Raw genomic sequence first — 51,811 nt, forward strand, 5'->3', positions numbered from 1 at the left:
AACAACAGACTTTTGATTTACAATTGCAACAGGGTCATCAATGGTAAGAAATAGATGTGCGCCTTCTTTTTTTGCCTCAACACTATGGCTATCAGAATGCCAAATTATGGTATATCCCAAAGATTCCATAACACTACGCATTGGAACCAAAACCCGATCGTTTTGAACCACTGCAGGTGCCGCAAGAGGGAGAGGATAGCCATCAAGGCTTACTACAATATTTTTTGCCGAAGCCGGTACCACTGTGCATAAACAAATTACAAAAAAGAGGAAAAATCCTCTAAATTTTCGAATCATTCTTTCACTTCCTTTTCAGACTGAGTATAGCATAGTTTTCCATAAATAGCTACCTAAAATATATGGTACTCTTTGGAAATATTAAGGGTTTTTGCATTATTTGGGAATCATTTGCATAGGTATGAAAGGGAGAATAAATGCAGACAAGTTTGAATTATCTGGAAAAAGGCGAGTGGGGTAGAGTAATTGCTTTAACCTGTCAAAAGGCAACAGCCCGAAGGCTTTTGGAATTGGGAGTAACGCCAAATACCCGTTTATATTGTATCCGATGGGCGCCGATGCGCGGAGCAATAGAAGTAAAAATTCGGGGATATTTACTGGCTGTAGGATACAACGACGCCGCATCTATTTTAATAGAGAAAGAAGGGGGATAACGTGAAAAAGCTGGGTCTGGTTGGAAATCCAAATTGCGGGAAAAGTGCATTGTTTAATACTTTAACAGGAAGTGATGCCCGAGTGGGGAATTGGCCCGGCGTAACGGTGGAGCGCAAAGAGGGGATATGGAAAAAAGAGGATTTTCTATGCATTGATTTACCTGGAGTTTATGCGCTTTCGCCCTACACTCCCGAAGAGCGGGTTGCCGTTGCGTTTATTCTGGAAGAAAAACCTGATATTCTTTTGCAAGTGATTGACAGCACGGTGTTGGAGAGAAGCTTATTTTTAACCACTCAACTTATGGAATTAGATATTCCACTGGTACTGGCATTTAATATGATGGATATGTCCAAGGAACAGGGGCTGGATATAGATATTTCAAGGCTTTCTAAACTGTTGGGAATACCTGTTGTTGAAATTTCTGCAATTACCGGAGCAGGACAGGACGATATGGCAAGAAGCATAAATATAGCGATCGAAAAGGGACGCAAGGGAGAAACTGTGCTTCAAAGGGACAACAAGACTTGGCAAAAGATTGAGCCATTGGTTAAACCTTTTTTGAAACGAAAACAAGGCCTTTTTCTGGGGATGCGTTGGTTGGAGCGGCAAGAGGAGACTGATTGGGAAGGTCAAATCGCTGCTAATCGCTATGCATTTTCTGTTTTTTGCTGCCAAGAAGTGATATCACAGAGTCATCAAAAGAAGGATTTTACCGAAAAACTGGACAAGATATTTTTGCATCCCTTCTTTGGGATTCCAATTTTTTTGCTATGTATGGCTTTTATTTTCCATGCCACCTTTTCTCCTTCTTTTTTCGGGACAGGCCTTCCATCCCTTGGTGTTTTTTTAAAGGATGGAGCAACTTATGGCATCGATGTTTTGAAAGATATGGTATCCAATTTTTTTCCGCAAATCCCCTATTGGGGGAGGGCATTTCTTTTGGAAGGGATATTTGGCGGAGTGGGCAAGGCGGTATCGTTTTTGCCTCAAATTTTATGTTTGTTTTTTTGGCTTACTTTTTTAGAAGATAGTGGCTATATGGCTAGAGTGGCTTTTTTATTGGACAAGCCCATGGGTGGTTTCGGGGTATCAGGTAGAGCGTTTTTACCCCTTCTTACAGGTTTTGGATGTTCCGTACCTGCTATGCTCAGTGTGAGAACTTTAGAGCGCCAGGAGAGCAGACGCATAACGAGGTTGATTCTCCCCTTTTTTTCATGTGGTGCAAAGCTTCCCCTTTACGTTCTCCTGGTTGGATTTTTGTTTCCCAAAAACGGAGGATTGGTGATTTTTTCTTTGTATGTAGGTGGAATTCTCATTGCTTTTCTTTGGGCAAACTTTTTGAATAAAAAGCTTTTTAGCGGAGAAGGGGCTCCGTTTATAATGGAAATGCCATCTTACCATTTGCCTAGATGGAACAATTTATCAAGAACACTATACAGAAGAGGTAAAGAATATCTGACAAAGGCGGCAACAGTAATTCTTGGAGCGAGCATCATTATTTGGTTGTCAGCCCACGTTACACCGGATTTACATATGACGATGGACTCATCTACCAGTATTCTGGCCTTTCTTGGAAGGGGACTGAATCCCTTTTTTATACCCCTTGGATTTGGGGGAGGGGAAGATGGATGGAAAGCTTCGGCAGCGATATTATCCGGTGTGGCGGCAAAGGAGGCAGTTGTATCATCATTAGGTGTGTTAGGTGGAGTAGAAGGGTTATTTACCCCGTTGTCGGCAATATCTTTTATGGTGTTTCATCTTTTAAGCATACCCTGTGTGGCGGCGGTTTCTGCTTATTTTTATGAAGAAAAAAGTTGGAAAAATTTATTCTTTGCACTTTTACTTTGGCTATCTACTGCATGGATTTCCTCATTTTTTGTATATCATATTGGAAGTTTGGGATTTGCTTTTTTTAGTCGATTATAGTATCCTTTGGAGCAGGGAGATGAAAAGGATGCTAGAAAGAATTACGAAGGAAACATTTGACGATATATACCCCATTTTTGAGGAGGCTTTTCCTGTAGAGGAATTGCGAGAAAAGGAAAGACAAAAGTCTCTTTTGGATAAAACTCAGTACCGTTTATATGGAATAAAAAATGAATCTGAATATGGAGTCCTGCAAGGAGCAGTAGCAATGTGGGATTTTAATGATTTTATTTATATAGAGCATTTTGCAATCAAACCTATTCATCGCAATGGAGGTTTTGGCGGAAAAAAGCTAAAGGAAATGATAGCGTGGGTAGGCAGACCTGTTGTTTTGGAGGTGGAGGTTCCCACCGATGAAATGACAAAAAGGCGGGTAGGTTTTTACGAAAGACATGGGTTTTTCTTCAACGACTATCCCTATTTACAGCCGCCTATGAGAGTTGGCCAAAAAATGTTACCATTACGATTGATGACTATACCTGAAAAAATATCAAAGGAAGTGTATGAAAGATACAAAAGAACGATCCACAAAATTGTTTATAACTTCGAGGAGGAATAAAATGGAGTACTGCTTTGGTGTGGATATTGGTGGAACTACGGTTAAATTCGGTTTGTTTTCACAAAAGGAAGGGTTATTGGAGAAGTGGGAAATCCCTACAAAAAAAGGTTCTGAGCCAACACCATTATTAAAAGATATAAAAGTATCAATAGAAGAATGCTTGAGCAAAAATGGATTAAAGAAAGAAGACCTTGCTGGAATAGGTATGGCTGCTCCTGGTCCTGTGACAGAGGATGGATGTTTGCGAGGAACGGTGAATATTGGTTGGGGAGATGTTTTTCTCGGGAAAAAGGCGGAGAAGTTGATTGGTGTTTCTCCTGTTTATATTGGAAATGATGCAAGGGTCGCTGCTTTGGGGGAGTACACCTTTGGTGCCGGCAAAGAGGTAAGCAGCCTGCTTATGGTGACATTAGGAACCGGGGTTGGTGGTGGAGTCATTCTGAATGGAAAAATTTTGTCAGGTGCTTCGGGAACGGCTGGAGAAATTGGCCACATAACCATGAATCTTGATGAATTGGAGCAATGCAACTGTGGAAAAAAAGGGTGTTTAGAGCAATATGCCTCTGCCCCAGGTATGGTTCGAGTTGCACAGAAAGCTCTAATGAATACGGACAAACCATCTGTTCTCAGAAATATCGAGGTTCTAACGGCTAAGAAGTTGTGGGATGCTGCAAAAAAAGGAGACGCGTTAGCACGGGAATTGACGGAATATATAAGCAAAATATTAGGGGTGGCCATTGCCAATGCTTGTTATATTGTTGACCCTGAAATGATTGTTCTTGGCGGTGGTGTATCACAAGCAGGAGTGTTTTTGTTGGATATGGTTCAAAGGGCCTACGTAGAAAATGTGTTTCCTCATTGCAGAGATAAAAAGTTTGCCTTGGCAAAACTCCTTAATGATGCAGGTATTTACGGAGCGGCAGCAATGGTTTTCAAGCAATGAATTGGTCAATAGCTACAAAATGTTTATCAAATATATGTTAAATTGATGAGATATTTGTGAAAATAGCTGATTATATTGATTGTTATGAAAATAATTTAAAATTAAGAGGATTTCTTAGGAATTTGGAGAATACTAATAGCAAACAAATAGATTTTTCTATTTGGAATTAAAACTTAATAATTTACAAATCCAGAGGTATTTCACCAGTATAAAGGGGGAGATTGCAATGGTTCAGATTCTTGCAGGCGAAAAAGGTGTAGGTAAAACGAAACGACTCATCGCAATGGCTAATGAGGCAAGCAAGGAAGCAAACGGTTGCGTTGTGTTTGTAGATGATGACAACAGCCGCATGTATGATCTTCATTATAGTGTACGGTTTGTAGATACGCCAAAATTCATCTTGGAGAATACTCAGGTTTTCCGGGGATTTGTGTGCGGTATCCTCTCTCAGAACAGTGATATAGAAAAAATTTATATTGACGGATTGAACCATATTATGGATAAAGTGGACGATAAGGATTTTATTACATTCATTAATCATTTAGAAGCCATTTCAAAGGAATCTGAAACGGATTTTACAATGATTATCAGCCGAAAAGAGGAGGAGCTTCCAAAGGAAGTTCAGCCGTATCTGGTAAAATAAACTAAGAATATTGAGCGGTCAGCCATTTCCAAAAGAAATGTGTTGGCCGTTTTTTGATTGTGTAATATTTTGGTTTATTCCTTTATAATTCACTGTTGTATGACAAGGAGTTAGTTACCATAATATTTTTGTATATACTAATTATACTGAATTAATTGGGGTTTTTGGAAGTAAAGTTAACAAAAAAATAAAATTATATGCCTGGGATTTAAAGAGGAAAACCGAATAATTGCAAAAATATTAGTGCATATCACTTTATTTTTTGTACAATTTAAAGAACATTATCTGTTTTGCCTTTACGAGGGCCATGGCATATGCTAAAATACAGGGGAAGAAAAGTATTTTGTATTCAAATGTGGGAATTTTACCTTTAAAATTGTGCAGATTGCTTAGCAAAACAGAGAGAGTTAAGGGGAAAGGTGAGATAGTATGAATAAATTTCGTGAAATGTATCTGGCGAAGAAAATGACTCCAGAAGGAGTGGCTAAATTTGTAAAATCAGGAGATGTTTGTGCCGCACCAACAGGGTTAGAGGCGCCCACAGCAATTTGTGAGGCTATAGGACAAAGAGCGGTAAATGGTGAATTGACAGGTGTAACCCATCATCAAACTTTATGCGCAGAATCTGGTGCTTATTTAAACTATGATTTAAAGGGAAAATATGATTATGTTTCTTGGTTTACCGGTGCTGCAGGCAGAAAAGGCATTCAGGATGGACACTATACTTATATTCCCAACAACTACAGCACCATTCCCGGTTATTGGAGAAATGTTCAACCTAGACTGGATGTTTTATATGCAGAGGTTTCACCAATGGATGAACATGGCTATTTTAGCTGTGGTATGGCCGGCGCAGAGGTTGTAGCAATGCGCGACAAAGCTAAAATCATTCTTCTGGATGTTAATGACAAAATGCCTCGTGTTTTGGGAAATAACCAGATTCATATTTCACAGGTTACAGCTCTTTGTGAATCCTCCAGACCTCTTTCTATCTTGCCTAATGCACCTTTAACAGATGTTGATAGAAAAATTGGTCAGATGATTGCTGATGAAGTAATCAATGGATCCACTTTACAGCTTGGTATTGGCGGCATTCCCAATGCTGTTGGTGTTCTTTTGAAGGACAAAACTGACTTGGGTATTCATACAGAAATGTTTACTGACAGCATGGTGGACTTAATTGAATGTGGCGCAGTAACCAATATGAATAAGCCCATTAATGTGGGTAAAACAGTTGCCACATTAGCATGGGGTTCCCAGAAAATGTATGATTTTATGGATAACAACCCTGCTTTTGAAATGCACCCAGTAGACTATACAAATAACCCTTATATCATTGGTCAGCATGACAATTTTGTTTCGGTAAATGCTTGCGTTGAAATTGACTTATTTGGACAGGTTTGTGCTGAGAGCCTTGGAACAAAGCATTATAGCGGTTCCGGCGGTCAGGTGGATTTTGTTCGTGGTGCAAATTTATCTAAGGGAGGGAAAGGTTTTATCGCTATGACCTCTACCACTAAGGGTGGAACGATTTCTAAAATCAAACCAACGTTGACACCCGGCTCTATTGTTACTACCTCCAAAAATGAAGTAGACTTCTTGGTAACAGAAAATAACATAGTGCGTCTGAAAGGTCAGACAGCAAGCGACAGAGCCAAAATGATTATTTCCCTTGCGGCTCCTCAGTTCCAAGAAGAATTGGAATTTGAAGCAAAAAAGATGAATCTGATTGTTTAAGAATCTGTAAAAGTTTTACTCTAGATGATGGGTAGAAATTTTGAGAACGATATAACCTTTTCCTAAAATGAAAATCATTTCAGGAGAAGGTTTTTTTTAGGGAATTCAAATTTTGACAAATATTAAAAGTTATGCTATTTTTGAAAAAAACAAGTTTGGGGGATGGTTGCTTTGAGAGCTAGTTGGGATGAGTACTTTATGCAGATTGCAGAAATCGTAAAAACAAGATCAACCTGTTTACGTAGACAAGTTGGAGCTGTGATTGTAAAAGATAACAGAATCATTACCACGGGGTATAATGGTGCGCCTTCGGGTTTGATGCACTGCACGGAACTGGGAGGCTGCGAAAGAGAAAGGCTAGGTATTCCATCTGGTCAGCGGCATGAGCTGTGTCGTGCATTACATGCTGAGCAAAATGCTATTATTCAGGCCGCTAATCTGGGGATTTCTACAGATGGTGGAACCATTTATATTACCCTGCAACCTTGCGTTATTTGCGCTAAGATGCTGATCAATGCCGGGATTAAACGTATTGTTCATAAGGGAGAGTATCCCGACGAGCTTTCCAGAAAGATTTTGGAAGAGGCGAAGATAGAGATTACCATTCTGGAAGAATAGATGTTTACCTCGAGATTATAAAGTTTCTGCTAAATACTCGAATTTAATTTATGAGGGTAGAAACAGATGAATGGAATAAAAAAAGTATTGTCTTCATTGATATGATGAAGACAATGCTTTTTTACTTCGGCGGTTATGTTGGTTAAGGCAAGTCGGGCATAATTCTAGAATATGTACATGGTAAAGAAACTTACTTCTGTTGTAATGTGTTCTCAAGATAAAGGTAAGACTTATTATTTTTATTTTTGATTTAAGAATTTTGGGTTGTTTCTTTCCAGAAGAAGGACTGTTCATCAATGCTGCGCATGACGGCTAAAATACCATCCAAATGGTCATATTCGTGCTGTAATAACTCAGCTAAGTCGCCACTTAGCTCCATTTTGCATTGATGATGTTCCATATCAGTATAGTGGATGATGCAGTGTCGATAGCGCATTACTTTCACCAAGAGATTTGGGAAAGACATACAATCATCTAACACTTCCATTTGTTCCTCATCGGGAAATTCTAAGTAGGGATTGAGAAATACCACAGGTTGATCAATATACATATATAATATTCTTTTTGGTACTCCAATTTGAGGTGCGGCGATGGCTCGTCCTGCACCATATTTTTTACGAAACGCTACGAGTGTATCATGCAAGTCTTCTACAATTTTGGGAAGATTGGCATAATCTTCTTCCGTCACGGGAGTAGAAACCTGATACAGTGCGGGATTGCCTAAGAGTAAAATTTTTTGCTCCATTTACGTCACTCCTTTTTATTATTTAGTATACACCCCTTTTTTAGTAGGAACAATGGCGAACATAGTTTCTTTTTTTTGTGCGGTTTGGGTTGCTCTTTCGATGTTTGTCCAGTATAATAATTCCATGGAGAAAGAGAGGGGAAGGGTATGATCTCTTATATTAAGGGGACCTTGGCGCATCGAGGTGAAAGCTATATCATTTTGGAAAACGGGGGAATTGGGTATCAGATTTTTGTTTCAGCCGGATTCCTTTCCAGAATGCCTGAAGCGGGCAAGGAGATAAAGATTTTCACATATATGAGTGTGAAAGAGGACGGAATCTCTCTCTTTGGTTTTACATCAAAAGAAGAGCAGGAAATGTTTTTAAAACTATTAACTGTGGGTGGCGTTGGACCGAAGGGCGCTTTGGGATTTTTATCACAGTTGACGCCTCAGGAAATTGTAATGGCAATTTTATCGGCCGACGCAAAAACCCTTTCAAAAGCCCCTGGAGTTGGTAAAAAGACAGCCCAACGGGTTATTTTGGAGTTGAAAGATAAATGTACAACAGAGGATGCCATTGCAGTCCCCATGGAAATGGTGGATGGAGACGCAGTGGGTGGTGCTAAATTTGAAGCAATTGAGGCTCTGACTGCGTTAGGATACAGCCGTAGTGAGGCTGCTAAGGCGGTGGGAATGGTTGCTGCTGAAGGCATGACCACGGAAGATATTTTAAAAGCGGCATTGAAAAAGATGATCACATTTTGATAAAAGCAGGTGTTACTATTGGAAAATCGGCGAATACTAACAGCGGCGTTTGGTGAGGAAGATAAAGAGTTTGAACCTAAGCTCAGACCCCAGCAGTTAGACAGCTATATTGGGCAGGAAAGCGTAAAAGAAAATTTAAAGGTGTTTATTCAAGCGGCACAGCAAAGGGGAGAGGCTTTGGATCATGTTTTGCTATATGGCCCTCCCGGATTAGGAAAGACCACATTATCCAATATTATTGCCAATGAGATGGGGGTTCATATCAAAACCACATCGGGCCCTGCCATTGAACGGGCGGGGGATATGGCGGCTGTTTTAAACAGCTTAAGCGAAGGAGATATTCTATTTATAGATGAAATCCATCGCTTAAATCGTATGATTGAGGAAATACTGTATCCTGCTATGGAGGATTATGTTATTGATATCATGATTGGCAAGGGGCCAGGGGCAAGGTCTGTTAGATTGGATTTGCCCAAGTTTACGCTGATTGGTGCTACCACCAGAATCGGCCTTCTAACGGCGCCTTTGAGAGATCGATTTGGTGTGGTACAGCGGTTAGAACCTTATGATATCCATAGTTTAAAAACCATAATCTGCCGTTCAGCAGATGTTTTACAGGTTGAAATAGATGAAGATGGCGCAGAGGAGATTGCCCGGCGCTCAAGGGGAACGCCCCGTATTGCCAATCGTCTTTTAAAAAGGGTGAGAGATTTTGCTCAGGTTCGTTATGAAGGCGCAATTAATGGGGAGGTTGCCCGTTTTGCTTTGGACTTATTAGAGGTTGACAAAATGGGGCTGGACTTAATTGACCGTAAAATGCTATTGATGATGATAGAGAAGTTTGATGGTAAGCCTGTCGGGCTAGACACCCTAGCGGCTTCCATAGGAGAGGAATCCGAGACCATTGAGGATGTTTATGAGCCTTATCTGCTACAATTGGGATACATTCAGCGAACCCCAAGAGGAAGAATTGTGACGGGAGCTGGATATGCTCATTTTGGGTTGAAGATGAAAGAAGTTTAAGAATAGGCGCTGAAAGCATTTTTAATTATGGGAATCTAAGAGACATATAGAGAAGGAGATATCTATGAAATTAGGGATTGAGGAATTGATTGAAAATGTAAAAGATGAACTGCTTTGCTATGAGGATATGGAGCAAGCTACCCAACGATGGGAAAAGGAGTTTCGTCTTTGGATTGATAAAAACAAAGGGAATAATAAAGATATTTTGGTAGAACAAAACCAAGTTTTCTTTAAAATAAAGGATGAAGAAGAAGTTTTTGAAATTGCAAACGCCTATATGGATGCCATTGATGAGGGAAATATAAAGGAATATTGGGAAAAATTTTAATCCTTTAAAGTAATTTAGAAATGAAAACAGTTGCTTTTAGAGAATTGTAGCTGGAAATTTGTCACTGATTTTTTTCTGCATCATTGACCATATCGGAATTGGGAATAATTTTTGGCAGGATTCTAGTTCGATTAAAGGCAAAAAAGGAGCTGGGGAGTTGATACGTATGAACGTTGTAATGCTATTGGGCATTTTTATGCTATTTTTTTTATTTGGCGGTACGATTTTGGCGGGATTTGCTATTTGGGCTTTGGCAACCAAAAAAGAGACCTTACCTCAATGGGCAAAAGTTGTGCTTTGGCTGATTGTTGCTTTAGCGGCAATTCTACTGATCGCAGTAATTTTTGGGGTTATAGCATTCTTTGGAAATGTTATGCATTAAAGATTTCGCTAGCTGTGCATAGATTTAGTGGAATAACAGGATTGTTAGTATTATTGGTTGAAAAGGCCTATTCTAAGGTATTTTTTTCTTCGGTTGGGGAAACCTGAGAATGAAAAATATATCTTAGGAGGGATTTTACATGGAATTAAAGGGCAGCAAGACTGAAAAGAACCTTCTTTCTGCGTTTATGGGAGAGGCAATGGCGGCGGTTCGCTATAAGCTGTATGCGGAAAAGGCCCATGAAGAAGGCTACGAGCAGATAAAGGGTATTTTTGATGAAACCTCGGATAATGAAATTCAGCATGCTAAGCGAATTCTGGATTTTTCCAAGGGAATCGGCACTACGGAAGCGAATCTGAAGGCAGGTGCCTATGGTGAGCATGAGGAATGGACAGATATTTATAAGGAAATGGAAGCAATTGCTAGAGAAGAAAACTTTGTGGAAATTGCAAATTTCTTCAAAAATGTGGCTTCTGTGGAAAAGGAGCACGAAGAACGTTACCAAGCTTTGCTGAAATTATTAGAAGAGCAAAAGGTTTTTCAGGGCGATGAAAGCACAGTTTGGGTGTGCAAAAACTGCGGTTATGTTCATGTAGGAAAACAGCCTCCTCAGAAATGCCCTGTTTGTCAGTATCCACAAGCATATTATGAGAGAAAGGCAAACAATTATTAAATAAAATAGGGAGATTTTTTTTCGTCCCAGAGGTATATGAAGGTTTGTTGACATAGCATGGTTCAATAAATAAAGCTGATAAGAGAAACATGTAAAAATAGGTGTATCCGATTAATCGACTCAATGAATAAACTTATTGGGTGAAGCTTTGACTTAGTATCTGGGATTAAAGGAGGTCTCCCTCCTGATACATAAAAGTGATGTTTTAAAAACGTATTTTGTAGCAGATGAGGTTAATAAAATGATTTATAAGAACATGAAGGAAGCTGTTTTTTTAAAGCGAACCAATCGTTTTTTTGCTTTTGTCAGCATAGATGGCGTGGAGACGCCGGTTCATGTTAAAAATACAGGCCGATGCAAAGAACTGCTGCAAGAGGGGGCAAGAGTATTTTTAGAGCCCGCAGAGAATCCAATGAGAAAAACAAAATACTCTTTGATTTCCGTCTATAAAGGGGAAACTTTAGTAAATATGGATTCTCAAGCACCAAATCAGGTTGTGGCAGAGGCGATATTGGAAGGAAGGATTCCCGAAATTGGTGAGGTCTCTGTTTTGCGCAGAGAAGTTGTTTTCGGAAATTCCCGTTTTGATTTATATTTTGAAGCAGGAGAACGCCTTGGCTTCATTGAGGTTAAGGGAGCTACCTTGGAAGAAGATGGGATTTGCAAATTTCCTGATGCACCCACTAGTCGGGGAAGAAAACATATTTTAGAATTAATTCAGGCGGTTCAGCATGGATTTGAAGCGTACATTTTGTTTGTAATCCAAATGGAAGGTACGAAAATCTTTTTTCCCCATTGGGAGAGAGATCCTGCTTTTTCCCAAGCTTTGGTTGAGGCTGAGCAGGCAGGTGTAAAGGTTTTGGCATACGATTGTAAAGTGAGCGTTGACACCTTAGTGCTCTCTCAAAAAGTTTTCTCTTCTTTAGAACAGCGTAGATAGGGTATATCTATTCTCTTTAGGACATAGACTGATAAAGAATATAGTCTTTGGGGAGGAACGTGCATGAAAAAAAAGATACTGGCGGCAGTGACAGCATTTTTCTGTTTTCTGGCGCCCTTTTCTGTTTGTGCGGAAGAAGGCGACAACAGCAGTTTGCAACTGCAGTCAAAAAGCGCTGTTTTGATGGATCAGGCGACGGGTACGGTGGTATATGAAAAAAATAGCCACGAGGCAATGCCCCTTGCTAGTGTTACAAAAGTTATGACATTACTGCTGATTTATGAGGCCCAGGCGGACGGAAAGTTCGCGTGGACAGATACGGTACAAGTAAGTGATCATGCAGCAGCAATGGGGGGGTCTCAGGTGTTTTTGGAACCAGGAGAAACCCAGACGGCGGCTGATATGACAAAATGCATTGCCATTGCATCTGCAAATGATGCGGCTGTGGCAATGGCCGAATTTGTAGCAGGGAGCGAGGAAGCATTTGTTGAAAAAATGAATCAAAGGGCGAAAGAGTTGGGGATGAAGGATACCGTTTTTGTAAACGCCTGTGGGCTTGATGCAGACGGTCACGTATCCAGTGCGTATGATATTGCTTTAATGAGTCGGGAATTGATGAGAAAATTCCCTGAAATTAAGGAATATACAACCACATGGATGGACTCAATCACCCACAAAACCAGAAAAGGTGAAACTGAGTTTGGACTAACCAATACCAACAAGCTGATTAAATGGTACGAAGGCGCAACAGGTTTGAAAACAGGTTCAACAGGGAAAGCACTTTACTGTTTATCGGGTACAGCTGAAAAAAATGGGTTTGCGTTAGTTGGTGTTGTTATGGCGGCTCCAGATTTTAAGATTCGTTTTCAAGAGGTAATGAAGCTTCTAGATTATGGTTTTGCAAATTATACCATTGAAAAGGGATATCCCGTTGGTCAGGATATGGGAATGATTCCGGTAGAAAAGGGAATGAAGGAAGGAATAAATGCAGTAGTAAAAGATGAAATTTCTGTGCTGATGAGTAAAGGTAACAAAGGGGAATGGGAAACAAAAACGGAACTTATGCCTAATGTAAAGGCACCCATAGCCCAAGGCTCCAAGGTTGGAGAAATGGTTTATACCTTAGATGGCAAGGAAGTAGGCAAAACAGATTTAATTGCTGCTGAGGCAGTGGAGAAGGCCAGCATACATATGATGCTACAACGGATGATGAAACAGTGGTGCTAGGGAAAAATCTTTATTTTTCTTGGTATCGACAAAATTTAAAGTTACAAACAAAGGGCACCCTTTTTGATAAGCGATCAATGGGTGCCTTTTTATTTGGGAGGGGAGGAAAAGAGAACACTTATCATAGGAATGAATGAAAGTTTTCCATGGTCTCACCTTCATAAATATTTTTTTTATTCTCCTCTTTATTCCAATACATTTTCTTATCTGCAGATTGTATCAAGCGTTCAATGGTGTTTGCGTTCTCTTCCCCATAGACAGAATAGCCCACACTTAGGGAAATATTGTATGGCAGAGAAGCGGAAAGGGTGGCTAAAGAGACATCCACTTTTTTTAGATAAGATAGAATTTCAGTTTCATTTTTTTGGAGAATAACTGCGAATTCATCGCCTCCATACCTAGCGATGAAAGCTTTTGTATTTGAAAATGCGGCATTTAGCATCTCGGCAATCATAATTAAAGCCCGATCTCCCTCTACATGCCCAAAGGTATCATTAATGCTTTTAAAATCATTTATATCAAAGAATATTAGAAATACATCTTCTTTTCTTGTGGTTTTTGTCATCTTAACTAAATGGCGTTGAAATTCTCTGCGATTATTTAGCTTTGTTAAGGGATCCTGAAAAATCTCTTTTTTCATAAGGTTAAGATATTGCATTATAAGAGAAATCACCAGGAAAGGAAGTATTGAATTGGCTTTTGGAAAAATGACATCAATTCCCATTCCTAACAGGGGCAGCAAAGAAAACAAACACAGATAAAAGCAATTTTTTTGCTGTGCATATTTATTTTCTTTTATATATTTTATGAAGGAGATAGATGCTCCTGCAAAAAGGTATCCGGTCATCAGAATAAACTGTAAAATGCTCCCTGGTAGGTACTGATTTTTTTCATTAAAATAAAATATCCAATGAGTAGTGGGAGAACCAATAAGCAAAATACATTGAAAAAGCAAAGGAAGCATATATAAATTTTTTAGAGAAGGACTGCAGGGTGAATTTTCATGAGTCTCATGAAATTGGGTCTCGTGAAGAACAAAAATAAACCATGAATAAGCACTAATTGCTCCAAAAAGCTGGTACATTATCATCATAAAATGGCTGACTAGAGCAGCTCCTTTTAGCGTTGTACCTTCCGTTAAATAATATAAACTGCTTGCGGTCAAGGTTAAAATAAAAAAAACTATGACTCGATAAAAGAGCTTAAAATTTTTTTGTCCTTGTACCGCGGTTTTTCCAATGAGAATAATTAACGCAAGCAGAATAATTATGAATATATTAATATCTGCACCGATTTTCATGGTTCTCCCCCTCAATACGTGCATTTGAAGTTTTCGAATAATATGTAATGGAAATTGGACAGGAAGGGATATGAGTTTTAAATCTAATTCAATATAAATTCAATTAAAACAGCGGATTGTATCTGCTTCAGAGGAATTTTTAATTTAGTTTGCATTATCTTTAGATTTTAACAATACTTAAATGATTTTTTACAGAGGAAAAACGATTGACTTTATGTATTGAAACAAGTACAATAAATTAAATTTGAATGCAATTGATGAAAAGTATAAATCACTTTTCAAATAAGTAGATTCTAGTAAGTACAGAAGATAACATTATAGGGAGGTCAAAATGTTTCATTGGTTAAATTTTTTAACGTATGCGGTAATAACAACAGCAACACCAGGTCCCAATAACATCATGTCGATGTCTAATGCAGGACGGGTGGGATTGAAAAAGTCATATCCCTTTAATTTAGGAATATGGGTGGGATTTATGGCAGTTATGATTATATGTACCGTATTAAGCAGTGTTTTAAACGCGGTGATGCCCATAATAAAAACACCAATGCTTATTGTGGGAGCCACCTATATGCTGTATTTGGCGTATAAAACAATAAAAAGAACGGGTGAAATTTCAGAGAAGCAGGTGAAAAATGGATTTCTTTCCGGTCTGTTTCTGCAATTTATCAATCCTAAAATCTATATTTATGGTATGGTTTCCATGGAATCTTACATATTACCTTATTTTCATAACAGCCCTATGAAGCTTTTGGGTTTTGCAATTTTATTGGCCGCAATCGGATGCTTTTTCAATCTATGCTGGGCAGCATTTGGCTCTGTATTCCGAATTTTATTTTCTCATCATGCAAGGGTGACAAATACGGTAATGGCATTGCTTTTGGTTTACTGTGCGATTGCTTTATTTTTATAGAGAATTTTGTTTTGTAAAGTCTATTTTATAATGAGGCAGTTATATTCCTTGTTTTCAAAAATAAGGTTCTTTTTTTAAATATCATGCTTATTTTTGATTAGAGAATGTTAAACAAAGGAGTATGCTTTGCCAAGTAAATGTACTTTATTATATGCAAAGGTTACGGAACTGTTAAGAATGGTTTTAACGAAAGGCTAGTGAGATTTATTAAATGGCATCAGTTTTATGTTAAGTTGGATTGGAAGTTGAATGAAATTTGAAAAAGAGTCTGAAGTAAAGATACTTCAGACTCTTTTTGTGCCTCAGACGAAGTCTATAGAGGCGATATCAAAGCTGTTATTCGCTAATTAGTTATAATCAGCGACATGTTCATCAGAGATTAGCCCTGAGTTTTGCCGGACATTGCTCTTTCCTGTGCTTCGATCATTTTCTTTACCATATAGCCGCCAACATAACCGTTCTGTGCGGATGTTAAGTCGCCGTTGTAGCCCTTTTTCAAAGGTACGCCAATTTCATTTGCTACTTCGTATTTGAACTGTTCCATAGCTGCTCTAGCCTCGGGTACGTTCATTTTATTGCTTGTGCTGTTAGTTGTTCCACTCATTTTGATTACCTCCTTAAAAAGTAACTGTGTTTTTGTGTTACACTGATAGTATTACACAGTCATTTATTATTATGTAGGAACATTTTGGAACGAATTTGGAACTAGACAGCTAGTGGTTTATTTTAATTATGTAAATTCATTTGTAAGGTTATCTTTTAAATGAAATGAATTTTTATGGTATGTCAGATAATCCTCTTGCTGTAGTTTAGAAAGCTCTAGCGACATAGCACTGCGGTCTACGGCTAAATATTCAGCCAGCTGCTGTCGGTTAAATGGAATTTGAAATACAGGTGAACCTGCCTTGATTGATTCCGCAGAAAGATAAGACAAAAGTTTTTCTCTAGTTGTTCTTTTCGTAATATGCTCAATTTTGCCTGTAAGCATGATATTTTTATCTGCCAAAACGGAAAGCAAATTTCGAATCATACGGGTATGATATACGCAAGCAGAAGAACAGGTATTTAGTATTTGTTTTATATCCAAAAATAAAACCATGGTCGGTTCTACAGCAAGGGCACTGACAGTGATGTTTTGGATGTGGGCACAAGCAAATGACTCACCAAACATCTGGGAAGGTGAGATATCACTTAGTATGGTGCGATTGCCCCAAAAATCTTCTTTTAAAATATGAATGCGCCCTGATAAAACAAGACCCATAGCACTTACTGTTTCTCCTTGCCGAAAAACCAACTCATTTTTATTATATTTTTTTTCTTTAGCGGTTAAACAGCTAAGCATAGCTTGTATTTCCTCTGTTTTTATTCCAAAGAATAGTGGTGAATTTTTTAAAACCGAAATATATTTCATTTAAGCCACCTTTTGTTGTAATTACAACGGAATTTATAAGTTTATTATAGTATACTCTACACATAAAGAAAAGAAAAACAAAATTTTTGATTATATATTGGAGGGAAAACGATGATTAGAAGAATTATTGAAATAGATGAACAAAAATGTAATGGCTGTGGATTATGTGCATCTGCTTGCCATGAGGGCGCAATTGCCATGGTAGATGGAAAGGCAAAGCTCATTCGTGATGATTATTGTGACGGGCTTGGAGATTGTTTGCCAACCTGTCCAACGGGAGCCATTCAGTTTGTAGAAAGGGAAGCGTTGGCATATGATGAAGCGGCAGTTAAGAAAAATATGGCAGATAAAGCTCATGCATTTAGCTGCCCGGGAAGCCGACCACAAATGTTCCAGCCAAGCACTCAAAATATTGAAAATAAGACAGCACAAGCTGAAACAGGAATGGTAAAATCTCAGCTTCGTCAGTGGCCTGTTCAAATTCAGCTGGCACCCATTCAGGCACCTTATTTTGACGGTGCAAACCTATTGATTGCTGCCGATTGTTCAGCATATGCATTTGGAGATTTTCATAATAAATTTATGAAAAACAAGGTAACTTTAATCGGCTGTCCAAAGCTGGATGCCGTGGAGTATTCCCAAAAATTACAGCAGATTATCATGCATAACGATATTAAAAGTGTGACTGTTGTTAGAATGCAGGTTCCTTGTTGCGGCGGAATTGAAATGGCAGTAAAGACTGCATTGCAAAATAGCGAGAAGTTTCTTCCTTGGCAGGTAGTTACCATTTCCACTCAGGGGGAAATCGTAGAGTGATTTTGAAAAAGTTATCAACTTATCTTTTGTAATTTATCTTTCAAAAATTATACATTATTTATAAGGCTCTATTGCGATTGCAAGATATTATTTTTGTAATCTACGCAATAGAGCTTTTTATTTGAAGCAGAATATGATTTTTTTAAGAGACATACCTTTCTTTGTCTTTGGATATGTTAAGATTTATCTTAACAACATAGTTTGGTGAAATTGCGTATTGACAAGTCTTTTCGAATTTATGACATTCAGAAAAAGGCGTAAATATCAAGATAAATAACAAAGGATTTTCGACTTGAACAAGAAACGTAAATAATTCATGTTCTTGAATTAAAATGTGATTAGAACTACAAAAAAAGCGACAAAATTTTTTTGTTAATTCGCTATTTTTTCTAAATTCATTGAAGAATCCTTAACTTGAAACATAAATATTTGAAGCATATAATTTGCCATAATTGGGAGAAATAGAATATGTGATCCTAATATGCAAAAGAATATAGAAGGGAGATGAGATGATATGGAGTCCTATGAGTTTTTATTAGTGCTTTCATTAATACTATTTTTTACAAAAATATGTGGATTGATGACGGAAAAGCTAAACCTGCCACAGGTTCTGGGGGCTTTGGTTGCGGGCGTTGTCTTAGGCCCAAGTGCTCTTGGTATCATAGATGAGACAGATTTTTTAATGACAGCATCCGAGATAGGTGTAATCATGTTGATGTTTAGCGCAGGGTTGGAGACGGATATTAAAGAGTTAAGAAAAGCTGGAGGGCCGGCATGTTTGGTGGCGGCACTTGGCGTCATATTACCTATCCTTTTCTGCGGTGGATTGTACTATTTCTTTTTTTCAGAAAGTTTTACCTATATGAACTTTTTAAAATCAGTTTTCATAGGGGTGGTTTTTTCGGCGACCTCTGTTAGCATTACCGTGGAAACCTTAAGTGAAATGGGAAAAATTAAAACGAAAGTGGGCACAATTATTATTGGGGCTGCAATTATTGATGATATTATTGGCATTATTGTATTATCTGTTATATCCGGCTTAAGCGAAGAAGCAACTGGAAGCCCCCTTATGGTAATGGGGAAAATTATTAGTTTCTTTGTTTTTGTTGCAGTAGTGGGCTTTGTGGTAAATAATTTATTTAAAAAACTAGATCGGCATCATGGGAAAAGTAAGCGTGTTGTTGTGTGGTCCCTTGCATTTTGCTTTTTAATGGCATATATTGCAGAGAAGTATTTTGGTATCGCAGATATTACCGGTGCGTATTTTGCGGGTTTGACACTTTGTAATATTACAAAGACCCGTAGTTTTGTAGGGGACAAAATTTCTATTGTATCCTATATATTTTTCTCTCCTGTTTTTTTTGCCAGCATCGGAATTAACACCAATATTACTGGGCTAGATTCCAAGATGCTGTTATTCTCCTTACTTCTTTTTTTGATTGCTGTGCTTACAAAAGTTATCGGATGCGGCGGTGGTGCCAGACTCTTTAAAATGACAAAACAACAATCATTAGGTATAGGCATTGGCATGATTTCAAGGGGTGAGGTAGCTTTGATGGTGGCGCAAAAAGGATTTTTATTGCATATGGTTGATGAAAAAATTTTTCCTGCACTAGTCCTTGCAATTGTTGCTACGGTGTTTATAACTCCGATTTTATTAAACATGGTGATGAAAAATTACAGTGAATCAGAACAAGTATCGGTTTAGATTGTGAAGCCGTGATAAATAGATGATATGTTTGGGTATCTGTTATTACCGTATACAGGTACCCCTTTTCATTGGAATAATGTAAAATATAAGAATAAACATCAGGAAAAAGTATAGCTTCATAATCACGTTTCAAGTTTTTAGTGTTTTAAGGTATAGTAAGGCAAGAGATATTTGATTTTTAAAACAGAATTTACTTTCTATAATTGGTAAAAATTTAGAACTAATGTTTGTGTTTTGTGCTGTACTTTTTACAGTATATGTGCTATAATTTGCTGAGATTTGCTTGAGAAAGCTTCTGCTTTTACCATGAAATACTAATTTTCAAGTTGTTTTAAAAAGGAAAATTGGTTTGATTCATTAACAATATGAATCTTCTTTAATATTTTTAAAAAGCGAACCTTTTTTCGGGTTTTAACGGAGGTGAGGAAATGGAATTTAAGGTTCATTCTCAATACAAGCCCACCGGGGATCAGCCGGAGGCAATTGAAAAGCTTGCCAGAGGATTTCAAGAAGGAAAAAAATTTCAAACACTCTTAGGTGTTACCGGTAGCGGTAAAACCTTTACTATGGCTAATATTATTGAAAAACTGCAAAAGCCTACTTTGGTAATTGCCCATAATAAAACTCTTGCAGCCCAGCTTTATAATGAGTTACGGGAGTTTTTTCCTGAAAATGCAGTGGAGTATTTTGTGTCTTATTACGATTATTATCAGCCTGAGGCATATGTGCCCAGTACAGATACTTATATCGAAAAGGATTCCTCTGTTAATGATGAAATTGACAAGTTGCGCCATTCTGCAACGGCAGCATTGGTTGAGCGGCAAGACGTTATTGTTGTGGCCAGTGTTTCTTGCATTTATGGATTAGGTGACCCTGAGGAATACTACGGGATGATGCTTTCTTTGCGCCCTGGCATGGAAAAAGATCGGGATGAGGTATTGCGAAGCTTATTGGAAATGCAGTATGACCGTAATGATATGAATTTTGAGAGAGGCTCATTTCGCGTTCGTGGGGATGTGGTTGAAATTTTCCCCGTGGGTTCCTCAGAGCATGCTGTAAGGGTAGAGTTTTTCGGTGATGAAGTGGAGAGAATCACGGAAATTGATGTGTTGACAGGGGAAATTCTTGGAACAAGAGCACATATTTCAATTTTTCCCGCTTCTCATTACGTGACATCCCCGGAAAAACTTCGAGTGTCTGTTGAGCGCATAGAGGCAGAGCTTAAAGAACGACTGGATCAGCTTCGTAGAGATGACAAGCTTTTGGAGGCACAACGGTTGGAACAGAGAACCAATTATGACCTTGAGATGATGCGGGAAATGGGCTTCTGTACGGGAATTGAAAACTATTCCCGTCACTTATCTTTAAGGGAACCGGGAAGCACGCCTTTTACGTTAATTGACTTCTTCCCTGACGACTTTTTGATGATTGCCGACGAATCTCACGTTTCTATTCCTCAAATTCGAGGGATGTATGAGGGTGACAGATCTAGAAAAACCACATTGGTGGATTTTGGGTTTCGACTGCCCTCTGCGTTAGATAATCGTCCCTTGAAATTTGTTGAATTTGAGGACAAAATCAATCAACTTTTGTTTGTTTCTGCAACTCCTTCTGTCTATGAAAAGGATCATACTGAGCAAATTGCAGAGCAGATTATTCGTCCCACTGGACTTTTAGATCCTGAAATTTCTGTTCGTCCGATTGAAGGGCAAATTGATAATTTACTGTCTGAGGTAAAGAAAACAACTTCTGTAGGACAAAAGGTTTTGGTAACAACTCTGACAAAAAAAATGGCGGAACGCCTAACGGATTACTTGCGTGAGGCGGGAGTTCGGGTGCGATACCTTCATTCTGATATAGATACACTAGAGCGGTTGGAAATTATACGAGATCTACGAATGGATGTTTTTGATGTTTTAGTTGGAATCAACCTTTTGCGAGAGGGATTGGATATTCCCGAAGTAAGTTTGGTTGCTATTTTGGATGCGGATAAGGAAGGCTTTCTGCGCTCAGAAACATCATTGATACAGACGGTGGGGCGTGCGGCGAGAAACAAGGATGGTCGAGTGATTATGTATGCAAATGTGATGACGGAAAGTATGAATAAAGCCATCCGAGAAACCAACCGCCGTCGTAGCATTCAGGAAGAATATAATGAGTTGCACGGAATTACACCTCAGACCATTCAAAAGAAGGTTCATGACATTATACAGATTAGTAAAAACGTTACTGAGAAACAAAAATTTGGTTTGGATAAGGATCCTGAATCCATGAGTAAAGACGAGCTGAAGAAGCTGATTAAAAAGATGGATAAAGATATGAAGCAGGCAGCTGTGGAATTGCAATTTGAACGAGCTGCTGAGTTGAGAGATAAAGTCTTGGAACTGAAAAGGCTGATGCAAGAATGAAAGATGGTATTTTCACTGTTAGGAGGAACTATGAAGGATAAAATTGTAATTCGGGGAGCGAGGGAGCACAATTTAAAAAATGTGGACCTCACTATTCCAAGAGATAAACTGGTTGTTTTCACAGGAGTCAGTGGTTCAGGAAAAAGCTCCTTAGCCTTTGATACCCTTTATGCGGAAGGACAGCGGCGATATGTTGAGTCTCTGTCCTCTTATGCACGGCAATTTTTAGGGCAGATGGAAAAACCTGATGTTGATTTGATTGAAGGACTTTCACCTGCCATTTCTATTGACCAAAAGACGACAAGCCATAATCCCCGTTCTACCGTGGGAACGGTAACGGAGATTTATGATTATTTACGTTTGCTTTATGCCAGAATAGGCATTCCTCATTGTCCAAAGTGTGGAAAAGAGGTTAAAAAGCAAACCATTGACCAGATTGTAGATCGTATTTTAGAACTGCCAGAGCGGTCGAAGTTACAGCTTCTTGCCCCCGTTGTACGCGGGCGTAAGGGTGAGCATGTAAAGCTTTTAGAAGATGCAAAAAAAAGCGGATATGTGCGTGTGCGCGTGGATGGCAACCTATATGACCTTTCGGAAAAAATTGAGCTGGAAAAAAACAAAAAACACACGATAGAAATTGTGGTTGACCGGTTGGTAGTAAAAGAAGGCATACAAAAGCGATTGACGGAATCCATTGAGACAGTTACCAGTCTGACGGGGGGACTTTTGGTTGTGGATGTAAACCAAGGAGAAGAGGAGTTTGTGTTTAGCCAAAACTTTTCCTGCCCTGACTGTGGTATTGATTTAATGGAAATTGAGCCACGTTTATTCTCCTTTAATAATCCTAGCGGTGCATGCCCCACTTGTACCGGATTGGGCATGCAAATGAAATTTGATGAAAGCCTAATAGTGCCCAATGATAGCCTAAGTATTTTAAAAGGAGCCATTGTAGCCCCAGGATATAATTCTATTTCTGCAAAGGACAGCATGAGCCGGGTTTTGTTTGAAGCTTTAGCAGAGCGTTATGCTTTTTCCCTGGAGACTCCATTTAAGGAGCTTCCGGAAAAGATTAAAAAAATAATCTTTTATGGTACTGGTGGTGAAAAGCTTCGTATTACCTACACAAACTATCGAGGAACAGGTACTTATGATTACGAATACGATGGCTTGATTAACAATTTGCAGCGCAGATATAACGAAACGTCAGAAGGAATGCGGGGAGAATATGAAGAATATATGACCAATATTCAATGCCCCGATTGTCAAGGGCAACGTTTGCGCCCAGAGGTTCTTGCCATTACTGTGGGAGGAAAGAATATTTCTCAACTGACAAAACTTTCCGTAGCAGAGATACAAGGATTTTTCAGAGAGCTAGTACTAAGTGGACGAGAAGAGATGATCGGCCAGCGTATTTTAAAAGAAGTCAATGCCAGAATTGGCTTTTTGATGGACGTGGGTTTGGAATATCTAACCCTTTCACGGGCAGCAGGTACCCTTTCCGGTGGTGAGGCCCAGAGAATTAGACTTGCTACCCAAATCGGTTCGGGATTGGTTGGGGTTGTCTATATTTTGGACGAGCCAAGTATTGGTTTGCATCAAAGGGACAACGATAAACTATTGAAATCCCTGCAACACCTTCGGGATATAGGAAATTCATTGATTGTAGTTGAGCATGATGAGGACACTATGTATGCAGCAGACTGCATTGTGGATATTGGGCCTGGTGCCGGTAAGGACGGCGGCGAGGTAATTTGTGTAGGTAGTGTTGAAGAAATTAAGGCGTGTGAGCGTTCGATCACAGGGGATTACCTTAGCGGCAGGAAAAGAATTGAAGTGCCAAAAACACGCAGAAAATTTGAACCAGAGCATGTTATTCAAATTAGAGGTGCTGGGGAAAACAATCTGAAAAATATTGATGTGGACATTCCTTTGGGAATTTTTACCTGTGTAACAGGAGTCAGCGGTTCAGGGAAAAGTTCATTAGTCAATGAGATACTTTATAAACGATTGGCAAGAGACTTAAACCGTGCTAAGCTTCGTCCCGGTACTCATGGAGAAATGATTGGGCATGAGGTGCTGGATAAGGTGATAGATATTGATCAATCACCAATCGGGCGTACACCAAGGAGTAATCCTGCAACGTATACAGGTGTTTTTGATTTAATCCGTGATGTATTTACGCAAACCACTGAGGCAAAAATGAGAGGGTATCAAAAGGGCAGATTCAGTTTTAACGTAAAGGGCGGTCGCTGTGAGGCTTGTTCCGGAGATGGAATTATTAAAATAGAAATGCATTTTTTACCTGATATTTATGTGCCATGCGAAGTTTGCCAAGGGAAGAGATATAATCGTGAAACTCTGGAGGTAAAGTATAAAGGAAAAAGTATTTCCGATGTGCTGGAAATGACAGTGGAAGAGGCTTTGGCATTTTTTGAAAACATTCCTCGTATTAGAGCAAAGCTTCAAACTCTTTATGATGTAGGCCTATCTTATGTTCGGTTAGGGCAGTCTTCCACAACCCTTTCTGGTGGTGAAGCCCAAAGGGTGAAGCTTGCCACCGAGCTAAGCAAAAAAAGCACTGGGCGTACCATGTATATTTTAGATGAACCGACAACTGGCTTGCATACGGCGGATGTGCATAAATTAGTACAAATTTTACAGCAATTAGCCGAAGGCGGCAACACAGTTGTAGTCATTGAGCATAACCTTGATGTGATTAAAACGGCAGACTATATTATTGACTTAGGGCCAGAGGGTGGCGATAAAGGCGGAATGGTAATTGCCAAGGGTACCCCTGAGGAAATATGTGGTGTCACTAAGTCCTACACAGGAAAGTATTTAAAAAGTATGATAGAAAAAGGTTGACGCGCACAAAGATGAGCATAAATCGGTAGGAAAATCAGTTTATTTGATTTTTCCTGCCATTTTTGTTATAATTCGGAAAAAAGGTTTATGTACAAAAGAAATGTTTATATTGACAAGTGGTTTAGAAATCATTACCATAAGATTATAAGATTTTTGGGTGAGTGGAGGAAGATATGGCTAAGGGAAAAGAACCGGTACAGGGTTTTGTACAGGCAAGTAAAAGAGTAACAGATTTATTTGGCTGCGAGGGCGATTTCTTTTTAAAGCCTCTTTTAGATATTGAATGGACGGTGCGTCGAGATGATGATTTTTACTTCCTCTGTTATTGGTTAGAAAATGGCAAAAAGGTTGAAGCGGTAATCGTGAAGAAAAATGGGGAGCCGTTGATATATAAAACGAAAGATTACTCTATGGTCGTAGCCATTGATTGTGTTAAAATTGGGTTTGTTTTTCGTAATGAAAAAAATATTTCCCAAACCCAATAAGAATGGCTAGGATATCAGCGAACGTACCTGAAGAGGGCCTTGAAGAGTTTTTTTTTATATGGACTTCTAAAGGTTTGTTTTTTTGCGTAAACTGAAATACAGAAGGAAGCAATGTCGATGCAAATATCGGCATAGAAAAGGGGAGAAAGCGATGCATATGGATGGATTGCCGGAAAACAACACTGTTGCCATTGCCGGTAAAATCGTGGAGGAATGTGTCTTTAGCCACGAGGTTTATGGAGAGGGCTTCTATACGTTTAAGATAGCATCTGAGCGTCTTAGTGATCAGGCTGATATCCTTCCGATCACCGTCTCGGAAAGGTTGATAGATAAGGAACAGCTGAAAGCGGGCACTTGCGTAGATGTGATGGGACAACTTCGTAGCTATAATAATTATAACAGCAAAAAGAACAGGCTTGTTCTTACTATTTTTGCTAGGGAAATTCGCCTGATGTCTGAAGAAGAAAAAAAGAATGAAAATCAAATTTTTCTGAATGGTTTTATCTGCAAAGAGCCAATTTATAGAAAGACGCCCTTTGGGCGGGAGATTTCAGATATTTTGGTTGCTGTAAACCGTGCATACAATAAGTCAGACTATATCCCCTGCATTGTTTGGGGACGTAATGCAAGATATATGGCAAATTTAAAGGTAGGTTCAAATATCAAGGTTTGGGGTAGAGTGCAAAGCAGGAGTTATCAGAAAAAGACAGGCGATTTGATTGAAGAGAGAGTTGCCTATGAGGTTTCTGTATCTAAAATTGAAATTCCCCATACAGATGAGAAAACAAAAACAGTTGAAGATACTACCGAAGAATAGCAGGAGTTGAATATTAAGTGAGACGTGGACAAATTTGCGTTTATTATGGCGCAGGCAAAGGAAAAACCTGTGTGGCTGTTGGCAGAGGGCTGAGAGCCATTGGGGACGATTTGCGTGTTGTGATGATACAATTTATGGATTATCATAATAGTAAGGAAATTGAATTACTAAAAAAGCTTGAGCCTGATTTCCGTATTTTTAGATTTGAGAAAAATCGTGAAGAGCAGGAATTTGATGAGACGGTTCGTAAAGAAATCAGCGGAGAAATTAAAAATGCTTTCAATTTTGCAAGAAAAATTGTGGATACAGGGGAATGCGAGATGCTTTTGCTAGATGGCATTCTGGAGTGCATAAGAGAAGGTTTTTTGTCAGCTGAGCAATTGGATGAATTGTTGGATCGACGGCCTGAATACATGGATATTATTTTAACGGGGGACGCATTGCCACCAACGATTGCGGAGAGAGTAGACTGCATTTATCAGTTGAAGACTGAGAAACAGTAGGGCATTCTCTACAGTTTTACTTTAGTGTATCACCAAGAGAGATTCAATTGAAAAACACACTTATTATAGAGGGTGTTCGTTATTTTATTTTTTATATTTTTTAGCAGTTAAAACCACCACCAAGATGTGTATACTTTTGGTGGTGGATTTTTTTGTTTATCAAGGACAAGGAAATAGTAAGGAAATTTGTAATTCTAACCATTGTAAAATTATGATTTACGGGTATATAAAATTTATTTGTGTGTTGACATATGAAAATATATATAATAATATATTAAATAGTTATGTTTGATATAACTATTTATCGATGTGCGCATGTCTCTTGCAGTCGGAACAATTAGGTGGTGATGTGAAAATATAGATTGACGGAGAAAAGAAATGGGGTTTAGAAAGAGGAAATGGATTTGATGCTGCCATTCTATGTCGAATTCTTCATTTTATAAACAATTGGTAATACGGAAAGTGGTTAGCTGAGAAGAAGAGGGATAAGACAAATGAAAGTAAGGATGATATTAAGAAAGACGAGATATTAGGTCTTATCTGTTTCGGGATTGTCTATCAATATTTATTTTAGATTGACACTATTTTAAACAGAAATGGACTGTAAATCATTTTTGTGGAAATGAAAATGATAGAATCAATTATCCTAATTCATTCTATATTGCTAGCGATACATCAAAATCAATGTATTGAATAAATTAAGAAAGTTGCTTAAAAACGAGAGAAACAACAGTGAGATGATTCAAGTGGAGTGGCAACAGTAACTTAGAGTATGTTTTTCTTATGCAACACCGAAAGATTAAAGATAGAGTGCGAACAGGCGCATGATATCAGGGTTCAAAATAGGAGCAGTGCCAGTACTTCCCATGAAGTGACTGACACTGTTTTTATTAAAAGTAATAGTAATTACGATCTTACATTTTAATCTCTTAGACTATTCGAGATGCAATTAAGAATTTTGTTCATGTTGCTATACTGCATATCCAATTAAAAAAAAGCCCTTTAATTTATTATAATAGGGCTTTTGGTGAATTCAAGCCAAGACATCTTTCATAGAATAAAGCCCGGGTCCTTGTGATGCCAAAAATTTTGCAGCTTTTACGGCACCTACTGCAAAAACTTCTCGGGATGTGGCTTTATGGGTTAATTCGATTACTTCGTCTCTTCCGGCAAAGATAACGTCATGGTCACCCACAATATTTCCACCTCGAACAGCGTGAACGCCTATTTCATTACGATCTCTTTTTTCATTTAGCTGAGAACGATCATAAACATAATGGAATTGTTGCTCCATCGCCTCATTTATTGCATCAGCCAAAGCCATGGCAGTTCCGCTAGGCGCATCGATTTTTTGGTTATGATGCTTTTCTACAATTTCAATATCGAAATTTGCGTCATACAAAGCTTTTGCTGCCTTTTGAACCAACTCCATTAGCAAATTTATACCGATGGACATATTTGCTGATTTTAGTACGGCAACACTTTTTGAAGTTTCATTTAGCAATTCCATAGTTTCATCACTGAGAGCAGTTGTGCAGGCAACAATAGGGATATTCTTTGCTTTTGCAAACTCCAGTATAGCCGGTACAGCAACTGCTGTGGAGAAGTCGATGATTACGTCGGCTTCGATATTACAGTCAGCAGGCGTTGGGAAAACAGGAAAATCAGCTGCAGGGACTCTTGGGTCAATACCTGCAACAATTTGGCAAGCTGCCTCGTTTGCCACGATTTCTGCCACAACCTGTCCCATTTTTCCACCACAGCCATGCATGATAATATTAATCATATAGTTACACTCCTTTAAAATCAAACCTTATCCTGCTTTTTGAATGATCCCTTTTATTTAAGGAATTGAGCCATTCAAAAGCTTGTCTTTTTCACTGATTCATGTCAGCGTCTATTGTAAAATTACAATTACTGAGTAATTAAATTTATATTTAGGATAAATCCCACTTAAATTACTTATAGTATAGGACAAAAGGTAGGATAGCTTTCTTGAAATCAAGGCTACTCTAGTCTGGATCAATTATACTATACAATAAGCTTGTACTTTTATTATTCTGTTAAAATGCGGCAAAGATGTCTTTGCCGCAAATCCTATCATTATGAGATCAAACCGTAGTTTTTCATTGCTTTCTTTAGTGTTTCAAGATTTTTGTCTTCCATAGCACAAAGAGGCATACGGCAAGGGCCAACTTCGTAACCCATTAAATCCAATGCTGTTTTTACGGGAATGGGATTTACTTCACAGAACAGGGCAGAAATCAACTCGATTGCACCTAACTGCAATGAGATGGCACCTTTTAAATCGCCCTCGAAGAATTTAACAACCATATCGTGGGTTTCTTTTGGAGCAATGTTAGACAAAACAGAAATGACGCCTTTTCCTCCTAAAGAAAGGATTGGAAGGATTTGATCATCATTACCGCTGTAGATATCAAAGTCAGGGCCAATCAAAGCTGCAATTTCAGCTACTTGAGATAGGTTTCCACTTGCTTCTTTTACTGCCACGATATTTTTTACCTTGGACAGTTCTAAAACTGTTTTAGGAGCAATATTGCAACCTGTACGTCCAGGAACATTATACAAAATAATAGGAATAGATATACTTTCCGCAACAGCTGTATAATGGAGGATTAGACCTTTTTGCGTAGCTTTGTTGTAGTAGGGTGTTACCAGTAAAACGGCGTTAGCACCAACAGCTTCGCAACCCTTCGCCAATTCAATACAGTGTGCTGTATCATTACTGCCTGCACCTGCAATAACAGGAACTCGGCCTTTTACAACCTCAACTGCGTAGCGTACGCATTCAATTTGTACTTCATCAGAAAGAGTGGATGCCTCACCTGTTGTACCGCAAACAATCAGTGCATCGGTGTCGTTGGCAAGCTGAAATTCAATTAACTCCTTCATTTTTTCAAAATTAACAGTACCGTCGGGAAATGTAGGTGTAACCAATGCAACACCTGCGCCTGTAAAAATTGACATAATGCAAGCACCTCCAAAATATTTAAAATAAGTTATAAGTTAAGCGTTCATGTTTTTAATAATTTCCTCTGCAATTTGCACCGCGTTTGTAGCCGCACCTTTTCGGATATTATCTGCAACCACCCAGAGGTTTACTCCGTTTTCTACACTGTCGTCACGACGAACACGTCCGATAAAAACTTCGTCATGCCCTGTTGCAGTTTGTGCTAAGGGATATTCGTTATTTTTAGAATCATTCATCATAACGATGCCAGGAGCGTTTTTCAGGGTTTCAATCAGTTCAGCCAAATCGAAGGGATTTTCGAACTCTACGTTGATGGATTCGCTGTGTGAATTGAAAACTGGTACACGTACTGTTGTAGCTGTGACTTTCAGGTTGTCATTATGAAGCATTTTTCTTGTTTCGTTTACCATTTTGATTTCTTCTTTTGTATAGCCATTATCTAAGAATACATCAATATGGGGCAAGCAGTTGTTTGCAATGGGATGGGGGAATTTTTGTGGTTCTTCTCCCTTTAAGCCATTCTCAAGATCCATCCAGCCTGCAAGACCTGCGCCGCTGACTGCTTGATAAGTTGAGTATACAACACGCTTAATTTTATATTTTTCATTCAAGGGCTTTAATGCAACCACTGCTTGAATAGTAGAGCAATTTGGGTTTGCAATAATATTTTTGTGCCAAGCAATATCCTCGGCATTCACTTCAGGCACAACAAGGGGTACTTCCGGATCCATACGCCACTGAGAGCTGTTATCGATTACAATGCATCCATGGGCTGCGGCAATGGGTGCAAATCTTTCGCTGGTGCTGCCGCCTGCGGAAAACAGTGCAATATCAATGGGTTTATCAAAGGAATTTTCCGTTAACTCCTCTACAATATAATCTTTTCCATTAAAAGTAATTGTTTTTCCTGCGGAACGGCTGGAGGCCATAACATAGAAATTTTCAATGGGAAGCTGTCTTTCTTCCAAGACTTTCAGAAATGTTCTCCCGACCATTCCTGTTGCTCCAACAACTGCCAGATTAATTTTTTTCATTTCAAACTTCCTTCTTTCTTTTATTATAATAATGTAAAATGTGTGAGTATGTGCGAAGAAACTAAAATTTTCAAAATAGAGTATGCCCTGATTGTTATGAAAATGATTTAGCCAGGCTTCCAAGAAATCTTATCCATAATCTAGGATATGTATTTCCCAAGTGATATGCTATAAAGCAACTGAGCAGGGGATTTTGGAAAGATAATGAAGGCCTTGTGGTTTGGTTGAGGGATACTGCTTTTTTAGGCGCTACGCCCGAATTCTTCGCCGTTGCGGTATATGTTCCAAAGATAGGTTTTGCCGGAAAAACAAAAAGAGCCGGCAAGCGCCGACTTCAAAATTTTGCATACAATAAAAAAACAATAATGCAAAAAAGAAAGCTTCGTAGCGCTCCATTGGTGGTACCAATGACAGTTGGACGGTTATTAACCGGACAACCAGAGAAAAAAAGATAAGGCATCTTCTCTCTTCGGCGTTTGCCCCTTTCGGCGGACGGCCTTTATCCCTTATGATATTCGCCCGTGTACTCATGAAAAACGCACCTCTACTTTTAGAACTATTTACTTAATCCATAGTCTACCATCAGAAAAGGAATCTGTCAAATGATTTTCGTTCACAGACAATATTTTTTTTCACAGGGACAGAGGTAGTAAAAAAAATAAAAAATGGGCAATACTGAAAAAAAAGAAGGGAGTTTTTTAAATGGGACAGAAGAAGGAATTGACGGAAGAACAAAAACGAGACATTGCTATGAAGTATGAAATCGCAGAGGAACTAGGGCTTATGGAAAAGGTGGAGCAGGTAGGCTGGAAAGGCCTTACCGCAAGAGAAAGTGGGCGTATAGGTGGCATTATGGGAAAGAAAAAAAGAGATGCTGCGGCTAAAGGGAAAAATTCTTGCAATACATCAGAGGAAAAGCTATAATATATAAATTGTTGGATTTTGAGAGTAATTGGTATGGGAGAAGCGATAAATGGAAGCTTATAAGGGCTTTGCAACTTTATATGATGTATTTATGGAAGAGATTGATTATCCTGCGTGGGTGGGATATATTATTGATTCATGGAAGCGGCTTGGCAAAAACCCAGAAAGTGTGATTGATTTAGGCTGTGGAACGGGGAACATTACCATTCCCTTGGCAAAAACAGGATGCTCCGTTGTGGGGGTGGATATTTCCCAGGAAATGTTGGCTGAGGCGCAAAGAAAAGCAATTTCTGAAGGGGTTTCCATACCTTTTTTTTGTCAGGACATGGTGGAACTTGATTTACCATATCAGGTGGACTGTGTTTTAAGCCTTTGTGATTCGTTGAATTATTTAACGGAGGAGGGGGAGCTTTCAATTGCCTTTTCTTCCATTAGAAAGCACTTAAACCCCCAAGGGTTGTTTCTTTTCGATATGAATACAGAATATAAGTTTAAAGAAGTTTTGGGAGATAAGACTTATGCTGCTATGACGGAGGATGCCGCTTATTTTTGGGAGAATTCCTTTGATGAAGAGGAAAGAATCAATGAGTATTATGTGAGCTTTTTTATGAAGCAAAAAAATAAAGAAACTTACGAACGAATTGAAGAGTACCATTATGAAAAGGCTTTCAGCGTAGAAGAAGTAGAAGGTTACCTTAAGGAAAATGGATTTGCACTATTAAATGTGTATGATGGATATAGTTTTGAGCGAGCAAAAGGAGATAGCCAACGCTATTTTTTTGTGGCGCAGTTAAAGGAGGAAAAATAAAATGGGTGATTATATTGTAAGAGCAACAGCTGGAGGTGGCAGCATACGAGCCTTTGCAGCAACCACAGGAGAAATGGTTGAGCATGCAAGGCAAGTGCACCATACCTCACCTGTGGCCTCGGCAGCTCTTGGTAGAATGATGACAGCGGCAGCAATTATGGGGAGTATGCTAAAAGGCGATAAGGATTTGGTTACCCTTCAGATAAGAGGATTAGGGCCCCTTAAAGGTGCAGTTGTAACCTCAGACAGTAAATGCAGGGTAAAAGGCTATGTCTTTCATCCTAATGTAGAGGTTCCATCCAAATATCCAGGGAAACTAGATGTAAGTGCAGCAATTGGCCAAGGTTATATGAGCGTCATTAAAGATATTGGACTAAAAGAGCCATATGCAGGACGTATTCAACTGGTCTCCGGGGAAATTGCAGAAGATTTGACTTATTATTATGCCCAATCTGAGCAAACTCCCTCAGCAATTGGCTTAGGGGTTTTGGTCGATACTGATACCTCTATCCGCTGTGCAGGCGGATTTATGATTCAGCTTTTGCCTGATGCGTCAGAAGAGGTAATTTCTCAACTGGAAACAAGATTGAATACCATACCGTACATTACAGACTTGTTGGATATGGGACAGACTCCTGAAGGGATATTGGAAATGATTCTTCAAGGGATGGATCTGAAGATTCTTGATAAAGTGCCGACAGAGTTTTATTGTAATTGTACGAAAGAACGAGTAGAAAAGGCTCTGATAAGTATTGGGAAAGAAGAGCTGGAGAAGATTGCAAATGAGGATAAAAAAGCCAATCTGCATTGCCATTTTTGCGGTAAAGAATACGATTTTACTGAGGAAGAGATATTGAAGCTTTTAGAATCTGTAAAATAATTAAATGGAAAATTAGACGAGAGGGAGGAGGTGACCCTATGAAAAGAGATTTTGCAATTGCCGTAAAGGCAGTTATTGTGAAAGATGAAAAGGTTTTAGTTTTATCCAGATCTCAGAATGAGATGAATGGCAGTTACATGAATAACCAACAAAAATGGGATTTGCCTGGAGGAGGACTGCACTTCTATGAGCATGCTCAGGATGGTTTGCGCCGAGAAATAAAAGAGGAAACTAACTTAGAAGTTTTTGTGGGGGAGCCTGTTTCTCTTTTTGATGTGATTAAAAATTATATTCATTTATGCATTTTTACATATACCTGTCGATGGAAAAGTGGGAGTGTTGTGCTAAGTGAAGAGCACGATGCTTTTGTTTGGATGACAAGGGATGAAGTGGCTTTAAGCACACTGCCTAATTGGATGAAAAGGGATTTGGTACGGGCTTTGGATAGGGATAAAAATGTACAAACAGGAGAGAATGAGTAGGCTTAGAGCGGTTATCTGAGCTTATTTTTTTACGGATAGACAATATCCATGTTATGATTTTCAAATTCTTGAGAATTGAATGAAATATATTTCATTGTCATACTGTCAAAAAGACGAAAAAAAATAAAAAATAATAGATTTTTGCACAAAAAAAGTTCGATTTGTATGTTAAAAAGTCACAATAACCTAAATTTACCAGTGTCAAAAATGCCAATAAAAAACTTTGGGCACTAATAAATTGCATGCAAACTACCGTTCGCAAAGCCTGTAAAACTCAACACAAGGGTATAAAATGAAAAAAGATACTGATTTTAATTTAACAATTATTAAAAGCCACGATAAAATATTACTGTATTGTCGAGAAGTAATGGGTTATTGACAATACAAGGCAAATAATTTATTATTTACACTGAGGTATGTTTTAGATTTAATACATACTAAGCGAAACCATAAAAACTTTGTAATTTGGTGTGTTTCCGCTCAAGAAAAGGTCTTTTTTTTATATTTTTATGAAAAAGGGGTCTGAAATTTTAGGTAGAACTTCTTCTTTTTTTATAATAAGTAGTGTTATAACTTTAACAAAAGAGGTTCGCTTCCTAACAGAAATGCATACTATACAATTTGCATGGCAAATTGTAAACAAGAGAGGTGATGGTAATGGCTCATGAGATCCTGAGAAGCATCGTAGAGGCTGAAGAACGAGCTGGTCAGATCGTAACGCAGGCCACAGAAGACGCGGAAGCTTTGAAAAAGGATGCGCAGAAACAAAGAGAAGTGCTATTGCAGCAGGTTCAGCAGCAAGGTAAAGAACTGATGCAGCTTGTTGCAAAACAAGCAGAGGATGAAAGTCGCGTCGAAATCCAGAACATTCAAAAGAATACGGAAATAGTTTGTTTGCAAATTAAAGAGCAGGCAGCACAAAAGAAAGAAGAAGCTGTTCAAGCGGTAATTGGAAGGGTTGTGGGAGTGTATGGCAGTCGTTGAGATGCGAAAGCTTACTGTCATTGGTTTAAATAGCGGCCGAACCCCTTTTATACATGAGCTGATGCATCTGGGTGTTGTTGAAATCAACTCTCAGGAAGGCACGGTAAATGACGAAGAGTGGATGCCTGATATTTTTAGAACCAGTAACAGTGCGGATGTTTCCCGTTTGGAGGCTGATATTGCCCGTGTCAGCACTGCATTAGAAGCTATTAACCGCTACGATACACGAAAAAAACCTTTGTTTCAGGTTCGAGAGGAAATTGACCGTGGAGAATTTGTCAATCACATGAACCGAACTAAAACAGAAACAGAAATGAACGTGGATACGGCGGTTATGTGCTATAAACAAATTGCGGATGGGCAAAATGAAGTCAATCGTTTAAAGGGTATGATAGCTGGGCTGAGGCCTTGGGAAAGCATGGATATCCCTTTAGAAATCAAGGAAACAAAATATTCATCAATAATTTATGGAACAGTTGGTGTTAAAACCAAATATGAAAATTTATTGCAGACTGTATTAGAGAAAGTGCCCTCAGCAGTAGTTCAACAGGTAAGTGCGGATACACAGCAGATTTATATATCCATTATCTGTTTGAAAGAGGAGCGGGATCAAGTTTATGAAGCTCTTAGAGAGTTTGCCTTTAACCCAGTTTCTTTTGCAGAGCATAAGGGAACACCTAAAGATGCGATAAAGCAATATGAAACACAAATGGAAGAAAATCGGCAAAGAATTCTTGCCAAAGAGGCTATTTTAAGTGAATTATCTGTATCAAGAAGCAATATTGAATTCCTTTATGATAGCTTGAATATGCGTCGTGATCGAGCAAAAATCGTTGGGGATATGCTTAGTACTGAAATGGTATTTTACTTCGACGGTTGGGTGCCTAAAAAATCGCAGTCAGAGGTTGAGGCTCTTCTACAAAAATATGAATTTTATTATAATTTAAGCGAGCCTGAGCCAGAAGATGAGGCTCCTGTCTGTCTACATAATGGAGGGTTTTCTACTCCTTTTGAGGCAGTTACCAATATGTATAGTTTGCCCTCGAAGCATGATGTTGACCCTACAGCATTATTGGCGCCATTTTACTTTATATTCTTTGGTATGATGCTGAGTGATGCGGCTTATGGCATCATTATAGCAGTAGTGTGTTGGATTATATTAAAGAAGTATAAATTGGAAGGCATGACTTATCGAATGATAAAAATGTTCTTCTACTGTGGCATTTCCACTTTCATGTGGGGTGCTCTTTTTGGAGGGTGGTTTGGAGATTTCTTCACGGTAGCAGCGAAGACGCTATTTGATGCAGATTTCGTAATCAAGCCGATTTGGTTTGATCCATTGACAGAACCCATGAAATTATTAATTTTCTCCCTTATCCTTGGTGCAATTCATTTGTTCGTAGGTATGGGAATACAGGCTTACATGCTGATTCGGGATGGTCATCCCTTGGATGCATTATTTGACATTGGTTTTTGGTACGTATTATTAATTGGTTTGGTACTGTTTGGAATTGGTGATAGCGTATCCCCTCTGGCAGTCACAATAGGCAAAGGAATGGCTATTGTGGGTGCAGCAGGAATCCTGTTAACTGGCGGGAGAAGCAAAAAAGGTATTTTCGGTAAAATTACAGGGGGCCTCGGCAGCCTATACGGAATTACCAGTTATTTATCTGATGTTCTTTCTTACTCCAGACTACTTGCGTTAGGTTTGGCGACGGGTGTTGTTGCGAAGGTAATTAACACTCTAGGCTCCTTAGCAGGCGGCGGAATAAAGGGCGCAATTATTTTGCTGATAGCGTTTGTATTTGGTACCATATTTAATATTGCAATCAACGCTTTGGGGGCATTTGTGCATTCTTGTAGATTGCAGTATGTAGAATTTTTTGGAAAATTTTATACAGGCGGCGGCAGAGCGTTTGCACCTTTTGAAAGAAGAACAAAATATATCAAGATACTCAAGGAGGAGAAGAATAATGGTTGAGAGTTTATTCAGCGGTGAATTTTTAGCGTTGTCAGGTGCAGCAATTGCTGCTCTTGCAGGCATAGGCAGTGCAATTGGTGTTGGTGTTGCTGGTGAAGCAGCAGCAGGTGTTGTTTCCGAAGATCCTAATAAATTTGGTCAGGTTCTGTTATTACAGGCTTTGCCAGGCACACAGGGTATTTACGGTTTGTTGATTGCCTTCTTGGTAATGGTTAAGGTTGGTCTTTTGGGCGGTAGTGGTATGATTGAATTAACAATGATTCAAGGCGCAGGTATTTTTGCGGCATCCCTGCCAATTGGTCTTGTAGGTATTTTCTCTGGTATTGCTCAGGGTAAAGCGGCAGCGGCTGGTATTATGCTGGTTGGTAAAAAGCCAAGTGAGTTAGCAAAAGGTATGCTTTTCGCAGCGATGGTAGAAACATATGCAGTTTTGGCTTTGCTCGTTTCCTTCCTGATGCTCAACAGCATCCAGGTATGATAAACTTGAAAGAAAAGGAGGCGCACTCCTATGAATGACGGTAAAATTATCATCGATAAAATCATAGAGAAGGCAGAAGCGGAAGCAATGGCAATCAAAGAGAAGGCCAATTTGGAAGTGGAAGCAGTATTAAAGGCAGCTGAGGAAAAAGCAAAACGTGAAAGCGATGTTTTGAAAAAAAATGCAGAGGCTGAGGCAGAAAAGATAAAGGCAAAGGCAATTTCAGGTGCAGAGCTGCAAGGGAAAATCACAGTTTTGCAAGAAAAACAGAGCATTCTTGAGGATGTCATTGCTGAGGCTAAGAAAAGGCTAGAAACTTTACCGGATGCCCAGTACGCGGAAACAGTAGGCATTATGCTTGCGAAATTAGATAAGGAAATCGGTAAAGAAATTATAGTATCCAAAGGGGATAGAGAGCGCTTGGCTTCTGTTATAGAGGAAAAAGGCTTTATCCTTTCTGAACAAAGCAGGGAACTTGACGGTGGGTTTATTGTGAGAAATGGAGATATTGAATATAATTATTCATTTGAGTCCATTATCACGGTGGAGCAAGAAGAGATTAGACAAATAGCAGCAAAAATTTTGTTTTAAGGAGGGGGATTCTTGATGTCAAAAAATAAGATTTACCCTTTCGCTGTGGCTAGTGTCCGTTCTATGGAAAACTCCTTGATGACAAAGCAAAAGCTGATGCAGATGGCTGATGCCAAAACTGCCGAAGAGGCTCTGCGCATATTGTCTGACAGCGCTTACGGTAAAACGCAGATTAGAGGCGTTTACGAATTTGAAAAAATGATTGGCAACCATCTGGAGGAAACCTATCAGGCTGTAGCAGGTTTAATTCCTCAGGAAACATTAATTGATATTTTCCTTTATAAAAATGACTATCATAATATCAAGGTTCTTTTAAAGGAAGAGGTTTCCAAGGTGAGTGGCAAGAAGTTTTTGATATTGGGCGGCACAATCCCCATAGAAACGCTGCGTAAGAATTTGCGTGAAAGAAATTATGCGGAACTGCCTAACATAAGCGGGGAGGCCGTAGAAGAGGCCATTAGTATGTATGCCAAAACCCGTAATGGAAGATATATTGACACCATACTGGATAAAGCTTGCTTTTCTACAATGGAAAAGGCGGCAACGAAGCTTGGAAATACCTATATTTCCAAATATGTTCATATGTTGGCAGATATCACAAATTTGAAAACCCTTTACCGGGTGAAAAAAATGGATAGAGAGTTTCAAGTTTTGGAGGAAAGCTTTGTACCCGGGGGGAGTATAAGCTTAGAGCTGATTTCCAGGGCATTCCGTAGTGATTCTTTGGTGGCAGTTTTAAAGGAAACGCCGTATGGCTTGCTCTGCGAGAAGTATATGGATCAAGGTTTTACGGCCTTTGAAAAAGCTTGTGATGATTACCTGATGGAGTACATCAAGGATGCGAAATATAAGACCTTGACTCCTGAGCCGGTTATGGCGTTTATATTGGCGAAAGAAACCGAAGCGAAATGTATTCGTATCATCATGACTTGTAAGATGCATAGCATTGATGCGGCCATTATTAAAGAAAGGGTGAGAGAGACTTATGTCTAAAGTTGGAATTATTGGCGATAAGGACAGCATTTTGGGCTTTCTCGCACTTGGAATTGACATTTTCCCTGCTTACAATGCAGATGAGGTAAAAAAGACAATTCATAAACTGGCGGAAAAGGACTATGCGATTATTTATATCACAGAGCAGGCTAGTTTAATGGCGAAGGAAAGCATTGCAAAATACAAGGATTTTGAATTGCCCGCGATTATTGTGATTCCAGGTGTTGGCGGAAGCATGGGTCTGGGTATGAACGAAGTAAGAGAATCGGCAAAACGTGCGATTGGTGCGGATATATTGTTTAGTGAATAAATACGATTGTAGGTGAATGAGCATATGAAAACAGGCACGATAGTAAAGGTGTCGGGTCCGTTGGTAGTAGCGGAGGGCATGAGAGACGCCAATATGTTTGACGTGGTGCGTGTATCAGAGAAACACCTTATTGGTGAAATTATCGAAATGCACGGAGATAAAGCATCCATACAGGTTTATGAAGAAACTTCGGGACTTGGACCCGGGGAGGAAGTTGTATCAACAGGGATGCCAATGAGCGTTGAATTAGGCCCAGGTTTGGTTTCCACAATTTACGATGGCATTCAGCGTCCTTTGGAGAAGCTATATGAAGCCAGCGGAACAAATATCCAAAAGGGTATTGAAGTAAAATCTTTGGATCGTGAGAAAAAATGGAAGTTTGAACCCATCAAACAAAACGGTGATGCTGTTGAAGCCGGGGACGTTATAGGAATTGTACAGGAGACCGCAGTGGTTACCTGTAAAATCATGGTTCCCTATGGATTGAAGGGCAAAATAAAGGAAATTTATGTGGGTGAGTTTACGGTTGAAGAAACGGTCTGTGTTGTAACGGATGAAAAGGGCAAGGAAGTACCTGTAACAATGATGCAGAAGTGGCCCGTACGCCGTGAAAGACCTTACAAAATCAAAAGAACGCCCGATTCCCTGTTGGTAACAGGTCAGCGCGTTATTGATACATTTTTTCCCATCACAAAGGGCGGTGTTGCTGCAATTCCCGGCCCCTTCGGCAGTGGTAAAACAGTAACGCAGCATCAGTTGGCAAAATGGGCTGATGCAGATATCGTTGTTTACATTGGTTGCGGCGAGCGTGGGAATGAAATGACAGACGTTTTAAACGAGTTCCCTGAACTGAAAGATCCTCGAACTGGGGAATCCTTGATGCAAAGAACTGTTTTGATTGCAAATACCTCCGACATGCCCGTTGCAGCGCGTGAGGCATCTATTTATACAGGAATTACCATCGCTGAGTTCTTCCGTGATATGGGATACAGCGTGGCCCTTATGGCTGACTCCACTTCTCGTTGGGCGGAGGCACTTCGTGAAATGAGTGGTCGTTTGGAAGAAATGCCTGGTGAAGAAGGTTACCCTGCATACTTAGGTTCCCGTTTGGCTCAATTCTACGAAAGAGCTGGCCGTGTGGTTTGCTTAGGTAGCGATGAAAGATTTGGTACGCTGACAGCAATTGGTGCAGTATCCCCTCCCGGTGGTGATACTTCTGAGCCTGTGTCCCAGGCTACATTGCGTATTGTAAAGGTATTCTGGGGTCTGGATGCATCTTTGGCATATAAGCGCCATTTCCCTGCAATCAACTGGTTGTCAAGCTACTCTTTGTATCAGGATAGAGTGGATGAATGGGCTGACATTAATGTTCATCCCGATTTTTCTGAACACCGTACTGAGGCAATGAGACTTTTGCAGACTGAGGCTGAATTGCAGGAAATCGTTCAGTTGGTTGGTGTTGACTCCTTGTCTCATGGTGATAGATTGATTCTTGAAACAGCTCGTTCTATCCGCGAGGATTTCTTGCACCAGAACTCTTTCCATGAAGTAGATACCTATACATCTTTGCATAAACAGTATAGAATGTTAAAATTGATATTGACCTTCTATCACGAAGCACAAGTTGCAATTAAAGCTGGTGTCCATATTCAAAAAATTACAAAACTGAATGTAATTGAACGAATTGGCCGTGCAAAGTATATGGAAGAAGTAAATGTTGATAAGAGCTATGATGAAATTGAAAAAGACATTAAAGCCGAAATTAATGAGTTAATCAGTAAGGGGGCAGATGAATTATGATAAAGGAATATAGATCGATTCAAGAAGTTGCCGGTCCCCTTATGCTTGTAACAGGTGTTGATGGCGTAAAATATGATGAGTTAGGCGAAATCGAATTATCAAGCGGTGAAGTAAGAAGATGTAAGGTTTTGGAAGTGAATGGTGATACTGCTCTGGTTCAGTTGTTCGAGAGTGCTACGGGTATTAACCTTGCGGAAAGCAAGGTACGTTTCTTAGGCAAAAGCTTGGATTTTGGTGTTTCCCCTGATATCTTAGGTCGTGTATTCAGCGGAATGGGTAAGCCAATTGATGGCGGCCCCCAAATTATACCTGAAAAAAGACTTGATATTAATGGTGCACCCATTAATCCTGCAGCGAGAGAGTATCCTGCGGAATTTATTCAGACAGGTGTTTCAGCTATTGATGGTTTGAACACATTGGTTCGTGGTCAGAAGCTTCCCATTTTCTCAGGCTCAGGCTTGCCCCACGCAAATTTGGCTGTTCAAATTGCTCGTCAGGCAAAGGTTCGGGGTACAGATTCCAAGTTCGCTGTAGTATTTGCGGCTATCGGTATTACCTTCGAGGATGCAGAATTCTTTATCAATGACTTTAAAGCAACAGGTGCCATTGACCGTTCCGTTGTTTTTGTAAACCTTGCAAATGACCCTGCGGTTGAGCGTGTTTGTACCCCTCGTATGGCATTAACTGCTGCGGAATATCTGGCTTTTGAGCAAGGCATGCATGTTTTGGTTATCTTAACAGATATTACAAACTATGCAGAGGCCCTTCGTGAAGTATCTGCGGCTAAAAAAGAAGTACCCGGTCGTCGTGGTTACCCAGGCTACCTGTATACTGACCTTGCAACTATGTATGAACGTGCAGGCCGTATGAAGGGAAAAGAAGGCTCTATTACGATGATTCCTATTTTGACTATGCCTGAAGATGATAAAACCCATCCAATCCCTGACTTAACAGGGTATATTACCGAGGGTCAAATTATCCTAAGCCGTGATCTTTATAAAAAAGGCATTCAGCCTCCAATCAATGTTTTGCCATCCCTTTCTCGTTTGAAGGATAAGGGTATTGGTAAAGGCAAAACAAGAGAGGATCATGCTGATACCATGAACCAGTTGTTTGCGGCTTATTCTCGTGGTAAGGATGCAAAGGAACTGATGGCAATCTTAGGTGAATCCGCATTATCGGATACAGATTTGATTTACGCGAAATTCGCAGATGAATTTGAAAAAACATATGTATCTCAAGGATTTAGAACAGATAGAACCATAGAACAGACATTGGAAACAGGATGGAACTTGCTTCGTATGTTGCCAAAGAGCGAATTGAAGCGTATTCGTGACGAATATCTGGAAAAATATTTAGCAGACGGGGAGTGATGAGTCGTGGCTAGATTGAATGTCAACCCTACCCGTATGGAAATGTCCAGATTAAAGCAGTTGTTGAAGACAGCAACGAGAGGTCATAAGCTTTTGAAGGATAAACTGGATGAGCTGATGAAGCAATTCTTGAATATCGTACGGGAGAATAAGCGCCTGCGTGAAGAAGCAGAGTCGGCTTTGGAAAATGCTTATAAAGACTTTATTATAGCTAGAGCAGTTTTAAGCGAAAGTGTTTTGGGAGAATCCTTAATGATTCCTCAGCAATCTGTGGCTGTTAAGGTTACAAAAAAGAATATTATGAGTGTAAATGTACCTGTTTTTGATTTCCAAGCGGAAGAGAGCAGTGGGGATATTTATCCCTATGGACTTGCTTTTTCATCAGGAGAATTAGACAGTGCAATGCTTTCTTTTTCCAATGCTATGGAACCTTTATTGCGTTTGGCGGAAAGTGAAAAAACTGCCCAGCTTTTGGCGCAGGAGATTGAACGTACCCGCCGTCGTGTTAATGCCTTAGAAAACGTTATGATTCCGAACTATCGAGAGACAATTAAATATATTACCATGAAGCTGGAAGAAAACGAACGTGCAGGTACAACACGATTGATGAAGGTCAAAGATATGGTGCTGAAAAAAGCTTTGGAAGAAAAGAAGAAGCTTGAAGACAAAGGCGAATTTATTTCATAAAAAAGGGAGCTCCATGTAGAAATTGCATGGGGCTTTTTAGCAGAAAAAAATTATATTTCAAATTTATGAAGAAGTCTCCATGAATTAGCATAATTTTTTTTGTGAAAGTTTAATTGAAGAGTTTTCTTCATAATTTGTTCAAAAAGACGATTAAACCTTCATTCTAAGGTGATAAGCTTGTTAAAATGAAAAATAATAATAAAAAAATGAAATATACAGTATTTTTATGAATATATCATTCCCTATAATAGAAAATCCGTACTAAAAACAACCAAAAATTCTAAATATTGTAGAAAAATTCACTATAACTATTGTTTTTATTACGAAAAGTGGTATACTGAAAATGCAATTAGGTGGGTAATTAGCGGGCGTTGTGGGATTATTGAACAATAAATGAAATTTATTTCATTGTATTAGCTCCAATAAAATAAATGCTAATGTATACTACCTAAAAAATAACACATAATATCATATTATAATGATGAAAATGATGAAGGAGAAGTGAAAAACAATGAAATTATCTGACAGAGTACAAGCGATGCAGAATTCCCCTATCAGAAAATTTAACCCTATGGCTGCAGAAGCTAAGGCACAGGGAACAAAGATTTATCATCTGAATATCGGACAGCCTGATATCGTAACACCTTCTGTATTTATGGAATCAATCAAAGGGTTTGACCAAAAGGTTCTGGCTTACGCTGAATCTCCCGGACTTCCTGAATTACAGGATTCTATCATTGATTACTTTAAAACCTTTGATATGAGTTTAGAAAGAAAAGACATCTTAATCACCAGTGGTGGTTCCGAAGCGTTAACTTTGACATTCTTGTCTTTGATTAACCCTGGCGATGAAGTAATTGTTGCTGAGCCTTACTACACCAACTATTTGACCTTCATTCAGGCTGCTGATGGCGTAATTAAACCCGTTACAACCTACGCTGAAGATGGTTACAAATATGCTTACATGGACAGATTAGAAGCAGCTGTAACTGAAAAAACTAAAATGATTTCTATCGTTAACCCTGGTAACCCTACAGGTTGCATCCTTTCCAGAGAAGATATGAGAGTTATTTGTGACTTCGCTAAGAAGCATGACCTTTGGATTTTGGCTGACGAAGTTTATAGAGAATTTGCTTATGACGGCAGAGAAATGACATCCTTTGGTCAGTATGAAGATGTAGCTGACAGAGTTATCATCATTGACTCTATCTCCAAGAGATTCTCCGCTTGCGGCGCTCGTATTGGTTGCTTAATCTCCAAGAATGCTGAGCTTATGGCTAACGTTATGAAGATTGCTATGGGTAGACTTTGCTGCCCTACATTGGAAATGGTTGGCGCTACTGCTCTTTATAAGTTAGATCCTGCATTCTTCTCTGAAGTTAGAGCAGAATACGAAAAGAGAAGAAACGTTTCCTACGAAGCACTCAAGAAAATCCCTGGTGTTGTTTGCGAACAGCCTGGTGGTGCTTTCTATATCACTTGCAAGATGCCTGTTGAAAATACAGAAGACTTGTTAGTATTCTTATTGAAAGAATTCAGAGAAAACAACGAAACAGTTATGTATGCTCCTGCTGAAGGTTTCTATGCTACACCTGGCTTGGGTAAAAACGAACTGCGTATCGCTTATATCTTGAATGCAGAAGATATGGCTAGAGGTATCGAGCTGTTAGGCAAGGGTATTGAAGCTTACAAAGCTGCTGGCCACAAATAAGATATACATTTACGAAACACTAAAACACCCCATATTGGGGTGTTTTTTTATGTACTTTTTCTGTAATGAGATAACTAGAAAGAAGGATTTTTCAATTGAAAAATTTAGAGAAAGATTTGCATAATTCAGGATATTAGAAGAAAGGTTAGGTACCTATAAAATTTAGCAAGCTAATGCTTCCAATAAGAATTAATTTTTCTACATTCAAAGCCTATCTTTATGGTGATTTTTCTATGTTTTTAGAACGACGGATTTTGTCCCTGCATATACTTTAAGAGCAGGGGGTGATGGGATTGAGTTCCATCGGTGTTTATTTGACAATAGAAAATGAGGAAGGGCTTTCTCAATGTTTAGAGCTTATCAATCCTTTGGCAGATGCAATCATACTTTTAGACCAAAGGGATGAAAAAACGGAGCAACGCGCACTGCGTGCTAAGCAGCTCATGGCTCGTTTGCGTGGAAAGGAGATTGAAGACGAAGGATTTCAATTGTTATTAACCTGCGTCCAAGAGGATGCGCCATCGTTGGAGGTATGTATAAATTTAGGGGAATACTTCTATAGAAAACATGTTTGGAAGCAAGCGATTTTTTGGTTTGAGAATACGTTACGACTGGATGGAGGAGAAATCAGTTTTGTATGTCTGCGCCTAGGGACTTGTTATGGTGAGCTTGGCCAATGGGAAAATGCTGCGAAGTACATGAAACTTGCAGAAATCTTTGAAAATGCTGGTGAAGAAGAGGCAGTTCAGGCTGATCTTACAACTGATGGATCATTCAGAAATAAAATTGAATAGAAATAGGATGAAAAAGCCACCATCAATGATTTTAGGTGGCTTTTTGTGACTATGCACTATTTTTTAAGTAGTTTTCGCTGATTGTTACAAAGGCATCTAGATTGGAAAGCATTGCAGGGTGACTGCCTTTTTCGAAGAGAAACATCTCTCCTTGACCGATTTTTTTAATCATGTTGTTATAAGTCTTTTCAAAGAGATTTACATCCAGCTCTGAAACAAATTCATCCTCTTTACTACCTGTGAAAAGAATTTGTGGGATAAAACTCTCCAGGGGTTTATGGAAAAACTTACCGATTTCCCGAGAATGTCGTTCTATTGCTTGGGTATCCCAGTCAACAACCTGTTCCCAGTCATCGCCATGCATGGAGATATAAAATGCTTTTGCTCCCTTATCTTGCTTAGAAAGTGCCCGTTGCTCACCGATTGTTTCTGTAAATGCTTGCAATGGATATTCGCCTTCAAAGCTATCTGCTATGACTTTGTGGATAAGATCAGGTCGCTCTAAAGCTACGTTTATGGCTACTAAAGCTCCGCCACTACTGCCAATAAGGTTTACGGAGGTGTGTTCTTTTTCCTCAAGAAAAGCTATGACTTGTTGTGCTTCAAAAGCCCATAAGTTAGCAGGTATTTCATGTATTCTTTGGGATTTTCCATGACCTAAAAAGTCAATTAGAATTACCTTATGGTTTTCCATATATTTTTTCGCAGCTTCCTCAAACATGACAGAGGATGCAGTATTTCCGTGAAGCAGCAATATTGGTGTTCCATGACCAAGTTCATGATAGTAAACTTGTTTATTTTGAAAAGTAAAATATGACATATGTGCCTCCTAATATTCATTTTAATTGATGTTAAATTCGCCTATTATTGAGTGAAACTCTAGAGTTGCTGTTCACAGTCGCTGGAGAAACATGGACTGAGTAGATAGGCGAGAAAAAACAATTGTGATAGATATTTATTAATTGATTTTTCCATCACGTTCTAAAAAATAATTAGCAAGGCAATAAAATGGTGCCTTGCCTATTTATTTGTTTTTATCCACATGTTTTCACCTCCTAAAAAGTATATTTCTTTAAAAAATTAAGCGGAAACTTCTAATTGGTTTCCGCTCAGTTTCATTCTGCTATTTAATTACAAAAGCACGATACCAGCTTCTTTGCAAGCGTCAATGGTTTCTTGATCCCAAATGGAGGATTGTACCTCACCAATATGAGCCTTGCCTAAAAGCAACATGCATAAACGTGATTGCCCAATGCCGCCACCGATGGTAGAAGGGAGTTTGCCTTCCAGCAACATTTTATGAAAAGGAAGCTCACGGCGGTCGTCGCAGTTTGCTTTACGCAATTGTTCATCCATAGCTGTGGGGTCTACGCGGATACCCATGGAAGAAATTTCAAAAGCACAGTCTAAAACGGGATTGTAAAACAGGATATCTCCGTTTAATTTCCAATCATCATAGTCAGGTGCACGGCCATCATGAGGTTTACCAGATTTTAAAACATCACCAATTTGCATAATAAAAACAGTTTTATGCTCTTTGACAATGGCATTCTCTCTTTCCTTTGGTGTAAGATCAGGATACTTATCCTCTAATTCTTGAGAAGTAATAAAAGTTACGTCTCTGCAAAGTTCTGTGGTGATACGAGGATATTTTTCCTTTATTACATCCAAGGTATCACAAATACTGATAACAATACCTTGCACGGTATTTTTCAGTTCTTGCAGGTTTCTTTTTTCAGCAGTAATTACCTTTTCCCAATCCCACTGATCAACATAGACAGAATGAAGGTTGTCCAGAACTTCATCACGGCGAATAGCGTTCATATTTGTATAAATACCTTTGCCGGGGTGAAAATCATAACGATGCAAGGCCATTCTTTTCCATTTTGCTAAGGAGTGAACTACCTCGGCAGTAACCCCTGTTGCGGGAACTTCAAAGCTAACAGGGCGCTCTACGCCATTTAAGTTATCATTCAAGCCTGTTTGTGCATCTACAAATAAGGGTGCAGATACTCTTTTCAGATTTAGATTTTGAGAAAGATTTTCTTCAAAGGTATTATGGATCATACCGATTGCGTTTTGTGTTTCATATAAAGTAAGCGCGGACGCATAGCCCTTAGGAATAAAAGTTTTACCCATAAATAATCCTCATTTCATAGTATTTTTACTTGTTTTAGAATAACACAGTAGCATTGTAAATTCAAGTAAAATGATACTTGACATGGAACTCCTACAATTGTATTATATAAAAATAACATACAAATGTAGGAGTTGATAGCATGAAAAGAAAAGAAGAATTATCTCGCTTACCAGATACAGAACTGGAAATCATGAAGGTCGTATGGAATAATGAAAATAATCTCTCTACTTCTGAAATTAAAGAACAATTGGAGATAAAGCGTGCATGGAATATTTCAGCTTTACAAACTTTGCTGAATCGATTGATTGAACGTGGTTTTTTGCAATCTTATAAAGAGGGAAAAAATCGATTTTACATTGCCAGTGTGGAAGAAGCGTCTTATTTGGCACTGGAAAACCGGCTCTTCCTTAATAAGGTGAATAACAATTCTTTGACAAAATTGGTGGCCTCTTTATATGACAGTCGTGCTATTTCCGAAAATGATTTGGATGAACTTGCGGCGTATATTCGTGGCAAAACAGGGGGCGAGGGTTGATGCTTTTCTTTCAAAGTGTTATAAAAATCTCTGTTTTTGCTTCTATGGGAATTATTATTTTAGGCATTCTATCCCACTTTATTGGGAAGCAATATGGGGTAAAATGGAGATATTTCGTTTGGCTTATCATAGGATTGAGACTGATTGTACCTATTGATTTCACTTTACCTAGACCAGTTGTAGAAATACCTAGGATACAGACAAAAGCTGAGACTACATACCCATCCAAGACCATTCCAATGGATTTGGATAAATTCAATGGCTCCTCCTTTACTGTAGAAAGTATTCAGGGGCAAAGTGGCGAGAGCAAAGAAATTCAACCCATTGAAATGAATGGGGATTTATTAGAAATCAAAAGCATTCAGAATAAGATTTGGGTGTTTTGGATATTTGGCATGCTTATTTATTTTTTATATCATGGTGTTAAATATCAAAGATTTCTAAAAGATCTAAATAGAAATAGCCGAAGTATTAGAGATGCAGAGGTATTGGAAGTATATTATGATGCTTGCCGAGAGATGGAAATGAAACAGAGACCGGAAATCTATTATTGCAGTATACTCCCCAGTCCTCTTTGCACAGGTTTTTTTCATCAGAAAATCTATTTAAACCATGAAGAGTATGATAAAAATCAGTTGCGCTATATTTTAAAGCATGAACTGGTACATTGTAAAAGGCGAGATATTTGGTATAAAAGCGTGCTAGTTCTTGGGAGAGGAATACATTTTTTTAATCCCTTTGTGCATTGGATGGGACGGTTGGCAGAACAGGATATAGAGTTTTCTTGTGATACCTTAGTTATGGAAAAGTGTTCCTTGGAACAACGACAGGACTATGGATTGACTATTTTAAGCAGCATCCGAAAAGGAGGGGAAACAAGTCCATTTTCTACGGCATTTCAAGGGGGGAAGGAGGCATTAAAAGTGCGCATTGACTATATTTTTGATATGGGAAAAAAGAAAAAAGGAATCCCACTTTTCATGGCCTTGCTTTTTATTGTTTGGTTTGGAACAGCATTTGTGGGTTGCGGAAAGAAGCAGGAGAATCTAGGGAAAGAGAAAACAGTTGACTCCGTGGCAATGCTGTATGAATGCAAGCTTGACTATATTGGAAATCATGTGGGTGTTGGGGGGATTCTTGGCAAATTAACATTGCCGGAAGGCATTCGTCCCAGTAATGAAGGCATCGAATTGTTTACAAAAGAAGAGCCTTATGGAGTAAGGCGGTATTTGACTTTAGAGAACGGAATGGATATCCCTAAAGACGGCTGGTTCGAGCGGGATGCTATGATTTTTTTAGCACTGGTAGATAATGCATCTTTCTTTGAGTATGCTATTACTGATGCAAATGGAGAGGAGCAATTACTCCATTTTGACCGAGAAGATGGTGCAACGTATTTCGGTGATACGGATTTGAGAAGTATGGCTGTGGATTTAGACTCGTTTCGTAATTTTATGAAAGAATTAGATCAACTGTTTTTAGCGGGGGATGATGATTATTTTTCAAACCAAATGAGATGCAGATTATTGCTAGGAGAAATTACGAATGAAATGGGAGGTGCTTTTTCCTATGAAGCATTATGTAAAAATGAAAAATTTGAAGAATTATTAAAGCTTGGAGATGGAGCTATGGCAGAATTATTGAGTCAGTTCTATCAAGGTCAGGCTGCTGATACCAGGGGATATATTATGATGGCCACATGTTTGAATCTTTTAAATACTCCGGAAGCTACAATTCTCAATTTACTGAAGGAAATGACACCCAGCCAATGGTTTGAAGCATATCGCGCATTGGATTCCGTGGCGGTAGATCCCTTTGTTTACGATGAAAAACGCTATGGAGAAGATTTAGAAAAGCACGGAATGGTGGCTATGAATAGTAAAACACAACAGGGCTTGATTACAAGACATAGCGATATAACAAAGGCCTTGTATAAGGCTATGGAGGAGCGCTATTCTGAGGAGGGGGGCGATCAAGAGGTGCAAATCGTTGCTCCATTGATTAGCCATATTTCCCAAGATAAAGATAAACTTTCTGTTTATGCAGTCATTGGTTTAAATAAATATGCTTTCATTCGTACCCCTAACTTAGGTTATCAGCTAGTTGAGGGTGGTGGTAGCTATATTCCTTCCCGCTTGGATTTTAAATGGAAGGATAATGGCTGGACTTTAGTGGAGTGGGTTGAAGCAAAGGATGGTTCTTATCATGCACCTTCTATTGAAGAAATGTGTAAAGGAACCGATGGTGTTGCAAAGGATTTGACTTCCTATGACCGGAGAGAGATGGGAATGTTGCTCATGCAAAACCTAATATTCTATTTAAATGGCAAAACCGATGTTACAGTATATCATACGAGTAATATGGATGAAAAGGATATACAGGAGATTCAGAAGTATATTTCATTTGTACAGGGTTAAGAAATATTTCCATGCATTCTTATTTCAAATAAAACTGAGGTTTATGGTATTCATGATAAAAAAAGACGAATCATGATAAGCTCCTTATTGGTTATACATAAGTTCTAAGGCAAATATTAGTATAGATTGTATAACGGCATATAAGAAGGGAGAGGGGCTTCCATTCTAAAAGACACTGTGTCATAGGAATGAAAATGGCGTGAGGCAGATAAGAAAGAGTGACACTTGCATTTAAATGCTATAGCTAAGAAATAGCCAAACAGGGGGAAATGAAATATAAATCAAAGATGTTGTTGTAGGATAATAGAAGCTTAGTACATGAATAAAGCCTAGAAATGAATAAATACTGAATTGGAAAAAGAAGGTAGGAATTATCAAGGGCTGAAGGTTTTCAAAAATCCTTCAGCCCTTGGAACTTATCAAAACAGATTATTTATCATGTGTTTACTCTAATACGGTGATTACATTACCTTTTCTACAGTTGTTCCTGGGAAATATTTTTGTATAATTTCTTCCCCTTTAAGTCCTTGGGCTGCCAGTTCCTTTGCACCATATTGACTTAAACCTACGCCATGACCACAACCACCGCCATACAAGGCGATTCCTGTTAGCGTTCCTTCGCTATTTTTCATTTCTTTTACTGCAAAGAATGCACTGGGAAGCATGATTTGTCCTGTCAGCGTACCGCCGCTGATTCTTTGTAGGTTAATGGTTTCACCAATGGTTAGCTTTGTTGGAGAAAGGACTTTTCGGATGGCATTTTCCGTAAAGACTTGCACAGCGCCGTTTTCAAAATCCATTTCTAACACTTTAATAATGCCGCCATCTCCGCGTTCTGCAACAGAGACTCCTATTAATTTGCCCAATGATTTTGGGGTATCAGCTTTCCAACTGCCATCACTTTGCTTTACCTTAATCAATGCTCCATTGGAAGCAGAAATTTTTGCAAAGGTTTTTTCTGTAATTTCACCAAGCTGTCCAGCACTATAGTAGACTTTCCATCGATACCAAGCAGATGTTTTATCATACCCATCCATTTCCCAATTTTGCCAAAAAGCAAGCCATTCGTCTTCCGTTTTTGGTACTTCCTGGGTTACACCGTAGGCTTGCCCTTGCAAATAGGATTTGCTATTGCCGCTAAAGGTAGCATCTGCCGACCATACATCAGTATCTTTGGTGCCGTACCCACATGAGGTAGAGTAGAAGTAAGTTTGTGCTACCCGTTCTCCGGCGACAACACACATACCTGCTGTTGCTGATACTGCTTTTTCTGCTTCAGGTGCAGTATCTGAACCCATGAAAACCTGACTGGCAACTGTATCTGTTACATGGGCGCCATAGTGACCATATGCATTGGCATAGAACTGATTGTAGGCATAGCTTCTGGCGCAAATTGCTTGTGCCTCTAAAGCAGCCTGCCCAAATCTTACTGGCATTTCATAAGGAACTACACCCAGCAGATACTCTTCCATAGGTAATTCATTTATAATGGAAATCTGATCTCC

General features: G+C 39.0%; 50 protein-coding genes and 1 riboswitch. Of the genes, 39 read left to right on the top strand and 11 right to left on the bottom strand.

Going from position 1 to position 51,811, the window contains the following annotated elements; genetic code table 11:
* On the bottom strand, positions 1–297 hold a 297-nt coding region (locus RTK36_RS04955; RefSeq protein ID WP_312044908.1), incomplete at its 3' end, for a copper amine oxidase N-terminal domain-containing protein.
* A gap of 137 nt (positions 298–434) precedes the next feature.
* Between RTK36_RS04955 and RTK36_RS04960 the strand changes: the two genes are divergently transcribed.
* From RTK36_RS04960 to RTK36_RS04990, 7 genes are all read left to right on the top strand, one after another.
* On the top strand, positions 435–671 hold the full coding sequence (locus RTK36_RS04960) for a FeoA family protein (protein ID WP_312044910.1): 237 nt from the start codon (positions 435–437) through the stop codon (positions 669–671).
* Between the two features lies 1 nt (position 672).
* Entirely contained in the window at positions 673–2,598 is a 1,926-nt protein-coding gene (feoB, locus tag RTK36_RS04965; protein WP_312044912.1) for a ferrous iron transport protein B, read from the top strand.
* Between the two features lie 28 nt (positions 2,599–2,626).
* Positions 2,627–3,157, top strand: a complete 531-nt coding sequence (locus RTK36_RS04970; protein WP_312044914.1) for a GNAT family N-acetyltransferase — start codon at positions 2,627–2,629, stop codon at positions 3,155–3,157.
* A gap of 1 nt (position 3,158) precedes the next feature.
* Positions 3,159–4,100, top strand: a complete 942-nt coding sequence (locus tag RTK36_RS04975) for an ROK family glucokinase (RefSeq protein WP_312044916.1) — start codon at positions 3,159–3,161, stop codon at positions 4,098–4,100.
* 226 nt (positions 4,101–4,326) lie between these two features.
* Positions 4,327–4,743 carry a twitching motility protein PilT gene (locus RTK36_RS04980; protein WP_312044918.1) on the top strand — a complete coding sequence of 139 codons (417 nt, stop codon included), beginning with the start codon at positions 4,327–4,329 and terminating at the stop codon, positions 4,741–4,743.
* 429 nt (positions 4,744–5,172) lie between these two features.
* Entirely contained in the window at positions 5,173–6,480 is a 1,308-nt protein-coding gene (locus RTK36_RS04985; RefSeq protein ID WP_312044920.1) for an acetyl-CoA hydrolase/transferase family protein, read from the top strand.
* 171 nt (positions 6,481–6,651) lie between these two features.
* The gene (locus RTK36_RS04990; RefSeq protein ID WP_312044922.1) at positions 6,652–7,098 is read left to right on the top strand and encodes a deoxycytidylate deaminase; all 447 of its coding nucleotides are present in this window, start codon (positions 6,652–6,654) and stop codon (positions 7,096–7,098) included.
* A 250-nt stretch (positions 7,099–7,348) separates the two neighbouring features.
* Here the strand turns inward: RTK36_RS04990 and RTK36_RS04995 are convergent, their stop codons facing one another.
* On the bottom strand, positions 7,349–7,843 hold the full coding sequence (locus RTK36_RS04995; RefSeq protein WP_312044924.1) for a peptide deformylase: 495 nt from the start codon (positions 7,841–7,843) through the stop codon (positions 7,349–7,351).
* A gap of 147 nt (positions 7,844–7,990) precedes the next feature.
* On the opposite strand from RTK36_RS04995, the gene ruvA reads away from it, so the two are divergent.
* The 7 genes from ruvA to RTK36_RS05030 all read left to right on the top strand — a co-directional run bounded on the left by ruvA (position 7,991) and on the right by RTK36_RS05030 (position 13,163).
* Positions 7,991–8,590, top strand: coding sequence for a Holliday junction branch migration protein RuvA (ruvA, locus tag RTK36_RS05000; protein ID WP_312044926.1), 600 nt, complete (start codon positions 7,991–7,993; stop codon positions 8,588–8,590).
* A gap of 18 nt (positions 8,591–8,608) precedes the next feature.
* Entirely contained in the window at positions 8,609–9,613 is a 1,005-nt protein-coding gene (gene ruvB, locus RTK36_RS05005; protein ID WP_312044928.1) for a Holliday junction branch migration DNA helicase RuvB, read from the top strand.
* 64 nt (positions 9,614–9,677) lie between these two features.
* On the top strand, positions 9,678–9,941 hold the full coding sequence (locus RTK36_RS05010; RefSeq protein WP_312044931.1) for a hypothetical protein: 264 nt from the start codon (positions 9,678–9,680) through the stop codon (positions 9,939–9,941).
* A gap of 166 nt (positions 9,942–10,107) precedes the next feature.
* Positions 10,108–10,323 carry a hypothetical protein gene (locus tag RTK36_RS05015; protein WP_312044933.1) on the top strand — a complete coding sequence of 72 codons (216 nt, stop codon included), beginning with the start codon at positions 10,108–10,110 and terminating at the stop codon, positions 10,321–10,323.
* 139 nt (positions 10,324–10,462) lie between these two features.
* Complete coding sequence (rbr, locus tag RTK36_RS05020; RefSeq protein ID WP_312044935.1) at positions 10,463–10,996, top strand: rubrerythrin; 534 nt, start codon at positions 10,463–10,465, stop codon at positions 10,994–10,996.
* Between the two features lie 241 nt (positions 10,997–11,237).
* Positions 11,238–11,936, top strand: coding sequence for a DNA/RNA nuclease SfsA (sfsA, locus tag RTK36_RS05025; RefSeq protein ID WP_312044937.1), 699 nt, complete (start codon positions 11,238–11,240; stop codon positions 11,934–11,936).
* A 63-nt stretch (positions 11,937–11,999) separates the two neighbouring features.
* Positions 12,000–13,163: a D-alanyl-D-alanine carboxypeptidase family protein gene (locus RTK36_RS05030; RefSeq protein WP_312044939.1), complete on the top strand. Its 1,164-nt coding sequence runs from the start codon at positions 12,000–12,002 to the stop codon at positions 13,161–13,163.
* 121 nt (positions 13,164–13,284) lie between these two features.
* On the opposite strand, the gene RTK36_RS05035 is transcribed toward RTK36_RS05030, so the two are convergent.
* On the bottom strand, positions 13,285–14,463 hold the full coding sequence (locus tag RTK36_RS05035; RefSeq protein ID WP_312044941.1) for a GGDEF domain-containing protein: 1,179 nt from the start codon (positions 14,461–14,463) through the stop codon (positions 13,285–13,287).
* Between the two features lie 331 nt (positions 14,464–14,794).
* On the opposite strand from RTK36_RS05035, the gene RTK36_RS05040 reads away from it, so the two are divergent.
* Positions 14,795–15,376, top strand: coding sequence for a LysE family transporter (locus RTK36_RS05040; RefSeq protein WP_312044943.1), 582 nt, complete (start codon positions 14,795–14,797; stop codon positions 15,374–15,376).
* A gap of 379 nt (positions 15,377–15,755) precedes the next feature.
* Here RTK36_RS05040 and RTK36_RS05045 read toward each other — a convergent pair whose 3' ends face one another.
* Both RTK36_RS05045 and RTK36_RS05050 read right to left on the bottom strand, forming a co-directional pair.
* Complete coding sequence (locus RTK36_RS05045; RefSeq protein WP_312044945.1) at positions 15,756–15,980, bottom strand: alpha/beta-type small acid-soluble spore protein; 225 nt, start codon at positions 15,978–15,980, stop codon at positions 15,756–15,758.
* A 126-nt stretch (positions 15,981–16,106) separates the two neighbouring features.
* Positions 16,107–16,787: a Crp/Fnr family transcriptional regulator gene (locus RTK36_RS05050; RefSeq protein ID WP_312044947.1), complete on the bottom strand. Its 681-nt coding sequence runs from the start codon at positions 16,785–16,787 to the stop codon at positions 16,107–16,109.
* A gap of 111 nt (positions 16,788–16,898) precedes the next feature.
* Between RTK36_RS05050 and RTK36_RS05055 the strand changes: the two genes are divergently transcribed.
* The 7 genes from RTK36_RS05055 (at position 16,899) to RTK36_RS05085 (ending at position 26,392) form a co-directional block, all read left to right on the top strand.
* Positions 16,899–17,603 carry an ATP-binding protein gene (locus RTK36_RS05055; protein ID WP_312044949.1) on the top strand — a complete coding sequence of 235 codons (705 nt, stop codon included), beginning with the start codon at positions 16,899–16,901 and terminating at the stop codon, positions 17,601–17,603.
* A gap of 514 nt (positions 17,604–18,117) precedes the next feature.
* Complete coding sequence (locus RTK36_RS05060; RefSeq protein WP_312044951.1) at positions 18,118–19,311, top strand: cation:proton antiporter; 1,194 nt, start codon at positions 18,118–18,120, stop codon at positions 19,309–19,311.
* 431 nt (positions 19,312–19,742) lie between these two features.
* Positions 19,743–21,722, top strand: coding sequence for an excinuclease ABC subunit UvrB (uvrB, locus tag RTK36_RS05065; RefSeq protein WP_312044953.1), 1,980 nt, complete (start codon positions 19,743–19,745; stop codon positions 21,720–21,722).
* Between the two features lie 30 nt (positions 21,723–21,752).
* Positions 21,753–24,587, top strand: coding sequence for an excinuclease ABC subunit UvrA (uvrA, locus tag RTK36_RS05070; RefSeq protein WP_312044955.1), 2,835 nt, complete (start codon positions 21,753–21,755; stop codon positions 24,585–24,587).
* Positions 24,588–24,760: 173 nt separating this feature from the next.
* Positions 24,761–25,072 carry a hypothetical protein gene (locus tag RTK36_RS05075; protein ID WP_312044957.1) on the top strand — a complete coding sequence of 104 codons (312 nt, stop codon included), beginning with the start codon at positions 24,761–24,763 and terminating at the stop codon, positions 25,070–25,072.
* 151 nt (positions 25,073–25,223) lie between these two features.
* On the top strand, positions 25,224–25,889 hold the full coding sequence (locus RTK36_RS05080) for a single-stranded DNA-binding protein (protein ID WP_312044959.1): 666 nt from the start codon (positions 25,224–25,226) through the stop codon (positions 25,887–25,889).
* Positions 25,890–25,906: 17 nt separating this feature from the next.
* A complete protein-coding gene (locus RTK36_RS05085; RefSeq protein WP_312044961.1) occupies positions 25,907–26,392 on the top strand; it encodes a cob(I)yrinic acid a,c-diamide adenosyltransferase in 486 nt (161 codons plus the stop codon).
* A gap of 1,033 nt (positions 26,393–27,425) precedes the next feature.
* Here the strand turns inward: RTK36_RS05085 and dapB are convergent.
* The 3 genes from dapB to RTK36_RS05100 form a co-directional block, all read right to left on the bottom strand.
* Positions 27,426–28,178: a 4-hydroxy-tetrahydrodipicolinate reductase gene (gene dapB / locus RTK36_RS05090; protein WP_312044963.1), complete on the bottom strand. Its 753-nt coding sequence runs from the start codon at positions 28,176–28,178 to the stop codon at positions 27,426–27,428.
* A 317-nt stretch (positions 28,179–28,495) separates the two neighbouring features.
* Positions 28,496–29,380 (bottom strand): 4-hydroxy-tetrahydrodipicolinate synthase, encoded by an 885-nt coding sequence (gene dapA, locus RTK36_RS05095; RefSeq protein WP_312044965.1) that lies wholly within the window; start codon positions 29,378–29,380, stop codon positions 28,496–28,498.
* Positions 29,381–29,419: 39 nt separating this feature from the next.
* A complete protein-coding gene (locus RTK36_RS05100) occupies positions 29,420–30,418 on the bottom strand; it encodes an aspartate-semialdehyde dehydrogenase (RefSeq protein ID WP_312044968.1) in 999 nt (332 codons plus the stop codon).
* Positions 30,419–30,795: 377 nt separating this feature from the next.
* A riboswitch (Lysine riboswitch) is annotated at positions 30,796–30,973 on the bottom strand.
* Between the two features lie 147 nt (positions 30,974–31,120).
* Between RTK36_RS05100 and RTK36_RS05105 the strand changes: the two genes are divergently transcribed.
* The 15 genes from RTK36_RS05105 (at position 31,121) to RTK36_RS05175 (ending at position 45,214) form a co-directional block, all read left to right on the top strand.
* Positions 31,121–31,342 carry a small, acid-soluble spore protein, alpha/beta type gene (locus RTK36_RS05105; RefSeq protein ID WP_312044970.1) on the top strand — a complete coding sequence of 74 codons (222 nt, stop codon included), beginning with the start codon at positions 31,121–31,123 and terminating at the stop codon, positions 31,340–31,342.
* Positions 31,343–31,391: 49 nt separating this feature from the next.
* On the top strand, positions 31,392–32,150 hold the full coding sequence (locus RTK36_RS05110; RefSeq protein ID WP_312044972.1) for a class I SAM-dependent DNA methyltransferase: 759 nt from the start codon (positions 31,392–31,394) through the stop codon (positions 32,148–32,150).
* Between the two features lies 1 nt (position 32,151).
* Positions 32,152–33,030 carry an Hsp33 family molecular chaperone HslO gene (hslO, locus tag RTK36_RS05115; RefSeq protein WP_312044974.1) on the top strand — a complete coding sequence of 293 codons (879 nt, stop codon included), beginning with the start codon at positions 32,152–32,154 and terminating at the stop codon, positions 33,028–33,030.
* Positions 33,031–33,068: 38 nt separating this feature from the next.
* Positions 33,069–33,512: an NUDIX hydrolase gene (locus RTK36_RS05120; RefSeq protein ID WP_312044976.1), complete on the top strand. Its 444-nt coding sequence runs from the start codon at positions 33,069–33,071 to the stop codon at positions 33,510–33,512.
* 657 nt (positions 33,513–34,169) lie between these two features.
* The gene (locus tag RTK36_RS05125) at positions 34,170–34,496 is read left to right on the top strand and encodes a hypothetical protein (protein ID WP_312044978.1); all 327 of its coding nucleotides are present in this window, start codon (positions 34,170–34,172) and stop codon (positions 34,494–34,496) included.
* Positions 34,483–36,477 (top strand): V-type ATP synthase subunit I, encoded by a 1,995-nt coding sequence (locus tag RTK36_RS05130; RefSeq protein ID WP_312044980.1) that lies wholly within the window; start codon positions 34,483–34,485, stop codon positions 36,475–36,477. Before RTK36_RS05125 ends, RTK36_RS05130 begins: the two co-directional genes overlap by 14 nt.
* A complete protein-coding gene (locus RTK36_RS05135; protein ID WP_312044982.1) occupies positions 36,470–36,955 on the top strand; it encodes a V-type ATP synthase subunit K in 486 nt (161 codons plus the stop codon). The genes RTK36_RS05130 and RTK36_RS05135 overlap by 8 nt, the downstream gene beginning before the upstream one ends.
* 30 nt (positions 36,956–36,985) lie before the next feature.
* Positions 36,986–37,546, top strand: a complete 561-nt coding sequence (locus RTK36_RS05140; protein WP_312044984.1) for a V-type ATP synthase subunit E — start codon at positions 36,986–36,988, stop codon at positions 37,544–37,546.
* Between the two features lie 15 nt (positions 37,547–37,561).
* Complete coding sequence (locus RTK36_RS05145) at positions 37,562–38,539, top strand: V-type ATP synthase subunit C (RefSeq protein ID WP_312044986.1); 978 nt, start codon at positions 37,562–37,564, stop codon at positions 38,537–38,539.
* Positions 38,532–38,849 (top strand): V-type ATP synthase subunit F, encoded by a 318-nt coding sequence (locus tag RTK36_RS05150; RefSeq protein ID WP_312044988.1) that lies wholly within the window; start codon positions 38,532–38,534, stop codon positions 38,847–38,849. Before RTK36_RS05145 ends, RTK36_RS05150 begins: the two co-directional genes overlap by 8 nt.
* 24 nt (positions 38,850–38,873) lie before the next feature.
* Complete coding sequence (locus RTK36_RS05155; protein WP_312044990.1) at positions 38,874–40,649, top strand: V-type ATP synthase subunit A; 1,776 nt, start codon at positions 38,874–38,876, stop codon at positions 40,647–40,649.
* Positions 40,646–42,022, top strand: coding sequence for a V-type ATP synthase subunit B (locus RTK36_RS05160; RefSeq protein ID WP_066047927.1), 1,377 nt, complete (start codon positions 40,646–40,648; stop codon positions 42,020–42,022). Before RTK36_RS05155 ends, RTK36_RS05160 begins: the two co-directional genes overlap by 4 nt.
* 6 nt (positions 42,023–42,028) lie before the next feature.
* Positions 42,029–42,709, top strand: coding sequence for a V-type ATP synthase subunit D (locus tag RTK36_RS05165; protein ID WP_312044992.1), 681 nt, complete (start codon positions 42,029–42,031; stop codon positions 42,707–42,709).
* Positions 42,710–43,220: 511 nt separating this feature from the next.
* Positions 43,221–44,420, top strand: a complete 1,200-nt coding sequence (locus RTK36_RS05170) for a pyridoxal phosphate-dependent aminotransferase (RefSeq protein ID WP_312044994.1) — start codon at positions 43,221–43,223, stop codon at positions 44,418–44,420.
* Positions 44,421–44,713: 293 nt separating this feature from the next.
* Entirely contained in the window at positions 44,714–45,214 is a 501-nt protein-coding gene (locus tag RTK36_RS05175; RefSeq protein ID WP_312044996.1) for a hypothetical protein, read from the top strand.
* 49 nt (positions 45,215–45,263) lie between these two features.
* Here the strand turns inward: RTK36_RS05175 and RTK36_RS05180 are convergent, their stop codons facing one another.
* Complete coding sequence (locus RTK36_RS05180; RefSeq protein ID WP_312044998.1) at positions 45,264–46,034, bottom strand: alpha/beta hydrolase; 771 nt, start codon at positions 46,032–46,034, stop codon at positions 45,264–45,266.
* A 311-nt stretch (positions 46,035–46,345) separates the two neighbouring features.
* Complete coding sequence (asnA, locus tag RTK36_RS05185) at positions 46,346–47,353, bottom strand: aspartate--ammonia ligase (RefSeq protein ID WP_312045001.1); 1,008 nt, start codon at positions 47,351–47,353, stop codon at positions 46,346–46,348.
* Positions 47,354–47,493: 140 nt separating this feature from the next.
* Here asnA and RTK36_RS05190 point away from each other — a divergent pair, with 140 nt between their 5' ends.
* Positions 47,494–47,889: a BlaI/MecI/CopY family transcriptional regulator gene (locus RTK36_RS05190; protein WP_312045002.1), complete on the top strand. Its 396-nt coding sequence runs from the start codon at positions 47,494–47,496 to the stop codon at positions 47,887–47,889.
* Entirely contained in the window at positions 47,889–50,306 is a 2,418-nt protein-coding gene (locus RTK36_RS05195) for a M56 family metallopeptidase (RefSeq protein WP_312045004.1), read from the top strand. Before RTK36_RS05190 ends, RTK36_RS05195 begins: the two co-directional genes overlap by 1 nt.
* 461 nt (positions 50,307–50,767) lie before the next feature.
* Here RTK36_RS05195 and RTK36_RS05200 read toward each other — a convergent pair.
* A partial coding sequence (locus RTK36_RS05200; RefSeq protein WP_312045006.1) for a SpoIID/LytB domain-containing protein occupies positions 50,768–51,811 on the bottom strand: 1,044 nt, incomplete at its 5' end.

It is taken from the genome of Anaerotignum sp. (assembly GCF_031981185.1).
In the GTDB taxonomy this organism is placed as follows: Bacteria; Bacillota; Clostridia; order Lachnospirales; family Anaerotignaceae; genus Chakrabartyella.

What these genes read in the sequence shown, in the direction of transcription:
- RTK36_RS04960 (WP_312044910.1), top strand. Translation starts at nt 435, where the DNA reads ATGCAGACAAGTTTGAATTATCTGGAAAAAGGCGAGTGGGGTAGAGTA.
- RTK36_RS04970 (WP_312044914.1), top strand. Translation starts at nt 2,627, where the DNA reads ATGCTAGAAAGAATTACGAAGGAAACATTTGACGATATATACCCCATT.
- RTK36_RS04975 (WP_312044916.1), top strand. Translation starts at nt 3,159, where the DNA reads ATGGAGTACTGCTTTGGTGTGGATATTGGTGGAACTACGGTTAAATTC.
- RTK36_RS04980 (WP_312044918.1), top strand. Translation starts at nt 4,327, where the DNA reads ATGGTTCAGATTCTTGCAGGCGAAAAAGGTGTAGGTAAAACGAAACGA.
- RTK36_RS04985 (WP_312044920.1), top strand. Translation starts at nt 5,173, where the DNA reads ATGAATAAATTTCGTGAAATGTATCTGGCGAAGAAAATGACTCCAGAA.
- RTK36_RS04995 (WP_312044924.1), bottom strand. Translation starts at nt 7,843, where the DNA reads ATGGAGCAAAAAATTTTACTCTTAGGCAATCCCGCACTGTATCAGGTT.
- ruvA (WP_312044926.1), top strand. Translation starts at nt 7,991, where the DNA reads ATGATCTCTTATATTAAGGGGACCTTGGCGCATCGAGGTGAAAGCTAT.
- RTK36_RS05010 (WP_312044931.1), top strand. Translation starts at nt 9,678, where the DNA reads ATGAAATTAGGGATTGAGGAATTGATTGAAAATGTAAAAGATGAACTG.
- RTK36_RS05015 (WP_312044933.1), top strand. Translation starts at nt 10,108, where the DNA reads ATGAACGTTGTAATGCTATTGGGCATTTTTATGCTATTTTTTTTATTT.
- rbr (WP_312044935.1), top strand. Translation starts at nt 10,463, where the DNA reads ATGGAATTAAAGGGCAGCAAGACTGAAAAGAACCTTCTTTCTGCGTTT.
- sfsA (WP_312044937.1), top strand. Translation starts at nt 11,238, where the DNA reads ATGATTTATAAGAACATGAAGGAAGCTGTTTTTTTAAAGCGAACCAAT.
- RTK36_RS05030 (WP_312044939.1), top strand. Translation starts at nt 12,000, where the DNA reads ATGAAAAAAAAGATACTGGCGGCAGTGACAGCATTTTTCTGTTTTCTG.
- RTK36_RS05035 (WP_312044941.1), bottom strand. Translation starts at nt 14,463, where the DNA reads ATGAAAATCGGTGCAGATATTAATATATTCATAATTATTCTGCTTGCG.
- RTK36_RS05040 (WP_312044943.1), top strand. Translation starts at nt 14,795, where the DNA reads ATGTTTCATTGGTTAAATTTTTTAACGTATGCGGTAATAACAACAGCA.
- RTK36_RS05045 (WP_312044945.1), bottom strand. Translation starts at nt 15,980, where the DNA reads ATGAGTGGAACAACTAACAGCACAAGCAATAAAATGAACGTACCCGAG.
- RTK36_RS05050 (WP_312044947.1), bottom strand. Translation starts at nt 16,787, where the DNA reads ATGAAATATATTTCGGTTTTAAAAAATTCACCACTATTCTTTGGAATA.
- RTK36_RS05055 (WP_312044949.1), top strand. Translation starts at nt 16,899, where the DNA reads ATGATTAGAAGAATTATTGAAATAGATGAACAAAAATGTAATGGCTGT.
- RTK36_RS05060 (WP_312044951.1), top strand. Translation starts at nt 18,118, where the DNA reads ATGGAGTCCTATGAGTTTTTATTAGTGCTTTCATTAATACTATTTTTT.
- uvrB (WP_312044953.1), top strand. Translation starts at nt 19,743, where the DNA reads ATGGAATTTAAGGTTCATTCTCAATACAAGCCCACCGGGGATCAGCCG.
- uvrA (WP_312044955.1), top strand. Translation starts at nt 21,753, where the DNA reads ATGAAGGATAAAATTGTAATTCGGGGAGCGAGGGAGCACAATTTAAAA.
- RTK36_RS05075 (WP_312044957.1), top strand. Translation starts at nt 24,761, where the DNA reads ATGGCTAAGGGAAAAGAACCGGTACAGGGTTTTGTACAGGCAAGTAAA.
- RTK36_RS05080 (WP_312044959.1), top strand. Translation starts at nt 25,224, where the DNA reads ATGCATATGGATGGATTGCCGGAAAACAACACTGTTGCCATTGCCGGT.
- dapB (WP_312044963.1), bottom strand. Translation starts at nt 28,178, where the DNA reads ATGATTAATATTATCATGCATGGCTGTGGTGGAAAAATGGGACAGGTT.
- dapA (WP_312044965.1), bottom strand. Translation starts at nt 29,380, where the DNA reads ATGTCAATTTTTACAGGCGCAGGTGTTGCATTGGTTACACCTACATTT.
- RTK36_RS05100 (WP_312044968.1), bottom strand. Translation starts at nt 30,418, where the DNA reads ATGAAAAAAATTAATCTGGCAGTTGTTGGAGCAACAGGAATGGTCGGG.
- RTK36_RS05105 (WP_312044970.1), top strand. Translation starts at nt 31,121, where the DNA reads ATGGGACAGAAGAAGGAATTGACGGAAGAACAAAAACGAGACATTGCT.
- RTK36_RS05110 (WP_312044972.1), top strand. Translation starts at nt 31,392, where the DNA reads ATGGAAGCTTATAAGGGCTTTGCAACTTTATATGATGTATTTATGGAA.
- hslO (WP_312044974.1), top strand. Translation starts at nt 32,152, where the DNA reads ATGGGTGATTATATTGTAAGAGCAACAGCTGGAGGTGGCAGCATACGA.
- RTK36_RS05120 (WP_312044976.1), top strand. Translation starts at nt 33,069, where the DNA reads ATGAAAAGAGATTTTGCAATTGCCGTAAAGGCAGTTATTGTGAAAGAT.
- RTK36_RS05125 (WP_312044978.1), top strand. Translation starts at nt 34,170, where the DNA reads ATGGCTCATGAGATCCTGAGAAGCATCGTAGAGGCTGAAGAACGAGCT.
- RTK36_RS05130 (WP_312044980.1), top strand. Translation starts at nt 34,483, where the DNA reads ATGGCAGTCGTTGAGATGCGAAAGCTTACTGTCATTGGTTTAAATAGC.
- RTK36_RS05135 (WP_312044982.1), top strand. Translation starts at nt 36,470, where the DNA reads ATGGTTGAGAGTTTATTCAGCGGTGAATTTTTAGCGTTGTCAGGTGCA.
- RTK36_RS05140 (WP_312044984.1), top strand. Translation starts at nt 36,986, where the DNA reads ATGAATGACGGTAAAATTATCATCGATAAAATCATAGAGAAGGCAGAA.
- RTK36_RS05145 (WP_312044986.1), top strand. Translation starts at nt 37,562, where the DNA reads ATGTCAAAAAATAAGATTTACCCTTTCGCTGTGGCTAGTGTCCGTTCT.
- RTK36_RS05150 (WP_312044988.1), top strand. Translation starts at nt 38,532, where the DNA reads ATGTCTAAAGTTGGAATTATTGGCGATAAGGACAGCATTTTGGGCTTT.
- RTK36_RS05155 (WP_312044990.1), top strand. Translation starts at nt 38,874, where the DNA reads ATGAAAACAGGCACGATAGTAAAGGTGTCGGGTCCGTTGGTAGTAGCG.
- RTK36_RS05160 (WP_066047927.1), top strand. Translation starts at nt 40,646, where the DNA reads ATGATAAAGGAATATAGATCGATTCAAGAAGTTGCCGGTCCCCTTATG.
- RTK36_RS05170 (WP_312044994.1), top strand. Translation starts at nt 43,221, where the DNA reads ATGAAATTATCTGACAGAGTACAAGCGATGCAGAATTCCCCTATCAGA.
- RTK36_RS05180 (WP_312044998.1), bottom strand. Translation starts at nt 46,034, where the DNA reads ATGTCATATTTTACTTTTCAAAATAAACAAGTTTACTATCATGAACTT.
- asnA (WP_312045001.1), bottom strand. Translation starts at nt 47,353, where the DNA reads ATGGGTAAAACTTTTATTCCTAAGGGCTATGCGTCCGCGCTTACTTTA.
- RTK36_RS05190 (WP_312045002.1), top strand. Translation starts at nt 47,494, where the DNA reads ATGAAAAGAAAAGAAGAATTATCTCGCTTACCAGATACAGAACTGGAA.
- RTK36_RS05195 (WP_312045004.1), top strand. Translation starts at nt 47,889, where the DNA reads ATGCTTTTCTTTCAAAGTGTTATAAAAATCTCTGTTTTTGCTTCTATG.